This is a genomic window from Citromicrobium bathyomarinum, from assembly GCF_038594485.1.
Classification (GTDB): Bacteria; Pseudomonadota; Alphaproteobacteria; order Sphingomonadales; family Sphingomonadaceae; genus Alteriqipengyuania; species Alteriqipengyuania bathyomarina_A.
In genome coordinates this window covers 1-57,671 of the sequence record NZ_JBCFZG010000006.1, presented here as the reverse complement: position 1 = coordinate 57,671, position 57,671 = coordinate 1, and the positions used below count along the sequence as shown (strand labels likewise).

Genomic DNA, 57,671 nt, shown 5'->3' with positions numbered 1-57,671 from the left:
AGACCGTGTGGGCGCCTGCCTTCACGACGCTGCTGTTCCTGGTCATCTTCTCGGTCGCGCTGGGGCGCGGCGGGCGCGAAATTTTGGGCGTGACGTTCGAAAGCTTTCTCGCGCCGGGCCTGATCGTGATGGCGATGATGCAGAACAGCTTCGCCAATTCGAGCTTCAGTTTCCTTTCGGGCAAGATCCAGGGGACCATCATCGACCTCCTGATGCCGCCGCTGAGCCACGGTGAGCTGCTGGCTGGCATCGTCGGTGCTGCGGTGACTCGCGCCGTGCTGGTCGGCTGTGCGGTCGCCTTCGCGATCTTCCTCTATCCCGGCGCCAAGCTGATGGTGTCGCACGTCTGGGCGATTGCGTGGTTCGGGCTGATGGGTGCGATGATGCTCGGCTTCTTCGGCCTGATGGCGTCGATCTGGGCGGAGAAGTTCGATCACAACGCCGCCGTGACCAACTTCATCGTCGCGCCGCTCAGCCTGCTTTCGGGCACGTTCTACACGCTCGATCGGCTGCACGAGCCCTTCTACACGATCAGCCACTTCAACCCGTTCTTCTACGTGATCTCGGGCTTCCGATATGGCTTCATCGGGCAGAGCGATATCGGCAACGGCTCCAGCGACGTGCTGCTGGCGGCCGCAGGCCTGCTCGCGCTCAACGCCGTGCTGGCGCTGGCTTCGTTCGCATTGCTCAAGTCTGGCTGGAAAATCCGCTCCTGACGCAGCGCCGCGGCGCTCAGTGCGTCAGCGCGCGGCGCATGACGTAGCGGCCATTGGCGAAATCGTCGAACATCTCGGCGATGTTGGGATGATCGACCGGGCCCGCCGGTCCATCGCTGACAAGGTTCTGCTGGCTAACATAGGCGACGTAATACGAATCGTCGCTTTCGGCGAACAGGTGGTAGAACGGCTGGTCGCGCCCGGGCCGGATGCTTTCGGGAATCGATTCGTACCATTCCTCGCTGTTGGCAAAGATGGGATCGATATCGAACACCACGCCGCGGAAATCGAACATCTTGTGACGCACGACGTCGCCCACGCCGAAGCGCGCGCGGCTTTCCAGCGGCACTTCGATATGGCGCCCGGCCTGGTGGGAAAAGTACTGCGAGACCTGCATTGGGCCTAAGATAGATGGCATCGGGCCACTCTACAATGGGCGGCGGACCATGCGGGGATAGAGAGGGGCTTGGCAGCGGCCCTGCATTAGGCTAGCTGCGCCGCTCCCGACCCTCCGGCGTGCCAGTTCGACGCGCCGTGAAGCGACCCTTTTTTGCGGAGAGGTGGCAGAGAGGTCGAATGCGCCGCACTCGAAATGCGGTATGCGGGTAACCGTATCGTGGGTTCGAATCCCACCCTCTCCGCCACTCATCACCTTTCAGCCCTATCCAGCGCTCAAGATCTACCGATCTTGCGATTTGAGGATCTCGCTGAAATCAAGGCAACCTCTCTGCGGTTCAAACCCAGCGTGTACCTTTCACGAACATCCCGACGCCGCACTCGCTTCGATATCAGTTCTGCTTGGTTCGGGATTGTGCGCCTCGGCCGATCGCAACCGCGGGGATACTGCCACAAGACGCCGAGCCGACATTCGGCTTGCCATAGCCCCCAGTTGCGATCACCGCGCAAAAGTTCTACCAAGAGGTAGAATTGGTGGGAGGGAGTATGACTGCGAACGCGGAAGCGGCACACTCGAGGCAGCCGGTCTGCCCGGAAGGGTTTTCGATTTTCTCTTCCGAACGAACCTTCGAATTTTATCGTGATCTGCACGAGCAATACCGATCGCCGGTGTGGGACGAGGCAGCAAACGGGTGGATCCTGTTCGATTACGATGAGGTCGCGAGGGGGCAACGCGACGAATCCCTGTTTGCGAACGCCTACCTCAATGCGGACGATACGCTGCGGCAGATCAAGGGGGGTGGGGCGAACATTACCCTGAGCCAGGGCGATGAGCATACTCGGCTGCGCCGGTTCCACCTCAAGCTCCTCTCGCCATCAAACGTGGAGCAATACCGCGTCGCCCACATGCTGCCGATTATCGAAGAGACGCTCGACGCGCTCGGCGATGCGAAACGGATCGAAGCAGCATCGGCGATTGCGGATCGCATTCCGCCGCGGGTGATTTCATCGCTGCTCGGGATGGATTACCGCGACGATGCGGCGATGGACCGACTGCTTGAACTCAATCACGAGATCGTGGCCCTCATATCAACCGGCTATCGCAGCGAAGAAGGGCGCAAACGCGCGCTCGCCGCCTCGGCGGAACTCAACGAAATACTCCTGCCGCACATCCGCAAGGCGCGGGAAACGCCCTCCAACGATTTTATCAGCAGGGTTTGGCAAGAGGCACCGGCTGCCGATCTTGAACTTGATGAGGAAGCAGCGCTGGGCCTGTGCCGCGAGCTGTTCTTCGCCGGTTCGGATACCACCGTTTACGGGATCGCCAACGTTCTCTTCACGATGCTGTCCCAGCCGGGGGTCCATGCGGCGGTCCGCGCGGACCGGGACAAGGCGCTGAAGGCTGTTATCGAGGAAGGGATGCGGCTGCGCAGCGTCGTCATGTTTCGCCACCGGATATGTGTGCAGGACGTGACGATCGGCGATGCACACATCCGCAAGGGCGATATCGTGTTCATCGGGAACGCCGCGGCCAATCGCGATCCCGAGCATTACCGGTGCCCCGCAGAGGTCGATCTGGAACGCCGCCCGCCGACCGATCATTTCGCCTTCGGGCGCGGCAACCGGTCGTGCATCGGCTCTCACTTCGCGCGCACCGAAATGCGCGAACTGTTGGACATGATGCTGGATCGCTATCCCGACATGCGCCTCGACCCGGACGCAGAACCGCCCGTCTTCACAGGAACGTTCATGCGCCGCATGTGCCCGCTACACCTGATCCTGCGCGACTGACGCGGCGGGCGACTGGCTGGCTCGCGATCACGCCAGATCGAACAGTCCAGCCAATTCGTGGCGACGGGCGGCGGCGTTGAACCGGCGGGAGATGATGTCGACTGCCCGCTCGGTCTGCATGGCGGTGGGGACGACATTCCAGACCAGGCCGTACATCGTGTGGCGGCGATAGTTCTCCCACGCGGCATCCCGCTCCAGCACGGGCGCGCCATGTTCTTCCAGAGCGTTCAGATAGTGCTCCAGCAGGTCGCCTTCGTTGGCGGCCGCATCGTCGATATCCATGCACGAGACGAGGAAATAATTCACGTCGTGCGCCCAGTCGCACTGCATCAGCCGCTGGAAGTCGAGAAAGCCTGGCGATCCGTCCTGTTCGAAGAACATGTTGTTGGGGTGCGCATCGCCGTGGACGATGCAGCGCTCGTTCGACTGCCTGTCGTAGTCCCACAATTGCTGCATGCCGCTTCGCACGGCTTCCACAGAGTCGAACGCAGAGGGCAGCTCGGCCGCAGCGGGTCTGCCCATGGACTCATCCCAGCTCTCGGCGGTCAACAGGCGTAGCACGATCCCGTCGGTGATCAGCGAGCCGCCCGGTGCGCCGAGGCTTTCCAGCTCGCGGGATTGCCAGCGAAAAGCGTGCAGCCGCGCCAGCATGGTCAGCGTTTGCGCAGCTGCATCGGTGCCGACGGGGCGCGCTTCGCTGCCGAAGCGCGCATTGCGCGCCAGCAGATCCTCGATCAGCTGGCCGGCAAAGCCACGATCATCGACTTCGGCGAAATAGCCCTTGGGCGCATTGATCAATCCGTGCGGCGCGATTTCCGAGTAGAACAGGCCTTCGCGTTCGTGGCTTGACCTGACGTGATCGGAATGCGGTTCGAGCCCGCTCTTAAACCACATTGTGGGCGGCAGGCGGTGTGCGTGCCCGGCATCGTTATAGTCGAGCAAAAGCCGCAGCTTGGTGCCGGTCGCGCGCACGCTGCTGCCCGGGGTGGCGCTGATGACCTCGGTTCCCGGATAATTGATCGAGAGCGCGCGGGTCAGCCAGTCGGCGGTAATGCCTTCGAGCGTTTCGGGCATGCGTGGAATGTCTTTATCGATGGGGTTTCTCCCGAGGGTGTGAGGTGTCGAGGGTGTCGGCGAATGCGAGGATGTGCTCGGCATAGGTGTCGTTGACATCGCCGGTGACCATGTGTCCGGCCCCTTCGATAGTGACGGTTTGCAGCCATGGCAGCGCAGCCTTGAACGTCGCCGCCTGCGCCGCGTCGGTCACCGTGCTGTTCTCGGCCAGCATCAGGAGGACCGGGCGCGTCAGGCGTCGGGCTTCGGTTACGAGCAAGCCGCCTTCGCCGCCGTGGCGCAGGTGCTCGTCGGCCAGCATGGCCGGGTCCCACCGCCAGTAGAACCGCCCGTCAGGCCCCGTTCGCATGTGCCTGCGCAGGCCCGAAATATCGTCCTGAGAGGGCGTGCCGCGCATCGTATCGACCATCCGGGCAGCCTCTTCGACAGAGGCAAACCCATGGCGAGCCTGGCGCATGGCGTTGCGGATTTCGTCGCCCTTGTCCTCGTCCACCCAAGGGGTGACGTCGGCCAGTGCAAGCGCGGATACCCGGTCCGGATAGCGCGCGGCAGCGATCATGGCGACGTGACCGCCCATCGACGCGCCGATCAGCAGCGCCGGTTCGCCGACTTGGGCGATGGTGGCCAGCACGTCGGCGACATAGTCGTCGAATTCGTAATTGTCGGCGCCCGACCAGTCGCTGTCTCCATGGCCGCGCAGATCCATCGTACAGGCGCGGAAGCCTGCATTCGCCAATCTGCGCGCGGCGCCGCGCCATGATGACCGGCTTTGCCCGCCCCCATGGAGAAAGATCGCCGCGGCCCCGGTGGGTGGCCCGAAGACGTCGCCTCGGACGGTCAGCCCATCATGCGTTGCGACCGCTATCTCGTGCGTCGGCTGGTCAGAGTCCGCCATCGACGTTGACCGTTTCGCCCGTCATGTAACTCGCGTCAGCTCCGGCAAGGAATGCGACGACGCTGGCGATTTCCTCCGCCCGTGCGCCGCGGCCCATGGGCGTACGCTGGACGTAACTTTCACGAACGTCGTCGCCCAGGCGGTCGCCCATGCCGGCATCGACCAGCGCAGGCGCCACCGCGTTGATCCGTACGTTGGCAGGCGCGTAAATGCGCGACAGCGTGCGCGTGAGATTGATGACGCCCGCCTTAGAGGCGCCGTAGTCGGCCTGGGTCGATCCACGCTTTCCCGCGATGGAAGACATGTTCACGATTGCCCCACCGCCGCGCTGCGCCATCCGGTCGCCGACGGTGCGGCACAGCAGCATTACCGCCGCGACATTGACAGTGAGCGTTCGCATGATGTGTTCGGGCGTCAGGTCCGCGAAGGCGCAATCGCTGAAATAGGCCGCATTGTTGACCATGACGGCAATCGGTCCGACGTCATTTTCGATCGCCGAGACAAAATCCCCGATCGCATCGAGATCGCTCAGGTCGAATGCACAAAAACTCTCCGCCGGGCCTGCATCGCCCTCGGTCAGATCGCTGCCCACCACATGAAAGCCCTTGGCATGGAGCGCGCCAGCAATGGCCCGGCCTATGCCGCCACACACACCGGTAACCAGTGCGATCGGTCGTTCGTCGCCCATTCTCGTCCTCTCTCGTGAGCCGGGTCTGCGCCTGGCTACTATGCTGGACAAGCAAGCACCGATCGGACAAGAAAACAACCAATCGTTTGAAAAAAATTCCTAGTTCGGGAATTCGGCAGATCGGGGAGAGAGCGATGAGGACGGTCATTACCGGCGCTGGCAGCGGGATCGGATTGGCGATCGCCACGAAACTGGCGGGCGAGCCGGACGCCCAGATCGTGCTGGTCGATCGCAACGCGGAACGCGGAGAGCGCCACTGCGCCGAACTGAGCGGGTGTGGCGCACAGGTCTTCACCGTCCCGGGCGAGATGGCCGCGCCCGATATGGGCACGAATGTGATCGAGGCAGCTGTCCGGAAAATGGGCGGGATCGATGCGCTGGTGCACGCCGCCGGATCGATCGGCAACCGCGCGCCGCTTTCCGAGCTTTCGCTGGAAGATTACGAGGCTGGGTTTGCAATCAACACCCGCCCGCTCTTCCTGCTCGCACAGGCGGCCTATCCGGCGCTCAGGCAGGCGAAGGGCGCAATTGTGGCGATCTCGTCGACGGGTGCGACTTGTCCGGTGGCCGATCTGGGTACCTATTCGCCCAGCAAGGCGGCGCTATCGATGCTCGCACAGCAGATGGCGCTCGAATGGGGGCCGGACGGGATTCGGGTGAACACCGTCTCTCCCGGCCCGACGGCAACGCCGATGGCGGCGGCATACGACGATCCTGCGATCCGCGAACAGCGCGCGTCGACCATTCCGCTGCGCCGTATCTCCGAACCCGAAGACATCGCCGCGGCGGTCGCGTTCCTGCTTGGTCCGGGTGGGCGGGGCATCACCGGGACGGACATTCTGGTGGACGGCGGAATGGGCCTCACCACCATGCAGCTTAGCGGTGCCGCGCTCGGCAGGATGAAAAGCTGATGAAGCCTGCTGCGCGCTCAATCCTCGGTTAGCGGACGGTAATTCCTCGCGGCGGCGATGGTCAGCAACAGCGCAATGATTGCGCTGGTACAGCACACGATCGCCAGCGATGAATCGACGTCCGCCGGGTTGCGGAACACGTGATCTGTCAGGAAAGCGACCAGTGTGGGGGCGAGCACCAAGCCGATCACACCCGCGATGAAGGTGTAGATTGATGCCACCAGACCGCGCATCGCGGGCGGCGCGGCGACCTGCAATGCGGTGGCCGCCATGGCTTGCGGAAGGCCGAAGAAGAACGTCGCGATTCCCGCCGCCAGAAGGCCAACCTCGTAGCTGGGCAGGAACGCGAGCAGTGCGCCTGCGACCACCAGGCCCCCTGCCGCGATGATGGGCACCCGCACCTCGGGATATTTCGTTCCGCGCGCGGCGAGAAAACGCCCCAGCACCGGGCCGAACAGCACGCCCCCCGTGCCTGCGCACAGCGCGACGATGCCGTATTGCAGGCCGACGGTGGCGGGATCGGCACCGAGCGAGCGGATCAGCACTGCCGGCATCCAGGCGGGCACCGAATAAAGCACCAGGATGATGGCCGTCATACCGAGAAAGAACAGCACGAAGAAGCTGCGCGCCTGCCACAGGAACGCGAAAGCTTCGCGCAGGGGAATGGCGGCGGTGGGTGGCCCACTGCTGCTCTCTCCGCGCGCAGGTTCTCGCAATGCCAGCGTGATCGGCCCCAGCATTATGCCCGGCAGGCCGACGGCGATGAACACGATCTGCCAGTCGGCAAAGCCCGAGAATATCGGAACGAGCGCGCGAATCTCCTCGCCCAGGCCCAAAAGGAATCCCCCTAGGATCATGGCGAGGCCGGTGCCGATATAAGGCCCGATGAGGAAGATGCTGAGTGCGCGCGAGAGGCGCTTGCGCTCGTACAGGTCGGCCAGCATCGACCACGCGGCCGGTGTGACGCACGCCTCTGCCGCGCCGATCCCGATCCGTGCCATGAACAAGGTGGAGTAATCCTGGGAAAGGCCGCAGAGTATCGTGCACAGGCTCCACACGGTCACTGCTCCCGCCAGCAGATTGCGCCGGTTGGTCCGGTCCGCCAGCCAGCCGAACATGGGGCTGAGCGCGACATAGGATGCCATAAAGGCAAGGCCCTGCAGCAGGCTGAAATCGACATCGGTAATGCCCAGCGAGCCCTTGATCGGGTCCACCAGAAGGTTGAGGATCTGCCGGTCGATGAAAGCGACGGTGAAGATCGCCGTCAACACCGCCAGGGTCCACGCGGTGCCGCGTCTTGCAGGTCGGCGATCAGTTTCGTCCGCCGGAAATTCGATACTTCGTGACTCTGCGGTCATCTTATTCTCCCATAGCTTTCAAACCTACGGTTGAAATTAGCGAGCGGCAAGTAGTCAATTAGCCACGGGATTTCACGGGTAATGGCATGGTTCCTCGCTTTGCGCTCCACATTGACTACCGATCGTTTGATATTAATCTGCGAGAAAAACCGATGCTGGAGAGATTGGCCGATGCGGGCAGAGCAAACAATACGTCGGGGGGACCTGGCGATCGCGACCGGGGATTGCGTCGCGACCGTCACGATCGACCGGGCAAACAAGCACAATGCGCTGACTCCGGCCTTCTGGCACGATCTGTCGAAGACGCTCGGCGAGCTTGCTGCGATGGACGATATCCGTGCCATCGTGCTGACCGGGGCAGGCGATAAGGCCTTCAGTGCCGGCGGCGATGTCGGGGGCTTTCTCGAACTGAAAGACGAATCGTCGATCCGCGCCTTTCAGACCGACGCGATGCACGCATTCCGCGATATCGAGCGCTGCCCCGTGCCGGTGATTGCGGCGATCAACGGGATTGCGATGGGGGGTGGATGCGAACTTGCGCTCGCCTGCGACATGGTGATCGCGGCGGACCACGCGACCTTCGCGATGCCCGAGGCGCGCTTCGGGCTGGTGCCGGGTTTCGGCATTTTGCGCGGGCCCGATGTTATCGGCATTCAGGCCACCAAGTACCTTGTGATGACCGGCGCCACGATCGACGCGCACAGGGCGCAGGCGATCGGGCTGGTGCAGGAGATCGTCCCCGCCGCCGACCTGATCGACCGGGCAACCGCACTTGCGCAGTCGATCGCGGCCCTTTCGCCCAACGCCGCCTCGGTCGGCAAGCGCATGGTCAACGTCGCCTTCGGTGACGACGATGTCGCATGGTCGGTCGACGAATTATCAAGATTGCAGGCTTCGCCCGACCGCGCGGAAGGGATTGCCGCATTCCTCGAACGACGCCCGGCACGCTTCGCCGCGCGGGCAGGGGCTTCGGCATGAGTGGGCCGGAGCCGACGATGAGCGATCACATTGCAGAACTGCGCGCACGCCAGGCGCGGGCACGCGAGATGGGCGGTGAGGAAGGGCTGAAGCGTCATCGCGAATCCGGGCGTCTCCCGGTGCGCGAGCGGATCGAAATGCTGGTCGATCCCGACAGCTGGTTCGAGATCGGCGCGCTCGCGCTGCCCGAAATGCGCGGCGAACGCCACGTGCCCGGCGATGCCGCAGTGACGGGCTTCGGTCTGCTCGACGGCCGCAGGGTCGGGGTGATCGGGATCGATTCTTCGGTCCTCGCGGGGACCACCGCGCCCGTCGGGATGCGCAAGCAGGGCAGACTGATCGAACACGCGCAGCAAAAGGGCTTCCCCATCGTCTTGCTGTGCGATGCGGATGGGGGCCGTATTCCCGACGTGATGGGATGGCGCTTCTCCACGCTTCCGCTCGACTTCCAGACCTTTCTCAAGCGCACCGACGGCGGGCCCGATGTTCCGCGTGCGGCGGCGGTTTTGGGCCCGTCCTACGGGGATAGCGCGCTCCACGCCTCGACCGCGGATTTCGTGGTCATGGCCGAGTTTGCCTCGCTCGCGCTGGTCGGCCCGTCGGTCATCGAACCGGCGACGGGGGAGAAGCTGACAGACCAGGAACTGGGCGGCCCGGAGCGCGCGACGGCGGTTGGAAACGCGCATATGGTGGTCGCGACCGAGGCCGAAGCCTTCGATGCCATCGCAGCGTTTCTCTCCTTCCTTCCGCCCAACAGCGCCCGGCCAGCGCCGGTGGCGCCGCCTGCCGATCCAATGACCGATCCGACAGAGCTCGAAAGCATCGTCCCGCTCGGCGCGAAATCGGGATACGACATGCGCAGCGTGATCGCCGCGATTGCGGATGGTGGCAGTATCATGGGCTGGGCCGACAACTGGGGGCCGTCGCTGCTGACCTGCTTTGCCAGGCTCGAAGGCAATCCGGTGGGGATCGTCGCCAACCAGCCGATCATTCGCGCAGGCGCGCTGGATGCCGATGCGCTGCGCAAGGAACTGGCTTTCGTGCGCCTGTGCGACCGGTTCAATCTTCCGCTGGTGTTCCTGCACGATGTCCCCGGCCTGATGGTCGGCACAGAGGCTGAGAAGGCGGGGACGCTCAAAGCATACGAGGAGCTTGCGCTGGGCATCTCAACGGCGAAGGTGCCCAAGCTGGGCTGCGTCTTGCGCAAGGCCTATGGTGGCGGGCACTTCGCGATGGGCGGCAGGCCGACGCATCCCGATTTCCTGTTCGCCTGGCCGTCTGCCGAACTTGGCTTCATGGCCCCCGACACCGGTATCCGAACCGTTCACCGTCGGCAACTCGAAGCCACGCTCGCAAAGGAGGGACGTGCGGCGCACGAGGCGCTGCTGCAGGAACTGCAAAGCGAATGGACTGCGATTTCGGAACCGTGGGAGGCGGCGGCCAACCTTGCTTTCGATGATATTATCGAACCGGGGCGCACGCGCGAGGTGCTGATCCAGGCGCTCGCCGTCGCGTGGGGCGAAGGCGAAAGGGTGCGGCCATGAAGCGGGCTACCCTCTCAAACGCTCGCGGGACGATGCGCGCATGATCGGCTCGATCCTGGTGGCCAATCGCGGCGAGATCGCTGTGCGTATTATCCGCACGTGTCGCCTGCTGGGCATTCGCGCGGCGGCGGTGCATAGCGACTTCGACGAGGGCGCGCTGTGGACTCGGCTGGCGGACGAATCCCTTCGCATCGGCCCGGCGCCGGTTGCCCAGTCCTATCTCGATATAGCGGCGATCATCGATGCGGCGCGCACAGCGGGCGTCGAAGCGGTCCATCCGGGTTACGGCCTGCTGAGCGAAAATGCCGAATTCGCGCGCGCGGTGGAAGAGGCAGGGCTGGTTTTCGTGGGTCCGCGCCCGGAAACCATCGCGCTGATGGGGGACAAGACGGCAGCCCGCGCTGCCGCAATCGAAAGCCAGGTTCCCGTGCTTCCAGGCTCGGACGGCGTCGTCGCCGACTTTTCGGAAGCGATGCATGTAGCCGAACGTATCGGCTGGCCGGTGGCGGTGAAGGCCAGCTTTGGCGGGGGCGGGCGTGGCATTCGCCGCGCAGGCGACGAATCCGAGCTGGAGGAGGCTCTCGCTTCTGCAGGGCGCGAAGCGACGGCGGCCTTCGGGCGCGGTGAGGTCTTCCTCGAACGATATGTCGACCGTCCGCGCCATGTCGAAGTGCAGGTGCTGGCGGATCACCACGGCAATGTCGTCCACCTGGGCGACCGCGATTGCTCCGTACAGCGGCGCCATCAGAAATTGCTGGAAGAAGCCCCGGCTCCCGCGCTGGGCGACGAAATGCGCGATGCCCTTGCCAAGGCTGCCATCGATTTGTCCCACAAGGTTGAATACCGCGGGGCCGGTACGGTGGAATTCCTGGTCGACCCGCAGAGGGAGGAGTTCTTCTTTCTAGAGATGAACACCCGGTTGCAGGTGGAACACGGGGTGAGCGAGCTCGTCACCGGCATCGATCTGGTAGAACAGCAGATCCGGGTCGCATCGGGCGAACCGCTTGCCTTCCGGCAAGGCGATATCGACTTGCGGGGAAGCGCGATCCAGGCGCGTATCGCGGCGGAAGATCCTTGGGATCAATTCCGGCCATCCTCGGGCCGCCTTTCGGACCTGCGTCTGCCCTCGGCCCCTTGGGTGAGGTGTGATTTCGGTTTCGAACGGGGCGATGCGGTTGCCCCGCATTACGATTCGATGTTCGGCAAGGTTCTTGCCTACGGGCTCACGAGGGCGGCGGCTCTCGCCCGGCTGGGGCAGGCGCTGGAGGAACTGAGAGTTGTGGGCGTGCCGACTACCGCGCCCTATCTTCGAAGCGTGCTGCGCGAGCCCGACTTTGCGGCTGCGCGCCATCATACCGGTTCGCTCGAACGCGATTGGCAGCCCGATCCAGAGCACCGGCCTACATCGCAGGCAGATACCGGCAGTGACGGCGAAGCGCCGCAGGTGCGTCAGGTCAGCCTCCCGTGGGGCGCACAGAGCGTGGCCGTCACTATTCCTCTCGAGCGAAGCAGCACGGCACGGCGGCTGAGCAAGATGACAGGCGGCACACGAGAGAGGGACGTGGCGCTCGCTGTCGAGAAAGACGGCGATTCCACGGTTCGCGCACCGATGGATGCGGTGGTGGTCTCCCTGCGCGCGGCAACCGGTGCCGAAGTTGCCAAAGGCGATACGGTGCTGCTGCTCGAGGCGATGAAGATGGAAATGGAAATTTGTGCGCCGGTCGCCGGGACGGTTCAATCGCTTGCGGTTGATGCGGGGCAGTCGGTTCAGTCGGGCACGGTTCTGTTTGCGATGGAGCCTGCCAACGCTACGTCCTGATTTTTCTGCTGCGGGGAGGTGGAGCTACGCCTTGCCGTAGTCGCGCAGGCCCTGGACGACGAGGCCCGCCGTCTGCACCGCGATCCGCTCTATCGGGATCGGGCCGCCCGGGCGGTACCAGTCCGAAATACCCGCAGAAGACTGCAATGCCACCTGACAGGCGACGAGCACGTCGATGTTCGGCGAAACCTGCCCCGTTTTCACGGCACGGTTGATGAGCCGTTCCACCGCGTCGCGATAGAGGTGGCGTTCGGAGATGATTTCTCGCTGCTGTTCTGCAGGGAGGAAATCGAGGTCGCGGCTGAATATTCGCAGGCGATCCCCGTGTACTCCCGCGTAAATGCCGATCTGGACCAGGAAGCTGCGCAATTCGCTCAGCGCATCGTCGGCATCGAAGTTGACGCCGGCGACCAAAGCCTCGCCACCATGATGGAGATCGCGCAGGATCTCGAACAGCAACATCTCCTTGGAATCGACGTAGTAGTACAGGCTGCCTTTCTGCAGCTCCACCCGTTCGCTGATGTCCTGCATCGAGGTCGCGGCAAATCCGCGTTCGTTGAACAGCGCGGTGGCGGCTTCCAGAATGCGGTCCCACCGCTTGCGCGACTTGGCGTGCTGTCGCTTCCCGACCGCCGTGCCGGCCCCCTTGCGCGCCTTGGCGCGCTCTTTCGTTTCCGATTTGGTTTTCGGCATGCCCTGTCCTGGATATTCGACCGCGCGTTTTAGCCACGGCACGGCTGAGCGTCTACCCGTCGCCCTGGGACATATTAGGCGACGGGTAGACCCGGAACATCAGAAGGTGAGCGTAAGGCGTGCACCATAGGTTCGCGGTGCGCCCGGGAAGCGGTTTTCCCCGAGCGAGCCCAGAGTGGAACCCCACACGCTGTATTGCGTGTCGGTGAGGTTGCGAGCGTAGACATCGAGCGTCAACTGATCGGTCAGATCGACAAAGACCTTCGCATTGAGCAGCGCGTACGCGTCTTGCGACAGGTTGTTCGGATCGTCGAAGAAATAGCGGCCGCTATAGGTCACATCGGCGTGAGCACCTGCACGGCGCGAACCGATATTGCCCTCGTAGTCGACCGAGACGCTACCCGTGTGCTTCGGCACGCGCACGAATTCCAGATCCTGCGGGTTCGCGAAGCCAGTGAAGGTTTCGTACGAGGCGTCGGTGTAGCCGTACACACCGCGCAGGGTCAGCCCGCTCGTCGGAACGACGGTCAGTTCGACCTCGGCGCCCTTGATGGTCGCGTCTGCGGCGTTGAAGACCGCCTGAACCACCCCCAGCACCGGATCGGTGTCGAGCACGGTACGCTGCAGGTCGTGGAACTTGTTGTAATAGCCCGAAACGTTGAAGCGCACTCGTCGATCGAGCAGGTCGAGCTTGAAGCCGGCTTCATAGGCGTCGACGGTTTCTTCGTTGTAGGGCGCACCAAGCGGTGTGCCGCGAAGCGAGAAACCGCCACTGCGGAAGCCGCGCGTCCAGCTGGCGAAGAGCAGTGCGTCGGCATTAAGCTGGTATGCCAGCCCGACCTTGGGCGAGAAGTTGTCCCCACTATATTTCGGCGCGGTCTCGAAGGTGCAGGGTGACTGGAGGTCGAACGGACAGGCGCCAAATCGGGCGGCCTGAGGCTTCTTGTTCTCACTCGTGTAGCGTCCACCAAGCGTCACTGTGAAGCCGTCGAACGGCCTGATATCCGCTTCTGCAAAGGCGGCGTAGCTCTGGTTTTGCAGTATCGATCGGGTCGCCACCCGCGTTGCGCCATTGGCCAGATCGCGGCTCTCTGCATAGGCGATACGCTGGTCGAAATAGTATCCGCCGACGGTGAAGCCGAGCCAGTCCGAAACATCCGCAGCGTAACGCAGCTCTTCGCTGAACTGGTGCTGGTCAGTCTCCGCATATTGCAGGAATCCGCCGACCGGGAAGCCATCGAAATCGGTCTGGTTGCGGGAATTGACTTGTCGATACCCGGTGATCGAAGTCAGCGTACCCGGCCCGATCTGCAGATTGGCTTCGGCCATGCCGAAATAGACCTGCACATCGGTGAAACCGCGATCACCGACCTGGATCTTGGTGAAGTCGGGCGACGTCACATAGCCGGCAAGTTCCGCGAGATTGGCCGACGCGCCGATGGTGCGGGGCGAAATCCCCCGAACAGGCGTGGGATCGCCGGTCTGTGAATAGAATTCGCCCAGCAGCGTCAGATCGAAGGTATCGCTGGGCTCGAACTTCACGCTCGGGCGGACGATGGTGACGTAGGATTTTCCGTATTGCGTCCCGGTATCGATATTTTCGTACAGGCCGGCGTTCGCCCGCTGCATGACGGCAAGTCGCGCAGAAATCGTGTCGCTGACCGGCCCACTCAGGATCGCCGAGGCGTCGAGCCCCAGTCCGTTTGAGACGCCGATCGACACTCTCTTATAGGGGAGGGCGCCGGGGCGTGCGGACCTGAGCGACACCGCGCCGCCGGTAACGTTGCGGCCGAACAGGGTCCCTTGCGGACCGCGCAGGATTTCGACGCCTTCGACATCGAACAACTCGGTCAACGCGCCATAGTTCGAACCCCAGTAAACGCCATCCTGGAAGACACCGACTGCAGGTTCGTCCGAGGGGGTCGTGCCCGACACGCCCGTTCCGCGGATGGCGAAGTTCTGCACCCCGCGCTGCGAAGACGACTGGAGAGAGGCGCTGGGCGAAAGCGAACTGATATCGGTGAGATCACGGACAACCGTCGACTGCAGTTGCTCGGCGCTGAATGCGGTGATCGAAACCGGGACTTCCTGGAGTTCTTCCGCGCGGGCACGTTTGCGCCCGATGACCACGATTTCTTCCACGCGATCGGGCGCGCCCCTTACGGTGCCTGCCGGTGCGGAATCGACGCCTGCGTCCTGCGCGTCGCGCTCCTCTGCATCGGCGACATCGCCAGCTGCAACCGGGTTGGTTTGGGCGAACGCCGGTGTGGCAAGGACCGTGGAACAAAGGCACGCGACCCACAGCGCTCGGCAGTTTTTGCCAGTCATAAACCTCTCCTAGATCAAGCCCGCTTTTGCAGGTCTGAGAAAAAACTACCATGCGGTTGGATTTTATCAAGTGTGATCTGTACGGGAGCGGCGTTCCGCGGGAATCCAATGTTAGATGGCCCTGAAATCGGGAGCAAAAGGCAAGACTGTTGCCAATTTGACGCTGTTTATAATCGAAGCAGCGGTAGATTTAAGGTGCGTCTATCCGCGCGAGTCCGGCCTCGCGACGGCCAATCGTGAGCGGGAACGTCGCTATAGAAGTTCGGCGAGGCGAAACTTCTGCACTTTGGTAGCCGACATCGGCCACTCCGACACAAACTCGACCCGGCGCGGAATCTTCCAGCGAGCAAGCTGCCCGTTGCAGGCCTCGATGACGCCCTGTTCCGACAGCTCCGCACCTTCGCTGGGTTCGATGAATGCGACCGGGACTTCGCCCATCCGGTCGTCCGCCATGCCGATGACCTGGACCAGCTGCACACCGGGCAATCCCTGGATGTAGGCTTCGATTTCGGCTGCGGCGACGTTCTCGCCACCGACCTTCAGCATATCCTTGATGCGGCCGAGGAAGACGAGGAACCCGTTTTCGTCGATCCGCCCCCGGTCACCGGTGCGAACCCAGCCATCGGGCAGGATCGTCTCGGCAGTCGCATCGGGATCGGCATAGTAGGATTTGAAGGCCCCGCCGCCGCGGAACTGCAATTCGCCCGGTTTGCCATCCGGGCATACCTGTCCGGTTTCGGGATCGACGATCCGAACCTGTGTATGCGGTGGCGGCAGCCCAGAGGTTTCGGCCCGGACCGGGAAGGGGGCATCGAACGGTGTGAAAGTAACGATCCCCGATCCTTCGGTCATGCCGAAGAGGTTCAGCAGCACGGCTCCTTCGGGAAGGAGGCTCTGGATCTTTGCCTGCATCGCCGGCGGTCCGACATTGAGCAGCGAACGCACGTGCGTGAACCGCTCTCGGTCGAACTTGGGATGTTCGATGACTCCGAAGGAAAGCTGGGGGAATCCGGGGTAGAGATGCTCGGTCCGGTGCTGCTCGATCAGGTCCACTATCGGTTCGGGTTCGTAATGGGCCTGGGTGATAAAGGCGGCGCCCCTGTCGAGCATCGCGGTCATGGGGCCGATACCCCCGGTGTGGAAGAAGGGCATGGGCATCCACACGGTCTCGCCTGCAGCCAGATCGACAATGCGGGAGAAGGTCGACCAGCTGTTCTGCACACTGGCATGCGTCAGCTCGCATCCCTTGGGACTGGACGTCGTGCCCGAGGTATAGATGATTGCCGAAGTGTCATCGATCTTCGCGTCACGCCCCCCTGCCAAGGCGCGGCTTTCCGGCACTTCCTCGCCGCGATCGAGAAACGCCGCTTCACCGCGAAAACCGTCAGTTCCCTCTCCTTCGCACAGGATGACCGCGCGCAGGTCGGGGGCCGCGTCGATCTGCAATTGCGTAGTGTCCTGACCGGCGATTCCGGGGAGGACATCCCGCAGCAATGCGACGAAATCGACATGGTCTTCGATGCTCGTCGTCGTGACCAGTAGTTTTGAGCGGCTGTGGGCAAGCGTATAGGCGAGCTCCTGCCTCTTGTACCGTGCGTTCAGCACCACCGGAACCGCGCCGAACTGCAGCGCGCCGTAATAGACTGGCAGCCACTCCGGGCAATTGGGCATCAGCGTGGCGATATGATCGCCGGGTTGGAGGCCCTGCGCCGCGAAGGCGCGCGCCCAGCGCCGTGCCTGCCGATCAAGCTCGCCAAATGTCAGGGTGCGATGGGGAAAGATCGCGTGAAGCGCATCGGGCCGCTCGGCCGCCTGACGCGCGAGAATTGCAGGAATGGTTTCGCAGGCAAGTTCGCCTGAGATGTCGAGCGTCTTCAACTTGCATATCTCCCGGTGGTCCGCTCTTTCCGGCAGATCCCTTGGTGTTCGATGAGGCCTTGTCGGCTCATCCGTGGCATTTTTCTACCATGCGTTCGGAAATCGTCAAGAAACCTGCTGGTTCAGCGCGATCGTCGCCGTGCCGGCGAGTGCAGGCTCGCCATCGACCACGCGCAGTTCAAAGTCGCATGCTGCTTCGTCGGCGTTGAGCGAGGTGATCGTTCCACCCGCTATCACGCTGTCTTCGGCACGTACATTGCCCAGGAAGCGGGTGGAAAGCGCGGTGATCGTGCCCGAGGGGAAGGCGGTGTGCAGCATGTTGATGACATAGGCGAGGTTCGCCGGACCCTGATTGATGACTCTGTCGCCGAGGCCAAGCGCGGCGACCGCTGCCGGGTCGAGGTGAATCGGATTGTCGTCCCGCAGGAACGTCGCCCAATCACGCATGGCATCGGGCGAGACGCGATCATGCGTGAACGTGGGGAGGGGGTCGCCTACCTTCATGCCAGTTCCTTCCTCGGGAGAGCCCAGGTGTTGGTGCATGCGAGCGCCTCTTCGCCGTTCTCATCGACCAGCGCGAGCCGATATTCGAGAAGGTCCATAACCCCGAGCTTGCGGCTGCGCTTGCGGGTAAGCGAGACGATGCTGCCCCTGACCCGGTAGGGTGTGCCGACCCGCAAGAGGTGCGTGAAGCTCGCCTGAGAGCCGACCATCATCGGTCCGTCGTCAATGTCGAAATCGCAGGCCGCGCAAAGCCCGGCCACCGTCTTTCCCATGCCGACCTGGGTCGCGATGTAGTAGTAGATCGGGTGCGCCGTGCCGTCGGCCGCGGGCTCTACCCCGGTCGAACGGCACAGCCGTGCGTTTTCCGCCGGGTCGATCGTGTAGGTCTCCGACCCGTCGAGCGAAAGGCCCGCGGCATCGGGTGGGGGAGGCAGGTCTTCCATGGTCATGTCCTCACTCGCTTGGCCGCCGCGTGCGCGTCAGTCGCATCCGGTCAGCCCGCCGTCGATCGTGATTTGCGCGCCCGTCATATACGCGCTTGCACGGCTGGCGGCGTAGACGACGGTTCCTGCGATATCCGCGGGCTGACCGAGGCGGCGCAGGGGAACGTGGCCCGAGGGATCGGTACGCGTGTCCTCACGCAGGTGGGCGGTCATGGAGGTCGCGAAAAAGCCCGGAACGACGACGTTCGCGTTTATGTGGCGCGGCGCGAGATCGCGGGCCATCTGCCGTGTCAGATGATGCAGGGCGGCCTTGCTCGCAGCGTAGCTGTAGGCATTCAAATCAGTGGTCGTTGACCCCGCAATCGAGCCGATATTGACGATCCGCGCAGGATCGTCCGGCGTGCCGCCAGCCTCCAGCTCGGGCAGGAATTCCTGCATCATGCGGAAAGGGGCCTGCACGTTGACCGCCATCACGCCCGGCCATGCCTTGTCGGGAAATTCGTCGATCGGTGCTCCCCAAGTGCGTCCGGCGTTGTTGACGAGGATGTGAAGCGGTCGGCCTGCATTTGCCTGCCGGAACTGCCTGCCAAGCTCGGCGATCCCTTCGGGTGAGCCGGCGTCGCCGGGCAGGGCATGACAATCCGGTCCGAGCTCTGCGGCGGTGGCATCGCACACATCGCGCTTCCGCGAGGTTATGTATACGCTGGCACCTGCGTCGATCAGACCCTCGGCGATCATCCGCCCGAGGCCTTGCGCGCCTCCGGTGACCAGCGCCACCTTGCCTGCGAGCGAAAACAGATCGGTCATGTGGCTTCCTTCAGTCGTTCGCACGCATCCCACCGGTGCGAGGCCTCCTCAAGCGACAGCGTTTGAGCGGGTCTGATGGCGGAGGGCGTGGCGGAGAAACGCGGCGCAGGGGCCGGGTGGACTGTGCCTGTGCCGCGCTGCAGCGTGCCGCGCGCGCCGAGGTGAGCATTATCGGCCGCTTCCGCCCAGTCGAGGACCGGTGTCACGCAGGCGTCGGTTCCCTCGAAAAGGTCGGCCCATTCATCGCGCGGGCGCGCGGCGAAGCGCGCGGCAAACGTCTCCGCCATCGACGGCCACACGGCACGGTCCATCTGTGGCCAGGCCGATGGGTCGAGATCCAGCCCGTCGAGCAGCAGACGGTAGAATTTTGGTTCGAGTGCGCCGACCGCGACGAACTTGCCATCTGCACAGCGATAGGTGCGATAGAAGGGTACGCCACCATCGAGCAGGTTGCTCTCCCGTTCATCGCGCCACGCGCCGCTCGCGCGGAAGGCATGGAACAGCGCGCTGAGGCACGAAACGCCATCGACCATCGCGGCGTCGACAACCTGACCCCGGCCAGTCTCGCGCGCCGACATGACGGCGGCGAGGACGCCTGCGACGAGAAACATCGTGCCCCCGCCATAATCGCCGATCAGGTTGAGCGGCACGGGCGGCGGCGCGTCGGCGGGGCCGATCGCGTGCAGGGCGCCGGTCAGCGCGAGATAGTTGAGATCGTGGCCCGCGCGCTGCGCAAGGGGCCCGTCCTGCCCCCATCCGGTCATCCGCCCGTAGACGAGAGCGGGATTGACCGCGAGACACGGCTGCGGGCCAAGGCCGAGACGTTCCATCACGCCAGGACGGAAGCCCTCCAGAACCGCATCCGCTCTGGCGATCAGCGAGAGCGCGTTGTCCGCATCGGTAGCAAGGTCGATTTCCACCGCTGCGCGCCCGCGATGGAGCACGGCTCCGCCCACATCGTCCCAGGATTCGCTGCCCGTTCGGGGCCGTGTGATCCGGACGATGTCGGCCCCCATATCGGCGAGAATCATCGCCGCGAGTGGCACGGGGCCGATCGCATCGAATTCCACGATACGCAGCCCGTCCAGCGGACCATGCTTCAGGCCGGGGGTGCTCAAAAGCTTGCCTCGGCAGTAACAGCGCCTGTGCAAAAACGACCAATGGGTCGATAATAATTTGGCAGCATCGACCTCTCCGTCGTACGCAGCTTGCTTCGGCTGCAGTCCCAATCCGGCGCTCTATCGTGCGCGCCGCTGATGCCCCTTGACCTAATCGGCGCCTGCTGGCAGGTCAAGTTTTCCAAACGATAAGTAGAAAAAATCGAACGAGAGGGAGGCCCGCTTGGCCGACGCGTTGATCTACGACCATGTACGAACACCCCGGGGGCGTGGGCGCCCGGACGGATCGCTCCGCGAAATTACCGCCGTCGAACTGGCGGCAACGCCGCTCAGGGCGCTGGCGGAACGCAATGGGCTGGACACGGCCCGGATCGATGATGTGGTCTACGGTTGCGCGCAGCCTGTGGGCGAGCAGGGCGGCAATATCGGACGCGCTGCCGTGCTCACGGCAGACTGGGCGGAAGCGGTCGCGGGGCAGCAGGTCCACCGGTTTTGTGCGTCCGCGCTCGAAGCAGTGAATAATGCCGCGGCCCAGGTCATGACCGGGGCGGCAAATGCAGCGGTCGGCGGCGGGGTGGAGAGCATGTCGCGCACCTATATTGGTGCCGATACCGGCGCATGGTCGGCCGATCCGTGGTGCAGCTATCACAACTATTTCGCGCCGCAGGGGATCGGCGCCGATCTGATCGCGACGCTGGATGGTTTTTCGCGCGAAGACGTCGATGCCTACGCCGCGGAAAGCCAGCGCCGGGCGTCAGCCGCGCAGCAGGCGGGCTGGTTCGACAAGTCGATCGCGCCGGTCACCGATGTCATCGGGCAGACCGTGCTGGCCCGCGACGAGTATCTGCGGCCCGAGACCACGACCGAATCGCTCGCCAAGCTGAAGCCTGCCTTCACCGGGCTGGGCGAGGTGTTCGATCCGGTTGCGATCCAGCGTTATCCGCAAGTTGCGGAGATTAATCACGTCCACACCGGCGGCAACTCCTCCGGGATTGTCGATGGTGCGGCGGCGGTCCTCGTCGGCAATGCCGAGTTCGGCAAGGATGCGGGGCTGCGACCGCGCGCACGCATTCGCGCCTTCGCCAATATCGGCTCCGAACCCACCATCATGCTGACCGCGCCCGCCGATGTTTCGCGCAAGCTGCTCGACCGGGCGGGCATGACGCCCGACGATATCGACCTGTTCGAGATCAACGAGGCATTCGCGAGCGTGGTGCTGCGTTTCATGCGCTATCTCGATCTCGACCCGGAGCGGGTGAACGTGGCTGGCGGCGCGATTGCTCTCGGCCATCCGCTGGGTGCGACCGGTGCCATGATCCTGGGCACCGTGCTCGACGAGCTCGAGCGGCGCGATCTCAACACCGCGCTGGTTACGCTGTGCGCCGGAAACGGCCTCGGCACTGCGACCATCATCGAACGGGTCTGAACGTCATGGCAAAATATCTGCGCACCGATGCCGAAAACGGCATTCTCACCATCACGCTCGACGATCCAGATGCGTCGGTAAACACTGTCTCGCCCGACTGGGTGACCGAGATGACGCAGACCATCGAGGCCGCGCGGGACGACGAGGCGATCACCGGCATCATCATCGCGTCGGCCAAGTCCGGCTTCATGGCGGGAGCGGACCTGAAATTCATCCTTGGCGAAATGCAGGGCATGAGTGCGCAGGATGCGTTCGCGTTCAGCCAGCGCGCCACCGCGATGCACCGCGCGCTCGAGACTTGCGGCAAGCCCGTGGTCGCCGCGATGTGCGGCTTTGCGCTGGGCGGGGGCTACGAGTTGGCGCTCGCCTGCACGCACCGCATTCTCGCCGACGACGCAGCTGCGGTTGTCGGCCTTCCCGAAGTCAATGTCGGGCTGTTGCCCGGCTCGGGCGGTACGCAGCGGCTCGTTCGCATGATCGGCGTCGACAAGGCGATGGAGGCGCTGCTCGAAGGGCGCAGCTATACCCCTGCGACGGCGCTGGAAATGGGTATGGTCGATCAGGTCGTTGCGACCGACAAGGTGATCGATGCGGCCCGCCAATGGCTGGCAACCGAACCGGACCCGACGCGCCCGTGGGATGTGAAGGGCTTTGCAATCCAGCAGTCGAACGGCCTACTGAAGCAGTCGACCGCTGGCATCTTCACGATGGTCACAGCCAAACTGCGCAGCAAGTACGGCGACAATTATCCCGCACCGATCTCGATCCTGGCGTGCATTTTCGAAGGGATGCAGGTTCCGTTCGACAAGGGGCTGCTTGTCGAAAGCCGCCACTTCGCGCACCTGATGACCGATCCGGTCGCGCGCAACATCATCCGAACCACGTTCGTAAACAAGGGGCTGGCGCAGAAGGGCGCCCGGCGACCCGATGGCTTCGAACGGCGAAAAGTCGGCAAGGTTGGCATTCTCGGCGCGGGCATGATGGGGGCAGGCATCGCCTATTCGGCCGCACTCGCCGGGATCGAGGCGGTTCTGCTCGACACCGACCAGGCCACCGCCGACCGGGGCAAGGACTGGTCGCGCAAAGTGATCGACAAGCTCGTGGCGCGCGGAAAGACGAGCGAAGAGAAGGGCGCGGTTCTGCTCGATCGCATTCATCCCACAACCGATTATCAGCAGCTAGGTGGCTGCGATCTGGTGATCGAGGCTGTGTTCGAGGATACGGCGATCAAGGCCGACGTCACCGGCAAGGCGGAGGCCGCGATGCCGGCCGATGCGGTGTTTGCGTCGAACACCTCGACCCTCCCGATCTCGGACCTTGCCAAGGCTTTCTCCCGCCCCGGCGACTTCATCGGACTGCACTTCTTTTCGCCGGTCGACCGGATGGCGCTGGTCGAAATCATCATGGGGCAGGAAACGAAACCGGAAACGCTGGCCCGGGCGATCGATTTCGTGGCGCAGATCCGCAAGGTCCCGATCGTGGTGAACGATAGCCGTGGCTTCTACACCAGCCGCGTGTTCCAGACCTTCATCCACGAAGGGATGGAACTCCTGCGCGAGGGCGTGGCGCCCGAACTGATCGAAAATGCAGCGAAACAGGCTGGAATGCCGGTCGGACCGCTGGCGGTGATCGACGAGACCTCGATCGAATTGCCGCTCAAGATTGTCCGTCAGGCGGAAGCCGAAGACCCATCCTATCGCAGGCCGACCTCGGCGGATGTGATGGAGCGGATGGTGGATGGCCTTGGTCGTCCTGGCCGCAAGGGTGGCGCTGGCTTCTACGATTATCCCGAAGGCGGGAAGAAGCATTTATGGCCCGGCCTGGCCGAGGAATTCCCCGTGGCCGAGAGCCAGCCCGATGTTGAAGAGGTCAAGCGGCGCCTCCTCTATGTCCAGTCGCTGGAAACGGTCCGCTGCCTGGAAGAAGGCGTGCTGACGCATCCCGCTGACGGCGATCTGGGTGCGGTGCTGGGGTGGGGCTTCCCGACTTGGACCGGCGGAACCGTCTCGCTGATCGAGACCGTTGGGCTCGAAACCTTCGTCGAAGAATGCGACCGGCTGGCGGAGGCTTACGGAGACCGGTTCCTGCCACCCGAAGGATTGCGCGCTAGGGCGAGTGTCGGCGAGGGGTTCGACTGGTCGTGAAACGCCTGATTTTCGAACCCGAGCACGAGCAGTTTCGCGAGACGGTGCGCCACTTCATGCAGACCGAGGTGGCGCCGCATGGCGAGCGGTTCCGCGAGCAGGGCATGGTCGACCGGGAAATCTACGCGAAGGCGGGGGAAGCCGGGCTGCTGTGCACCTGGGCCGATGAGCAATATGGCGGTGCGGGGATCGACGATTTCCGTTTCGAACAGGTCATCATCGAGGAAAACACCACGCACGGCGACAGCGGGTTCTACATCAACCTGCACAACGATCTCGTCGCGCCATACATCGCGAAGCTCGGCACCGACGAGCAGAAGCAGCGTTTCATGCCGGGCATTGTCGATGGCACCTGCATTCTCGCCGTCGCGATGACCGAACCTTCGACCGGCAGCGATCTGGCTGGAATGCGCACCGCTGCGCGTCCCGATGGCGATGGCTGGGTGCTCAACGGGTCGAAGACCTATATCTCCAACGGCATCCTGTCCGACCTCGTCGTAGTCGCGGCGCGCACCGATCCCGAAAAGCCGCATGGCATAAGCCTGTTTCTGGTCGAGCGCGGAATGGACGGTTTCGAGCGCGGGCGCAGGCTCGAAAAGATGGGCCTGAAGAGTCAGGATACCGCCGAGCTGTTCTTCAACGACGTGCACATTCCCCGCGCTAATTTGCTGGGCGAGGAACATCAGGGTTTTCGCTACCTGACGCGATTCCTGGCACAGGAACGCCTTGTCGGTTCGATCGGCTTCCTCGCGAATGCGCAGCACGCGTTCGATGTGACGCTAGGCTACGTCAAGGAACGGCGCGCCTTCGGGAAGCCGATCGGTGCGTTCCAGAATACCCGTTTCCAGATGGCGCAGATGCGCGCCGAGCTCGACATGGTGCAGACCTTTGTCGACCAGTGCGTGATGCTGCTCAACGCCGGCGAATTGACCGCAGAGGATGCGTCTTCCGCCAAGCTCCTGACCAGCGAGATCGAGGGTCGCGTAACGGACGCCTGCCTCCAGCTGCACGGCGGTGCGGGGTATATGGACGAATACCCGATCAGCCGCATGTACACCGACGCGCGGATCAGCCGGATTTATGCCGGTACGTCGGAAATCATGCGGGAAATCATCGGTCGCAGCCTTGGGCTGGACGAACGCAAAATGAGCTGACGGGCCCCCCTGCTGCCCGCGCAGCACCGACCTGTTACCAACCAAGAGGATATTCGACTATGCGCGCCTTGTTCCTGCAGGATACCGAAACCGCTCCCTCGATTGAGAATGTGGAAGATCCCGCTGCGGGTGCTGGTGAAGCAATCGTTTCGATCCGCGCAGCAGGGCTGAATCATCGCGAACTGTGGATCGGCAAGGGCCAGTATCCGGGCATGACGCTGCCCGCCACGCTTGGCGCAGACGGTGCGGGCGTGGTCGAGGCGGTCGGCAACGATGGCGACAAGTCGCTCGCAGGCCGGGAGGTGGTGCTCTATCCGGGGCTCGGCTGGGGTGACGACTTGCGCTTCCCGGCCGCCGATTTCGGCCTTCTCGGCATGCCGGGGCCGGGGACCATTGCGGAGAGCATTGCCGTTCCCGCCGCCAATCTGTTTCCCAAACCTGCCCACCTCGATTTTGTACAGGCCGCCGCGCTCCCGCTGGCCGGGCTGACCGCCTGGCGCGGCCTGACCACCAAGGCAGGTTTGCGCGAAGGTGAGACTGTGCTGATCACGGGGATCGGCGGCGGCGTCGCGATGCAGGCGCTCGACTTTGCCGTGGCGATGGGCGCGCGGGTGTGGGTGACCAGCAGCTCGCAGGAAACGATCGATCTGGCGGTGGAGCGTGGGGCGCAAGGCGGCGCGGTCTACACAGAAGACGGCTGGGCCAAGGCGCTGGGCAGGGCGGCAGGCCCGATCGACGTGGTATTCGACGGTGCCCCTGCGGGCGGGTTTCCAGCCTATGTGCGCACGCTGGCGATGGGTGCGCGGGTAGTGGTCTATGGCTCGACCGCCGGGCCCGTCTTCAAGGCAAGCGCACCCGATATCTTCCTGCGCAACCTCTCGATCATCGGCACCAATGTCGGCAATCCGAAAGAGTTCGGCGAGATGCTGGACTTCGTTGCGGAGCACCAGCTCGTCCCGCTGGTCGACCGCAGCTTCAAGTTCGAGGAGGCGGCCGACGCACTTCGCTACCTTGAGCAGGGGCACGAGGCGGGCAAGGTGACCGTCACCATCGCCTGACCGGCACAGCGAGCGCTTCAGCCAGCGCTCTGGCGCAAGTTCATCCGGTTACGGATCACGCGACCGTGGGCAATCCTGCCCTGATCGACATGGAGAATTCCGGCAACATGGAGTTCCCCACGCGCTCCGGCCTCGCCAGCAGGAAAATCGGCTGCGATGATCCCCTCGATCGTAGCATGGAAGGCGACCCTGTGCCCGACCGAGAACAGATCGTGGATCGCAATTGAATGCTGATCGATTACCCGCATTCTTTCATGACCCGGCAGCCATTCGTCGTCGCACAGTACCGCATGGTCCGTCCCGATACCGCCTGCCTCCAGCCATTCGCGCGCGGATTGTTCGGCTGCTGCATCGGGTGGATAACCCTGGCCGGTAAAGGGGGCGGTGGCGGGATGGTCGACCGCATCAGCGCGCCCAGCGTCGATCTGCCGTTTGCGTGACCAGTAATCCTGCTCGACGCTGCAATGGGTCAGTCGCGCACCGTCCCAGCGATACATCGATATGCCACCCCACGCACACGGAACACCCGACTTCGCGTGCCGACCATGCTCGGTAAACCGCATCATCAGGCGGTCTCCGCAAGTGGCGATTTCGTGGACGGTCAGCAGAAGCCCGGGATACTGCTTCATCTGCCGGGCGGTCGCATCCCAATAGGCGCCGTCGCGTCCGACGACTTCGTATTCGCCCATCTGCAGGACGTAATCCTCGATCATCAGGTCGCCGGTGACAGACTGATCGCCGACATTCACATAGTCGATGCAATAGCGCTTCATCAGGGCGAGAAAGGCGGATGCGGAGGCCATGGCGAAGCTATCCTTCGTACAAGCGTGATGGGCAGGGGCGGTCAGATCAGCGTGTCCAGCGCCGCCTTGTCGAATGCGCGCAATTCGGCGAGCCGGCCTTCGCGAACCTTGCGGACCCAGGCCGGATCGGCGAGCAGCGCGCGGCCAACGGCGACGAGGTCGAATTCACCATTCGCCACACGCTCGGCCAGTGGGGCGAGATCGGCAGAAACACCTGCCTGCTCGCCAATGTCGGTGACAGACATCGCGCCAGCGAGCCCGACGCTCCCGACGGTGATCGTCGGCTTTCCGGTCAGCTGCTTTATCCAGCCGGCGAAGTTCATCGCCGACCCTTCGAATTCGGTGTCCCAATAGCGCCGCTGCGAGCAGTGGAAGATATCGATCCCGGCGGCCGCCAGCGGTGCAAAGATCCGCTCCAACTGCTCCGGCGTCTCTGCCAGACGGGCATCGTAGTCCTGCTGCTTCCACTGCGAGATGCGCAGGATGATCGGGAAATCAGGCCCGACTTCGGCACGCACGGCCTCGACCAGTTCGACGGCGAAGCGGACGCGTTGCTCCGCGTCTCCTCCGTAGTCTTCGGCCTGGCGGCGGTTGAGCGCACTCCACAGGAACTGGTCGAGAAGATAACCATGCGCGCCGTGGATTTCGATCGCGTCGAATCCGATGTCGGCTGCGGCCTGCGCAGCGCGTGCGAAACTGTCTATGATCGCGCGAATCCCGCGCTGTTCCAGCGGCGGCATGACCGATTTTCCGCCGGGCTTGTAGATGCCCGAGGGGCTCGCGCTCGGTAAATCGGGGTTGGGAAAGTCGCCCTGCCGCGGATCGCGCATGATCCCGACATGCCATAATTGCGGGGCGATCTTTCCTCCGGCTTCGTGGACCTCATCGACCACGCGCCTCCAGCCGTCGAGTGCCGGGCCGTGGAAGGCCGGGACGCGCACTGAGTAGGAGGAGGCGGGGTGATCGACCGTCGTTCCTTCGGTGACGATCAGGCCCACGCCGTTCTCCGCCCGGCGCCGATAATATGCTGCGACATCGGCCCCCGGAATTTGCCCCGGCGACATCCAGCGTGTCATCGGCGCCATCACGAAGCGGTTGGGGAGCCTCAGACCTCCGCCCTCGAAGGGGGCGAAAAGCGGTGCTAGAGCCCCGGTGTCGCGCTGGCCGACAGCGGAGCTGCCATGTGTGCCTTCCAAAGTTGAGCGGTGGTCCGAAGCGGTCGGCATCGGTCAGAACGACCGCGGCAGCCCGAGGTTCTCCGCGATCACGTTGCGCGCCATCTCGTTCGTGATCGGGCCGATCCGCCACAACCGGCTGTCGCGCCAGTATCGCTGCATGTCGGTCTCGGCGGAGTAGCCCATGCCACCCAGGATCTGGATGCCGAGGTCGGCGCACTTGTTGGCCTGTTCGGAGGCGACGATCTTCAACGCGGTCGACTCGATCAGCGATTCCCTGCCGTTCGAGATTTTCCAGGCGCAGTCGGTCAGCATGCATTCGACCTGGTACTGCGCCATCTTGATATCGGCGATCATGTGCTGGATGGCCTGGAACTGGCCGATCACCTTGTTGAAGGCCTTGCGCTGCTGGGCATATTCGAGCGCGTCTTCGAGCACGCCGTCGATGATGCCGAGGCAGAAAGCGCTCACCATCATGCGCTCGTTGTTCAGAGTGGGCAGCAGCATACGCCACGCGCGATCGGTTTCGCCCATCACCAGATCGTCGGGCACGAAAACGTCTTCCAGATGGACCGCGCAGCTACCCATGGAACGCATACCGAGCTTGGCGAGCTTGGTGATCTTGACCCCATCCGACTTGGTCGGGACCCAGAACAGGGTCAGGCCCTGGTAGCTCCTTTCCACGTCCTTGTCGGTGCGTGCCAGCAGCAGCAGGTAATCTGCTACGTGAGCAGACGAACTCCAGATCTTCTCACCGTTGATGATCCAGCCGCCATCGCCGCGGGTGGCCGTCGTGCGCATAGACCCGAGCAGGTCGGTCCCGCCGCCAGGCTCGGTAAAGGCAATCGCCGCGCGAAGGTTACCCGCCGCGATTTCGGGCAGGAAGCGCCGCTTCTGTTCTTCCGACCCGTACAGGCCGATCGACTTCACACCCGCAAAGGACGTAATTCCCCAGATCCATGCAAGCCCGCCCAAGGTCCGCGCCAGCGCGCGGGCGAGGATCATCTGCATCATCACGTCGCCGCCGATGCCGCCATATTCCTCATCGATACCAAGTCCGTGGAACCCAGCTTCGCGCAGCTTTTCCCACAATTCGAAGGGGTACTCGTCTTCCTTCTGCTCAAGCTCGCGCGCCCAGTCCTTGGGAAGCTCGGCCTGAACGAAGCTTTCTACCATGTCACGGAAGGCGCGATGCTCTTCGGGCAGGTCGAGGTCCATGCTGGAAGAGGACGCGAAGCTCGCACCGGACTGATGGTCGTTCATATTGAAGTTACCTCGAACGCTGATTGGAATTGCGGCGGAATCGACCACCATTGTTAAAGACATCCAAGCGGGTGGATGATCGCTTTGCGGCTGTATCCTCGTACCCCCAGAGCTTCTTATCGTGCGGAGAAATTATCAGCCGTGAATAAATTCTACCGTTCGTTAGGTTCTAATGCTAGACCGGTGACAAGACGTCAAGCCCGCGAAAATGCATATCCGATCTCGGATCGGTCAGATTGGTCGTTTAGCGGGGACATGAATTGGTTCGCTCACGATTTGCCGCCGATGCGGCCTCGCTGGCAGCAGTTGAGCTGTGCGCAGGTAATGCCTCCGGACGGCCGGGAGGCTAGCGGTGCAGCACGACTGGATTGGCTCGCTGTTCGTGCACGGCACAACGGGCGCGGTCGATGCGATGTGCGATGCCGAAACGCTGGATTTCGTTCGTCGTACTGGCGAGCGGGCCTGACAGTAACAGAGTCGGCGGAGCGTTGCGAAAGATAGCCGGGAGCTCGCCCATAGCCGAGGGTAGCGCTCGTAGCCCTTAGCGAGCGCGCATAAGGGTGCCGCTCCATAGATCGGTCAGCGAAGAAGCAGGTATCGCTCGGCCTCGGAATGCGACCATTCCTCTCCGCCATTCCGGCTGGTCTACGAGGCTCCGCCGGATAGCGCGATTTTCAGGTCGCCGAGCCAAGGTTCGTAGTTCTTCCACGCATTCTGACCACTGCGATTGAGCGGCCGCCGCACCTGCTCGCTGCTTGCGGTTCGCACCGCGCGCTCTGTCTTGTGGAAGGTGAGGCACTGTTCCTCGAACGGTACCCCTACGAAATCGAGCATCCGCCGCGTCTCGCCCTCCAGATCGTCGAGCACGTCCTCGTGCTGCACGCGCAGCACCTTGCCCGGCAATACCGCGTCCCAATGCGCCATCAATTCCACGTAATCGCTGTAATAGCGCCCGATTTCGGTCAGGCCGTAGGTGAACTCCTGCCCCTCGGCGAAAAGCTGCTTGAAGCCGGAAAAGCAGCAATCCATCGGCGCGCGGCGCGCATCGATGATCTTCGCATTGGGCAGGATCAGATGGATCAGGCCGACATGGCGGAAATTGTTCGGCATCTTGTCGATGAAGAACGGCGCACCCTGCCGGTGGATGCGGGTGTCCTCGATATATTCCTTTCCGAGTTGCCGCAGCTGCTCGCCCGTCAGCTCGTGCAGCACTTGCGGATAGCGCGGCGCGCCTGCCCTGCGCCCGCGCAGCCGGTGCGCGAACGCAAGGATATTGGGCAGCTCCAGCGTTCCGTCGATCCGCGAATGACTGGCGAGGATCTGTTCGAGCAGGGTCGAGCCCGCGCGTGGCAGGCCGAGGATGAAGATCGGGTCGGGCGCGCCATACCCTTCGCCGGCATGGCGCTCGAACAGCGAAGCTTCGCACGTCTCGCGCTGGCGGGCCAGTTCCGCGCTCATCGCGTCGGCACTGTAGCGCGTCTGTGCGCGCTTCAGATCGTTGCCTTCGCGATAGGCGGCGAAGCTGTCAGCGTAGTTTTCGCGATCCTCCAGCGCCTTGCCCAGCGCGAAGGACAGATAGACGCGATCGGCAAAGGCGAGATCGTGGCGCCCGGCGTGTCCGCGTAGCGCGGCGATCTCTTCTTCGGAAAAACGATAGGTCTTGAGATTGGCCAGAGCGTACCATGCATCGCCATGGTCGGGGCGGGCGGCAATGGCGGCACGGTAGCTGGCGATCGCATCGTCCTGCGCGCCGGTGGTCTTGAGCGCGTGGCCGCGGCTGGTCAGCGTCGCGGGGTCGCGCGGAAGTTTTTCCAGCACCGCATCGAACAGCGTGAAGGCGCGGTCGTAATCGCCCGTCTGCATACTCTCGATCGCGAGGTGCGACTGGAATAGGGGGTTGTCGGGCTCACGCTCGTGCAGTGCCTCAGCTTCCGTCCGCGCGCGTTCGAACTTCTGCCGCCGCCGCAGAATTTCGATGTAGTCGAGCCGCAATTGCACATTGTCCGGATCGAAAGCGACCGCACTTTCGAGCAGGAATTCGGCATCGTCGAGCACGCCGAAGCGCTTGCCGATCTCGGCCAGCAGGCGCATCCCCTCGACGTCCTTCGGATGTCGCCGCAGGTAATGACGGCAGAACTCCTCCGCCCGAAGCAGCCGACCTTCGTGAAGGTGGTGCATCACTGCGACAAGCTCGCGCGGGAGAGCCTCGATGCGGTCCGCTTGCGCGCGTGCCGCCGCCGCCTCGCTGGGTGCCCCGCGCTCGCCCTGCAGCGCCTCCTGCGCGCGCCAACTCGCGGTCAGCGCCGGGTTGTAGCGCGTCGCGCGGTCGAATGCGGAGAGGGCTTCGGCGGGTTTGCCTTCGGCGCGGGCGAGATGCCCGGTCTCCTGCCAGGCGCGGCCGTATTCGGGCATCGCCGCGTGAAGCCGATCGAGAAATCTGCGGGCCTCGTCGTGCCGCTGAAGATAGCGACAGGCGACTGCAGCGAGATACAGCGCTTCCCCATCGGCGGGATCGGACGCCAGCATCCGCTCTGCCAGGGCAAGTCCGCCTGCGAAATCGCCCGCCTGCAGTGCCGCCTTGGCCGCCTTTATGCCGTCATCCTCGCTCACCATGGGCCCTGCCTACAACGCAAGACGGCGGAGGCAAGCCCGCCATGGGCCAGCCCCCGCCACCATCTTTTGCACGTGCGTTTCGATCAATAATCGAAGGAAACGCGCATCCCGACCGTGAGCGGCCGGCTGATGTTGATCCGCGGGCGATCGTAGTAGAAATCGCCCGAGATCTGCGCGCGTTCATCGAATAGGTTCTTGCCGTAGACCTCGAAGCTCCACTGGTCGTGGCTCACCCCTGCCGACAGGTCGACCATTGTGTATTCGTCGAGCCGCAGGCTGTTGATGTTGACGATATCGGTGTTCTTGGCCGCCGAATAGGTGACCTGCGGCATGACGAAGGCGGTCAGCGTATCGCCGAGATCCCATTCGTAACGGGCGCGCAGATTGCCCTGGAATGACGGAGCGTAGGCGAGGTCGGATCCCACGACGACATCGTTGGTCGGGGTGAGCACTTCGGTGATCTCTGTATCAAGGATCGAGAAAGCACCTGCCAGCGTCAGGCCGGGCACAGAATAAGGTGCGAAGGTGAAATCGCCTTCGACCCCCCTGATCTCCGCATTTGCCGCATTGTCCGAGAAGAACAGGTTGGTGATGCTGGGATCGAAGATCGTCGTCTGCAGATTGCTGATGTCGACATAGAACGCGCTGACGTTCAGCCGCACCTGACGGTCGAGGAATTCGGTCTTCGCACCGATCTCGTAGTTCTGCACCTCGTCGGTTGCGAGCTCGAACGGTACGATGAAGCCATTGGGGCCCGACGCACCGCCGGGACGGTTGAGCAGGCCGGGCCGGAAACCTTCCGAATAGGTGGCGTAAAACAGCAGGTCGTCGGCCGGGGTGAAGTTGATCGTCCCCTTGAAGATCACGCCGCTGGTCTTCGCCTTATCGGGCGCGCGGATCGCATTGTAGACCTGCGCCGCGTTCGTCTGAGCCTTTGCGATGTTGGCTGCAATCGTCGCTGGGTCAGTCACACCATCGTTGTACGCTGCGGCGATCGCCTGGGCGATTTCCGTCTGGCTTTGGCCCCTGCTGAAGGTCTGCCGGGCGGCAGTGTTGCACGAACCGATGAAGGTGTACTGCCCGTCGCCATCGTAGAGGTCCGAGATGTTGGTGCCAAAGGCATTCTGGTCCTCTGCGGCGCCGGCATTGCAGAATGCGCTGTTCGCAGTGCCTTCCAGGTCGACCGAGACGTCGTAGTAGCGCAGGCCTCCGGTGACCGAGAGCAGGTCGGGCACGACATCGAAGCTCGCCTGTCCGAACAGGCCGAACTGCTCGTCCGTGCGCTTTACGTCGTTGCGGAAAATGGCCGAGGCGGGAAGGGGGCCGGGATCGGACTGGTAGGCATCCGGGAACGGATAATTCGGCGCGAAGCCGCCGAACGGCGCCGCGGCGATGTTGCCCGGATAGTTGTAGTCGTTGCGCTCCTTCAGGATCGTCTTGGCGTAGAATGCGCCCGCGGTGACGCGGAAGCGGTTCTGCTCGGGCGTGCTTAGGCGCAGTTCCTGCGAGAATTTGGTAAGGTCGCTGTCGGACGTGACGTAGTTGTTCGATGCCTGGCAGGTGCCGCTCGGATCGTTGCCTTCGCCGGGGTAGCTGACCGACCCGTCGCAGATGTAGTAGGGAAGATACTGGCCGGCGAACAGGTAATCCGAATAGTCGACCTTCTGTTCGGTCTCGCGGTCGGTGTAGGCACCGTTGTAGACCAGGTCGAGCATGCCGAGCCGCCCTTCGACCGACCAGGCTGTGTTCGAGAAATTGTCTTCCAGCCGCTCGTCCTGATAGCGCTGGATCGAGGGATCATCGAGGTCGAGTGTCGGATCGGCATAGAAGACGCCGTCGCTGTCGAGCGACTGCCGACTGTGCGAGGCGTCGATCTGCCAGTCCAGACCCAGTTCGTAACGGCCGCTGATGCGGAAACCCGAATATTGGGCATCGTTAAAATCGTCCTCGACCAGGCCGGAGTTGTCGGCCGCGAGGAAGTTTACGTTCAACAGGTCGTCTTCCGACTGGAAACCCGCGCGGTCGGCCGAGACGGGTACGCCGTTGTAGCGGACGGTGCCTTCGGGCCGGAAGCGCGCGCTCTGGCTGGCGTCGAGCGTGCCCGGCACGTTGTCGATATAGCCGCCCTGATGGTCGAGATAGACGACACCGCGCAGGGCGAGATTGTCGGTCACCGGCACGTTCAGCATGGCTTCCGCCTTGTAGCTGGACTCGCCGTTCTTGGTGAACGAAGTCCCGGCGGTGAAGCCGGCGTCGAACCGACCAAGCTGCGGCTTGTTGGTGATCAGGCGCACGACGCCGGCCTGCGAGCTGGCGCCGAACAGCGTGCCTTGCGGCCCCGAAAGCACTTCGATCCGTTCCAGATCGGCGGCGTATACATCGAGATTGCGACCAGGCTGCGAGAGCGGCTGCTCATCGAGATAGAGCGAGACGTTCGGGGCGAGCCCCGCAACGCCCGCAGTCGTCAGGTTGGGAGTGGTCGATGCGAGCCCCCGGATATAGATCGTGCTCTGGCCCGGTCCGCCGCCGCCGCCCGAAGTGACGCTCGGCAACTGCTCCAGGTAGTCGTCGAAGGTGTTGATGTTGAGCTGCTGCAGTTCCTCTTCGCCGATCGCCTGGACCGAGATCGGCACATCCTGCAGATCTTCGCTGACGCGCTGTGCGGTGACGACGATCGTGTTGACGCCGCCCTTGCGTTGTTCCTTCCCCGCCTGCTGCTGGTCGGGTGCTGGAGACGCGTCCTGCGCGATGGCCGGTGTGGAGGTCATGGCTATGACCAACGCGCCGAGCGACGCGCCGCCTACTAGAGTCTTCATGAGGTTGCCCCTTGGTTGCGAGCTGTGATCGACGATCAAAACGGGCGGCAGAAGCGCCCGGAGAAATGCGGATGGATCGGTTGCATAAGAACCGTTCGCGCATCGCCGGGTAGCAAGGGGTAAATGCAAACTACAGGGAACCGGGCCAAAAATACCGAAATGAGATAAATGCGTTGCAAAATGACAACACGAATCCAATTCAAGCTTTTACGCCCGCGTCATTGTCTGAACTGTTATTTTAAGGCCAAGCCACTTCTGCGTAATTTGTCGGTTCAAGAAAGCGAGCTCGCAGGCGTTAAACGCAGGAAAATGGTCACCTAAGCGGCGACAAGACGCGGAGCGCCCGGGGCCCCCGGCTGACGATCAAGACCGCCAGCCGCGAGTTTACCGGGATGGGCGCATCACGCGTCGCAGCGCTTCCGCGCCGTCGCGAGATTGCAATCCAGAACGACAAACCGGTCCAGTCAGAGCGCGGCGCGCCGTCCGATACGCGGTATCAAAAGCGGTAGCTGACGCCTGCGCTCAGCACCCAGGGGTCGAGATCGTGTTCGGTCTCGATCGCGAGGGTATTGCCCGCGTACCATCGGGCAGTGGTGCCGACGAAGTACTTCTTCGCATCGAGCGTGAGGCCGAAACCCTTGTCGTTCAGCGGTACGTCCATGCCTGCCTGCAGCACGAAGCCGAATTCGTCCGACAGGTCGGTGTCGGTCACGCCAAGCGGAACCGTCGCGGCACCCGGATCGACATCGACCCACAGGAAATAGGTCACACCTGCGCCGACATAGGGCTTCGCCCCGCCCAGATCGAAATGCGCCTTGCCGGTAATGGTCGCCGGGATGAGCTTTGCGTCCGCCACCAGCTCCGCGCCGGGCAGGCCAGCCACGGCGTCGACATCGTGTTCGGTCATGCAGCAGATGGTTTCGACCGAAAAACTGTCGCTGAGGAAATACTCGATCGCCAGGGTGGGTACGACATTGTCGTTCGCTTCGGTTTGCGTCCCGACGGGCAGACCGACCGTATCGACATTGACGGCCGTGATCTTGCCATCGGGCAAAACGGCAGTGCCGAGCAGCTTGACCTGCACGTTGCCCAGATCATCCTGGGCCGCCGCAGGGGTGGCCATCACGGCGGTTCCAACAAGCATTGCGGCAAACAGACGCTTCATCTCTTCGATCCTTCTAGCATTCGATGTGCGCCACCCCGATTGAGGGCGGCGAGGAACGAGATGGCGGAGCGGCAGCGCATCTGCATTGACGCCGATCAAAAATGAAGACCGCTAAAATTGTTCGTCAAATTTGATCCAGCGCAAAGACGGATGCCGACGGACGGCTAGATTGCGCCGCATGTGGCCTTACTATCCCGAGCTGCTGGAAACGCCGGTGCCGCGTTATACCAGCTATCCGACCGCAGCGGACTTCGATCTGCTGCCAGCCTGTCATTATCGCAGCGCGCTCGAGCGGACGGAGGGGGAGGTGTCGCTCTACCTCCACATCCCGTTCTGCGAGCAGATATGCTTTTATTGCGGGTGCAATACGGGGAAGGCGAACAGGCGCCAGCGGCTGGAAAGCTACCTGCACGCGCTCTATCGCGAACTTGAAACGGTCGCGGCGCTGCTTCCGCGCGGAACCCGTGTGGGCCGGATTGCCTTTGGCGGGGGCAGCCCGAACGCCATCGCCCCTGCCGAGTTTCTGCGGCTGGTCGATGCGTTGGCACACCATTTCGAACTGGATGATCCGATCTTCTCGATCGAACTCGATCCGCGCACCATGAGCCGGGAGTGGGCGCAGGCTCTGCGTACCGCCGGGGTAGAGCGCGCGAGCCTCGGCGTGCAGACTTTCGCGGCGCATTGCCAGCAAGCGATCGGGCGTCTCCAGCCCGAGGATCAGATCGTACAGACCGTCGACTGGCTGCGCGAGGCGGGCGTTTCCTCGATCAATTTCGATCTGATGTACGGCCTGCCCGGCCAGACGCTGGCCGATCTTGAAGACAGCATGCACCGCACCCGCGTGCTCGACGCGGATCGGGTCGCGCTGTTCGGATATGCGCATGTGCCGCATGTGGTGCCGCGCCAGCGCATGATCGACGCGAGCGCCCTGCCGGGCCGCGATGCGCGTTTCGAAATGGCTGCGGCGGGTTTCGGGTATTTCCTCACGCATGGATATCTGCCCGTCGGATTCGATCACTTCGCGAAGGCGGGCGCCGATCCGCTTGCAGCGGCGGTCACGAGTGGCCGCCTGAAGCGCAATTTCCAGGGCTTTACCGACGACCCGAGCGATGTGCTGATCGGATTGGGCGCATCGGCCATCAGCGGTTTTCCTGGCCTGATTGCCCAGAACGAGAAGAACTCGGGCCGCTACCGGATGAAGGCGGGCGAGGGCCAGCTGACCGTCACGCGCGGCATCCATCGCAGCGCGGACGACCGCTATCGGGGTTCCATCATCGCAAAACTGCTATGCGACGGGCGCAGCCGGGTCGGTGCGCGAATGCTCACAGAGGTGGCACCAAGGCTTTCACCCTTCATCGAACGGGGCCTGGCGAGCATCGACCGTGAGTGGCTGCGCATCGAACCCGACGGGCTTCCCTACGCGCGCACCATCGCCTCACTGTTCGATGCCTATCGTTCGGTGTCGCCGCGCCAGTTCAGTTCGGCTGTGTAAGCCGGGCGCGCTTGCGGCACGTGCCCGCGTGACACGCCTGGAACCGGCAATCGCGCTCGGGCTTCTTTTCTCCGTCGCGCCTGATGGGGATCACGATGCTGCCGCCATTGCACAGCTGGGCGGTGATCGTGTCGACCGATGCCGGGAGCGGACCGGTCATTGCGGGCACCAGCGCCGCCAGGGCGTAGAGCTCAATCCTCATTGTCATCCTCGATCAGGATGCGGACGGCGGCGCCGTCCATGTCGTCGTACTGGCCGTCGCGCATCGACCAGAAGAACGCGGCCAGACCGGCTGCGCCGAGCCCGAGCGCGATGGGAATGAGGACGAACAGCGCGTTCATTTGGTCGCCCAGGCGAGCCGCAGCGAATTGCCGATGACGATGAGCGAACTCAAGGACATGGCGATTGCCGCGATCAGCGGCGTGACCACGCCCGCCAGCGCGAGCGGTATGGCGAGCATGTTGTAGGCGATCGCGAAGCCGAAATTCTGGCGGACGACGCGCATGGTCCGCCGCGCCACCGCTACTGCGTGGGCGACGGGCATCAAGCGTTCCCCGATAAAGACCGCGTCGGCGACCTGCTGGCTCGCATCGCTCGCGGTCCCGGGCGCGATGGATGCATGGGCCGAGGCAAGCGCAGGTCCGTCGTTAAGGCCGTCGCCGACCATCAGCGGCTTCGCCCCGGCCGCCTTCAACTGTTCGAGCTGCGCGAGCTTTTCCTGCGGCGACACATTGCCCAAGCTTTGCAGCCCGAGCTCGTCCGCGACCTTGGCCAGCGGTGCGTCCCGGTCGCCCGAAAGGATGCGGCTTTCGATCCCCAGACTGCGCAGGCGATCAATGGCCTGCGCGGCATCGCACCTCAGCGGGTCGTCGAAGCGGACCGGCCAGCACTCGTCAGCGATGACGAGTTCGACCGCCATCTGCCCGGCGTCGGCTTGCGGACGGCGCAAGGCGACAGCCTCGCTTGCATGCATCGCGAATACGCCATCGCCTGCAACCTCGCGGACCCCTTCGAGCTTGGCCGGCGCGATACCCTGCGCGGCAAGCGCCTTTGCGATGCTGCGACTGAGCGGATGACGGCTCGCCTGCGCGAGCGCGAGGGCGATTGGAAGTGCCCGCGTCGGCACCGCATCCAGTTCGGCCTGTGGCTCGCCAAGCGTCAGCGTGCCCGTCTTGTCGAACACCGCGACATCGACCTCTGCCAGCCGTTCCAGCGCGCTGCCGTCCTTCACCAGAAGCCCCCGCTTCATGAGCGCACCCGAGGCCACAACCTGCGCGGCGGGCACGGCAAGGCCCATCGCGCAAGGGCAGGTGATGATCAGCACCGCGATGGCGATCACCAGCGACTGGTGCCACCCGGCCCCCGCGATCATCCAGCCCACGAATGCCAGCGCTGCGAGGGTATGGACCGCAGGCGCATAGAGGCGCGCGGCCCGGTCCGCGATCCGCACATAGCGGCTGCGCGATTGGCCCGCCTCTTCCATGAGGTGCGCGATTTCCGCGATCGCGGTGTCCTGCGCGGCGGCGGTTATGCGCACCCGCAGCGGGGCGAGCATATTGATCGCGCCCGCATGAACCCGTTCGCCGATCCCCACCTGCACCGGCGTGCTTTCGCCGGTGAGCATCGAATTATCGATCGCGCTGGCCCCCTCTTCGATGGTCCCGTCTGCGGCGAGGGCTTCTCCGGCGGCGACAAGCATCACCATGCCGGGCACCAGAGTGTCTGCCGCCATCCGCTCGGTCGAGCCATCGGGGCGCAGCACGCTCGCGTGGCGGCCCATCCGGCCCAGCAGTGCGCCGACACCCGCGCGGGTCCGGTTGCGCATCTCCGCATCGAGTGCGCGGCCCGCCAGCAGGAAGAACAGCAGCATGGTTGCGCCGTCGAAATAGGCGTGTTCGCCGCCGACCAGCGTCTCGTGCAGGCTCAGCCCGGTGGCCAGCAGCACGCCGATGGAGATCGGTACATCCATGTTGCTGGTGCCACGACGCACTGCTTGCAGTGCGGAGACGAAGAAGGGACGCCCGGCATAGGCGATCACCGGCAAAGCGATCAGGGCGGAAAGCCAGTGGAATGCCTCGCGCGTCGCGCCGTCTGCTCCCGACCAGACGCCGACCGACAGCAGCATGATGTTCATCATGCCGAAGCCCGCGACCGCCAGCGCCTTCAAAAGCTCCCGATCCTGCGACGATCCGCGCATCGGCAGGCCTTCCACCGCCTGAGCTTCGAACCCGAGGCGTTGTAGCGCTTCTGTGAGGTCGAGGTCGTCCAGTTTGCGATCGTGGCTGATCGCCACACGCTTGGCCGACAGGTTGACCCTTGCCGCCGCTATGCCTTCGATCGCGGTCAGTCCGCTCTCGATCTTGGCGATACACGCGGAGCATCGCATGCCCGGAACCGCCAAGGTGGTCTGGCACAGCGGGGAGCTGTCGCTCTGAGGCAAGGCGGTATGCGCGTTCACGGGATGCGGGTCTCGACGATGCGTTTGTGCGCTTCATCCGCAAGCATCACGCGGAGCGTCCAGCGGTCTGCGTCGAGCGGTTGGGTCGATATGAAGCTGCCGTCCAGGCTCCGCGTGAAGGAGAGGTCGCGCACTTCGCGCTTGCCCAGCGGTCGCCTCGCGGTTGCGGTGACGGTGATATCCTCTGGAGCGCCAACGGCCGTCACCACCACCAGGCCATCCGCGCGCCGCGACACGGATGCATCCCAGCCCGTTGCCTCCTGCTGCCGCGCTTCCGCCAGCCAGCCGTTGTATTTCTGGCTCGCGACATAGGAATTCTCGACCACGACACCGCCGAAGCCGCTCGTGGCGAGCGAGGCCATATAGAAGTTTACTGCGATGACGATGCCGAACCCGCCCACCATGGTCGCGGCCATGTGCCTGCCGGTAAACGTGCCCATCATGATCCTCCTGCTGGTGCATCGAAGCGGGTTTCGACCCCGTCGGTCTCGCGCTGTTCGTCGACCGAGGTCAGCCGGAAGGTGAACTCGCTAGAGATCGTATCGCTCGGCGCCACGACATAGGCGCGCACGGTGCGGATCTGGTCGGCGGGGACGTTGAAGGTCAGGCTAGGGGCCGCGTCGCGCGCGTTGAGCATGTCGGTCCACATACGCGCGCCGGGCAGGCCTTCGATGGCGACCTCCATCTCGCGCGGGCGGCTTTCCATATTGCGCAGCTTGAGCGTGTAGGAATTGCGGATCGATCCGTCGCTCATCAGCATGAAGGGGGGATTGCGATCGGGGGAGACGGTCAGGTCGGTATGGCTGCGCGTACCCAGTGCGAACAGCAGGCCTGCGCCGATCCCGGCCCATACGCCGAAATAGACGAGGGTGCGCGGGCGCAGCAGCGCCTTCCATGCGGGCTGGGCAGGGTGGCCCTGTGCCTCTTCGCGGGATGCCTCCAGCGTGGCGTAGTCGATCAGCCCGCGCGGACGGCCGATGTCCTTCATCACGCGGTCGCACGCGTCGATGCACAGCGCGCAGGTGATGCAGCCGATCTGCGGCCCCTCGCGAATGTCGATGCCAGTCGGGCAGACCGCGACGCACTGGTTGCAATCGATGCAGTCGCCGAAATGCTCGGGGTCTCTCTTCGCTTTCTTCAGGCTGCCGCGCGGTTCGCCGCGCCAGTCCTTGTAGGTGACGATCAGCGATTTCTCGTCGAGCATCGCGGTCTGGATGCGCGGCCAGGGGCACATGTAGATGCACACCTGTTCGCGCATGAAGCCGCCGAGCGTGAAGGTGGTCAGCGTCAGGATGCCGACGGTGATGTACGCGACCGGCGCGGCCTGACCGGAGAAGAAGTCCCCGAACAGCGTCGGTGCATCGGCGAAATAGAGAATCCACGCGCCACCCGTCGCCAGGCTGATGATCAGGTAGATCGACCATTTGAACCCGCGCCGCGCGATCTTTTTCGGCCCCCAGGGCGCCTTGTCGAGCCGCGCACGCGCGTTGCGATCGCCATCGACGAAGCGGTCGATATGCTGGAACAGGTCGGTCCACACGGTCTGCGGGCAGGCATAGCCGCACCACGCCCGGCCAACCGCGCTGGTGACCAGGAACAGCCCGATTCCCGCCATGATGAGGAGCCCGGCGACGAAGTAGAATTCATGCGGCCAGATCTCGATGCCGAACATGTAGAAGCGGCGGTTGGCGAGATCGACCAGCACCGCCTGGTCGGGCGCGAAGGGCCCGCGATCCCATCTGATCCAAGGCGTGCCGTAGTAGATCGCCAGCGTGACGAACATCACGAACCACTTGAACCGGCGGAAGGGCCCGTCGATCCGCTTGTTATGGACAGCCTTGCGCTTCTCGTAGAGCTTTTCCGGCAGTTGGGTGCGTGGTGGCTCACCGGGTTCGTGCCGCCGCGTCGTCGCGCCGGGCTGGGCTATGGCGCTGGAGACGGGATCGTTGGTCTTGGCGACCCCGTCTTCCAGAACAACCGCGCGATCGCGCCCTTCGTCGGTGGTGTCAGGGCTGCTCATCGACCTTCACCTCGGGATCTTTCGCGACCTCAACGAAGTCTTCGCCTCCCCCGAGCGAATGGACATAGGCGGCGAGCATCTTGATCGTCACCGGATCGAGCCGCTCGCCCCACGCGGGCATCGCGCCCATGCGTGGATTTAGGATCTGACGCTTGAGGTCCGCCCGGTCGCTACCGCGCAGCCAGATCGCATCGTTCAGCCGCGCCGCGCCGAATTCTCGCCCACCGCCGCCGCTCGGGCCATGGCAGGCAGCGCAGTTGTCCGCGAAGGTCTGCGCCCCCGCCGCGTTCGGCTTGGCCTTGCCGCTGAGCGAGAGGACATGGTCGATCACCGCATTGAGCTGGGCGTCGTCGAACGCGCCTTCGAAGGGCGGCATCTGGCTCTGGCGGGTCTGGTCATCTCCTGCCCAGCGCACCCCGTGCGTGATCGTATATTCGATCGCTTTCAGGTCGCCGCCCCACAGCCAGGCATCGTCGTTGAGGTTGGGATAGCCGAGTTTCTGGTCGCCCCCGCCGCCCGAACCGTGGCACTGACTGCAGTTGACCTGGAACGCGGCACGTCCGCCTGCGACGGCACGCGCCATCAGATCGCTGTTATCGGGCAGCCGTTCGATCGGGATTTGCGCCAGCTGGTCGCGAAAGCCCTGCTGCGCCTGGTCGGCGACGCGCATTTCCTCCGCCAGTTCGCCGCGGCTCGACCAGCCGAGCACGCCGGCGGTCGCCTTGTCGACCATCGGCCACGCCGGATAGAGCACGACGTAGACGATCGCGAAGATGATGGTCAGGTAGAAAGTCCACAGCCACCACCGCGGCAGGGGCGTGTTGAGTTCCTCGATCCCGTCCCACTCGTGGCCGACGGTTTCGGTGCCGGTCGGTGCGTCGATGCGCTTATTCGCCATCGTTATCGTCCTCGAAAATCGAATGGGCTGCCTTGTCGATGCTGCGCTTCCCGCCGGGGCGGAAGGGCCAGAGGCACAAGGCCAGATAGAACACCAGCATGGCGGCCAGGCCGATGCTGTCGGCGAAGTGACGCAGTTCCTCGTAGAAGGTCATCGTCCCTTCTCCTGCGCCAATTCTTCGAGCGGAGCGCCGGCCTCGAAATCGACCAGCGTGCCGAGCATCTGGAGATAGGCGATCAGTGCATCCATTTCGGTCACGCGGTCGGGATCGCCGTCGAAATCGCGCACCTGCGCCTTGGGATAGCGCTGGGTCAGGTCGCCCGCGTCGACATTGGGATCGGCCTGCGCATAAAGATCGGCTTCGGCCTGTTCGAGGTCACGATCGGTATAGGGAACGCCGACCAGCTGCAGCGCGTGCAGCATTGCCTTGGCATCGGCGATCTTGAGATCGCGTTCCGCAAGGAAGCCGTATTTGGGCATGATGCTTTCCGGCACCACGCTTTGCGGGTTGGTCAGGTGCTGGATGTGCCATTCGTCCGAATAGCGGCCACCCACGCGGGCAAGGTCGGGCCCGGTGCGCTTGGACCCCCACTGGAACGGGTGGTCGTACATGCTTTCAGCGGCGAGGCTGTAGTGGCCATAACGTTCCACCTCGTCGCGGAAGGGGCGGATCATCTGGCTGTGGCACGAATAGCACCCTTCGCGGATGTAGATGTCGCGCCCCGCCTGCTCCAGCGGGCTGTAGGGGCGCACGCCCTCGACTTCCTCGATCGTGTTGTCGATCCAGAACAGCGGTGCGATCTCCACTAGCCCGCCGATCGCGACCGTCACCAGGGTCGCCACGGCGAGCAGCGTGATATTGCGTTCCAGCTTTTTGTGTTGCTCGGTCAGGCTCATCGCAGGTTCCTATTCAGCCGGCACGGTGTCGCGGTGCGCAGCGACGATCGGCGTGTCTTTTTCGGGATCGTAGGAGGCGCTGGTCATCGGCGCTTCGTCGCGCAGCTTCCCGGCCAGCGTCATCCAGACGTTGAAGGTCATCACCAGCGCGCCGGAAAGGTACATGAGCCCGCCCGTCATCCGCAGGATGTACATCGGGTGCAGCGCGGCGACCGTGTCGGCGAAGCTGTTCACCAGATACCCGTCGGGCCCGTATTCGCGCCACATCAGGCCCTGGGTGATCCCCGCCACCCACATGCTGGAGGCGTAGAAAACGATCCCCAGCGTCGCGAGCCAGAAGTGCCAGTTGATCATCCGCAGCGAATACATCCGCTCGCGCTTCCACAGCCGCGGGAACAGGTAATAGAGGCACGCGAAGGTGATCATCCCGTTCCAGCCCAGGGCGCCGGAATGGACGTGGCCGATGGTCCAGTCGGTATAGTGGCTGAGGCTGTTGACCGCCTTGATCGACAGCATCGGCCCTTCGAAGGTGCTCATCCCGTAGAAGGCGAGCGCTATCACCATCATGCGGATGATCGGGTCGGTGCGGACCTTGTCCCATGCGCCGTTGAGCGTCATCAGGCCGTTGATCATTCCGCCCCAGCTGGGCATCCACAGCATGATCGAGAACACCATGCCCAGCGTCTGCGCCCAGTCGGGCAGCGCGGTGTAATGCAGGTGGTGCGGGCCGGCCCAGATGTAGAGGAAGATCAGCGACCAGAAGTGGATGATCGACAGGCGATAGGAGTAGATCGGCCGCTCTGCCTGCTTGGGCACGAAGTAGTACATCATCGCGAGGAACCCGGCGGTGAGGAAGAACCCGACCGCGTTGTGCCCGTACCACCATTGGGTCAGTGCATCCTGCACCCCCGCGAACGCGCTGTAGCTGCGGCTGCCAAGGAAGCTGACCGGCACCGCCAGATTGTTGACCACGTGCAGCATCGCGACGGTCACGATGAAGGCGAGGTAAAACCAGTTGGCGACGTAGATGTGCGGTTCGTTACGCTTCAGCAGCGTAGCGACAAACACGGCCAGATAAGCGACCCAGACGATGGTCAGCCAGATGTCGACGTACCATTCGGGCTCGGCATACTCCTTGGACTGGGTGACGCCCAGGACGTAGCCGGTCGCGGCGAGCACGATGAACAGCTGGTAGCCCCAGAACACGAACCGGGCGAGGCTGGGCAGGGCCAGCTGCGTGCGGCAGGTGCGCTGCACGACGTAAAAACTGGTCGCGAGCAGGGCATTGCCCCCGAAGGCGAAGATCACCGCCGAGGTATGCAGCGGGCGCAGGCGCCCGAAATTGAGGTAGGGTTCGACGTTGAGCCAGGGAAACGCCATCTGCGAGGCGATGAAGACGCCTGCGAGCAGGCCGACCACACCCCAGAACATCGTAGCGATCGCGCCCCAGCGAACGATCTCGTCGTCGTAGGCCGAAGGCGTCTCGGGCATCTTGAAGAACGTCCGGCCACCGCCGATGGGGTCGAAGCGCCCCGCAGTCACCCAGATCATCACAAAAGCGATCACGGCGATGATGACGGCCTGCGCTGCAAAGCCGGCATCCTTGGCGTTCACGGCGACGGCAAGTGACAGGAGGAGCAGGACAAACCACACTCCGACCCGTCCCAGCGCTGCTTCGATTTTCATGAATGGTCCCTTCCGTTTGGCGGCCGGTTAGGGCGGCCCGGACTCACGCGCATTGATCGAGATCAAATTTGGGAAATTTTATGCGGCGGCAGGCATTTGCCCCGCGGCAAGGGCAAGGCCTTCCCAATCGCGGATGGTCACGATCGACCTGCCGCTCGTCTCGATCAGGCCGAGATTTCGCATCTCACTGAACTGACGGCTGACCGTTTCGATCGTCAGGCCCAGACTGTCTGCGATTTCCGCTCGTGACATGGGCAGGCGGATCGTCTCGGGCGATGCGCGATGGCGGGCTCCGCGTTCGAACATGGCGAATAGAAAGCCCGCCAGCCGTTCGCGTGCCGAATGCGTACCCAGCATGATCGAATTTGCGCGGCTTCGGCCGAGCGCGAGAATGGTCTGCTCGATCGCGAGCCGCAGCAAGGTGCTGTCTTTGCCCGATGCGGCGAGCAGGCTGGCCGCCGGGATCGCCAACAGCTCGGTCGCCTCCAGAGCGATCAGGGAAAAGCCATTCCGCCCGGCGCCCGGAATGTGCATCAGCTCGCCCGGGAAACCGAATGCGACGATCTGTTCGCGCGAGCTCGAAAGATAGGCAACGAGCTTTACCGACCCCTTCGCGATGTAAGCGAAATGATCTTCGGGGTTCCCGAAATCGACGTGACCCTGCGCCCGCAGGTGGAGCGCGAATGCCTGATGGCGAAGGCGCAGTATGTCTGCATCGGTCAGATGATGCGGCAGAATGCGGCGATCAAATTCGTCGAACAGGTCGATGAAATCGTTCATGGCGGGGCCCTCTTGAATAGGTCCCCCGATTAACTTGCCGCTCACCCCTAGCGCATTGATCGAGATCAATGGCAGCCGTTGCTATGCCCTGGCGAGCGCCCCTCTCTGTCTGAAAGTTCAAAAGCTGGCCGCGTTGGCAGGAACGTCGACTGCGAAGTGACAAGCGGTGCTTGTCTCAGGCTTGTTTAGCCGTCTCGGTCATCTGTCGGGCGGGAAAGTCGTTCGCGCAACGCAGGGCATACAGCGCTGCCCCAAGCGTCGGATCGGCTACCGGTTCTACGAACCGGTAGCGCGCATCCATGCTCGCCAGCCTTGCCTTGAAGGGCGCGGTTACCAGGTCGCCGGAGCGGAAAACTCCGCCGGACCAGGAGACCGGAATGTCTTCATCCGTCCCGAAGTCCAGCTGCCTCGCAACCGCGTCGACGATCTCGGCAAGTTCAGCAGCGGCGGCGCGGAATATCTCCGCCGCCGCGCGGTCCCCTTCATTCGCCGCCGTAGCGACGATCTGGCTGAGCGCCGCAATGCTGTCGCGACTTTCCTCCGCACCCATAACCTGCCCGCACAGGTCGAGGTCCGCCTTCAACGCAAAGTGGTCGCGTAGCGCCTCCAGCAACGGTCCGGGCGCAGATCGCCCATCGCTCATCCGGGAAAACAGCTGCAGGCCTCTTGTGGCGATCCAGTAGGCCGATCCTTCATCGCTGAAAATCTCGCCCCAGCCACCTGCCCGGGCGCTTTTCCCACGCCGCTCGCCATAGGCGATCGATCCGGTTCCGGACACGATGTTGATGCCATCACGCCCGCCCAGCGACCCGGCCCAGCCGCACACCATGTCATTGCCGACGGTGAAGCGATCGTGCCCCAGCATCTCGCGCGGAAGCTGTGCGATCAGCGGATCGAACCTGCTGTCTTCCCCGAAGGCCGGCAGGCCGAAGAAGGCAAAGCCCAGCGTTGCCGGATCGGGGCAGACCTTGGCGATCCCTTCCATCAACATTTCGGTGAGTCTCTCGATACCGACCTGCAGATAATAGCTCGACCCGGCGAGATGCTGCGCAAGCACTTCGCCCGAGCTATCGATCAGCGTAAAGGCGGTCTTGGTCCCGCCACCATCGACCCCGAGATAGATATCCTTGTTCAGGCGGTCTCGCATGCGTGAAGCCTTACGCCCTGGACAACGCGATTGACCGTCCCGCTCACATTGGGGTTATCCGGCGTCAGACCTGCATCGAGCGATGCGAGGATACCGTAAACCTGCGCAGGAACGATGTAAGGGTAGAGCAACTCCGCGTCCTTCGCATCCGCCATTCCGGGGACCAGGATGGCATCGTCGATGTCATCCAGCGCGGACAAGGTCACGATCTGCGCCGCTGTCCCGTCTGCGATAAGTTCGGCGCGCAGATCCATGTCGTAGGCGCGCGTGAGCGGATCGTTCGACATGAACAGCATCACCATCGTCCGGTCGTTCACCATGGCTTTGGGACCATGCCGGAAACCGAGCGGTGAGTCATAGCTGGTCAGGATCTTTCCGTCGGTAAGTTCCATCAGCTTGAGCGCCGCCTCGCGCGCCAACCCCTTGAACGGGCCGCTCCCGAGGTACACGACCCGATCGAACCGGGCCTCGGCCAGACGCTGCATCATCGGAACGATCGTCTGCAACAGGCTGGTACAGCCTTCCGCAATACGCGCCGGGTCGGCGCGCTCGGGCGACAGCGCCGCCCAGGCGGCGTACATCATGGACGTGAAGCTCGACGTCATGGCGAAGCTTTGGTCGTGGGCCGCTTCGGGCAGCAGCACGGTGAGCCGATTGTCCTTGCCCTGGGCTGCGATCGCGCCGTCGGCATTGCAGGTAATGACCAGATGGCTGACGTCGGCCACCAGCTCGTCCGCAATTTCAATGGCGCCCTTGCTTTCCGGACTGTTGCCGGACCGGCCGAAGGATACCAGCAGCGTGGGCACGTCCTTTCTCAGGTAGACGAAGGGCGAGCTGACGATGTCGGTCGTCGCCAGGGCTTCCACCCGGGCGGCGACTTGCGCGTCGAGGAAAGGCGCGAGGCACTCGCCGATGAACGCCGACGTGCCTGCACCTGTCAGGATGACACGCGCCAGCGGGTTGGACAGATACGGGTTCGCGAAGGCCGCAATCCGATCCTTCATTTGCGCCACGATCCTGTCGGTCGCCAGCAGCACTTCGGGTTGCTGGCCGATCTCGCGCGCAGTCCACAGGGCGCCTTTCGCTTCCAACTGCTGCTCGTTGTATCCAAGCCTAAGCATTGCGGTTTTCTCCAGCGTCAGTCGCTTTCAGGTAGGTGTCCAGCGTCGTCATGACGTGCGCCATGACGAGTTCGGTCGGATCGTTCGTGAGTGTGCCTGCGCGCAGCTCCGCGTAGGCAACAGGCAGGTACTGGCTGACCAGCGGCAGCGGCGGCGGGGATGCGCGCAGGTTGGCGAACATCTCGTCCTGCGCCTGCGCGATCTGCGGATCGGGCCAGTAATAGCGGATCCGGTCGCTGAGGCTGTATTGCAGGTCGAGCTGCAAGTCGGCCCCGCTCGAATGATAGTATTTCTGCCAGTTGCCCGGCTTGTCGTTCATCACCGCCAGCACCCGCTGGCGGAAATCCGACGCGCGATTCCCCAGCATGTCGCGCTCCATCGCGTCGAGCGCCCACAGCGCTTCGCGCAGCGCGAATGTCACACCCGGGCCGACCTTCAGGATCGCGAAGTGGTCGCGCACAAGCGCGGTCAGCGCCTCCTGGGTCTGGTAGTCGGTCGAATGGGCTTCGAAGACCATGCCGGGGATATCGTCCAGGCTGCGGCTGAGGTCTTGCGCAGCTTCGGGGCGGTAATCGAGCACCTGGTGGTGGTCGAATTCGACCCCGGGTTGCGTCACCAGCGCGATGACGCGGTCCCACGCCTCCGCCGGGAACAGTTCCTTGTGCATGGCGATGGTGCCGTGCGCCGCCTCGGGCGAGGTCACCTGCAACGGTTCCAGATCTTCGGTCGCTCCGCCGGGTACCGGAACCTCCGTCCCGATAACGTAGACTGGCGGCTTGGTTCCGGCATCGGCAGAGGCCGCTTCCGCCACCCGGCACAGACGCGCCGCGCGCGCGGCGATCGTCTCTTCGGGCAGGGGGATGGGATCGTCGACGCAGGACATCGAGCAGTCGAGGTGGATCTTCTCGAAACCCGCACGGACATACTGGTCGATCAGCACATCGGCCCGGTCCATCGCTTCGTCAGCTGTCAGCGCGGTCCAAGCATTCGGCCCCAGATGGTCGCCGCCGAGCACGATGCGCGTCGCCGGGAAGCCGGCGCGTTCCGCGATCTCGGCGACGTAGTCGCGGAAATCGGCAGGCTTCATCCCGGTGTAGCCACCATCCTGATTGACCTGATTGGAGGTCGCCTCGATCAGAACGAAAGGCGCGTCGTGCTTCAGCGCGTGGCGAAACGTGGCTTCGATCACCAGCGGATGGGCGGAGCAGACCGAATAGATGCCGACATTCTCGCCTGCCTTGTGGCGGGCAACGCGGTCCAGAAGGAGGCTCATGCCAGCTCTCCTTCGGCGTCCGGCTCAGGCTCGTCGGCAGCCTCGGGTTCGATGGCCAGCAGGACCGACGCGATCAGTGCGAGGCAAAGGCCGACGATCTTGAGCGGACCGGGTACCGCTCCCAGAATGACCAGGGAAAGCATCGCGGTGACCAGCGGTGCCCCGGCATTGGACAAGGGGGCGACGACGATCGCCTTGCCGTAACGAAAGGCGAAGACCAGTGTCAGCGCGCCGATGGCGTTGAGCATCTGGATGCCCGCTGCCAGCCAGGGCCCGTCGGTGCCGTAGTTAATCGGCTGGCTGAAATCGGTCACGAAATAGGCGACCGGAGCCAGCAGCAGGCCGGAGAGCATCATGTAGAAGAAGATGCTTTCCCCGCTCATGGTGTTGTTCGCCAGCTTCATGAAGAACGCCTGCACGCCCCAGCACAGCATGATCAGCAGCGCGAGCGGAGCCCATCCAAGACCGCCAACATCGCCCGACAGCGAAAGATCGAACATCGGCAGCGCCACCAGCGCCAGTATGATGCCCAGCACGCCCAGCTTCCCGGTCCGCTCCTTCAGGATCAGCAGCGACAGCGTGATCGTGACGATGGGCGACAGCGAAATGACGGGGAAGATCAGGTAGGGCGGTCCGCGCGTTACGGCGTAGAACAGCACCAGCTGGCCGCCCGCGCCGAGAAGTCCGATCGTCAAGCCGAAGAACACGGAGCGCGCATCGCGGTCGAGCCGCCAGCCCGCCATCGCCAGCACGATCAGCGCAGGCGGGATCATGGTCAGTGCCCAGACGCAATAGACCAGCGTTTCGGGGAAGCCGCGTTCAGCAGATATTCCCGCGACCGCTCCCCAGACACCCCACAGGGCGACGGTGGCGAGGGCATAGATCAGCCAGCTGCGTCCGGCGGCCGGCGATTTAGCTTCAGTCATCGTCACGCTCCGATCCGTTCGGCCTGAAGGAGCAGGTGCTCCGCGAAAGCCACGGCCATGCGGGGGGCTGCCGCATCGAGCGTGCCGAGCACTTTATCGCTTTCGATATCCGTCACCCGGTAACGTCCGGCTGCAAGCCCTCGCAATTCCACGGGGCCCGAATACTCATCAGCGTAAAAGGCGAAGTAGCTCCGATCGTTTTGATCGATGGCGTGCGCTTCGGGGCGATCGAAGCCGATATCGTACAGCTCGCCGCGATAGGTGCCGCGTGCCAGATCGTGCTCGTGATAGAGGTCGATCCACTTGCGCCAGTAACGCTCCTTTTCGGGCGTCAGGACATATCCGCCCGGCGGCAGCACATCGATGGGATTGTCGGTGTCGCGCGGCCATGTGAACTTGGTCGACACAACGCCGCCGATGCCCACCGCGGACGCGAAGTCGGTGCCCCCGTCGCTGAGCTCCACATGGTCGCCGGAATACGGCGCCGACGGGCCCATTAGCGCCTTGGTCGTCTTGCCCTTGGTCCGGATCTGCCAGGACGACAGCGGATCGGATGCCGGAACCTGGTTCATGTAGGGCAGGGAATGGAACGCAAAGGACGTGCCGCATGGGCAGAATTCCAGGATCGCATCCGGGTTGATGGATGTCGCCGCGTCGTGGACAGCCTGCCAGAACGCGGGCAGCTGTTCGCAGGCTTCCTCGGGATAGGCGTGGTTGTGTGCCGGATTGTAGCATGGCGGAACACCGTTCAGATGCTGCCCGTCCAGCTTCAGGCCTTCGTAGCCCCATTCGCCGATGATCTTGCGCACCAGCGCGGTGCAATGGTCGATGGTCGGCTGGTAGGCCGGGCATAGCGTGAACGCGTTCCACCAGGTGACGTCGTTGACCGCGCCGTTCTCGTCCAGCAGCAGCATGTCGGTGTGATCGTGCAGCAGGTCGGTGCCGGGATCGACGGCGAGCGGTGCCAGCCACAGGCGCGGGCGCAGGCCGGCGTCCCTGATCCGCTTCACGAACGCGATCATGTCGGCATCGCCGTTCGGGAATTTCTTGGGGTCGAGGTACCAGTCGCCCTCTGCCGTCTGCCAGCCGTCGTCCATCACCGCCCACTTGATGCCCAGCTCTTTTACCTTGGGCAGCGTGCCGATGACCTGATCGGTATTGAAATTGCGCTCGTAACCCCACGCGCACCAGATCGCTTCGTAAGCGGAGGCGGGGACGTAGGCATCGGTCAGCCCGCGGGCGGCCATGATCTCGCGATAGGCTGTCAGCGGAGCGAAGCAGTCGCCGGTATGCGCGGCGAGGAATGTCGTAAGGGTGGAGACTTCCTCCCCCGGAGCCAGTTCGAAAGGCTGATCGCTTTCCAGCGCAATGCTCGTTTCGCTAGTGGAACTTGCTACGGGCAGGGCGATCAGCTTCGGCTTCAGCTCGAGATGCCCGACGGCCAGCCCGGCGTCGGGCCGCCAGATGTCGACCACCGGCGTGCCGCCGCCATAGTCCGACGCGTTCATGCCCATGTAGTTGCGCTGATCGAACCCGGCAGGTGCCGGCTGGATCCAGTCGCGCCGGTCGCCATGCGACGATCCGGCGAAAGTCCAAACTCCGCGCTCCCCGCGCGTCAGGCTATGCGCAGCATTGCGCCAGCCGCGCAGGGCCACCGGCTCCTTCCCGGTGTTGCGGTAGGTGGCAATAATAGCCGCGATGCCGGGGCGGTTGGGATCGAAGGTGAATTCGACGGTCTTTTCGATGCCGTTGGCACTCACGCCCGTGGCGCTGTGCGTCGTGCCCGCTAGTCCGGCGACCTTCGAAGCGCTTTGCCCCTGTTCGGTCAGCAGGAAAGGGGCGAGCGCCGTGCCTTCGGCGGGAAGCAGCGTTTCGCTGTCCGAAAAACCGGTCAACGCACGTCCGCCGACCAGCAGGCGAGTGCGCATGCCGCTGTCGATCTCTATCGTAAGCGCGTCGTCGCCGAAGCGGTTCGCGATCGGCGCGGCGAACACGGGAGGGGCGGCGATGGTGCCGACCGCGAGCACCGCGGACGTGCTGCCCATGAGCTGGAGCACCTGCCGACGTCGCATACCCGCTTTATGAATCATTCCTCGCCCTCCAGCGTTCAAATCGCCAGGCGTCCCCCGCCCGGAATATCCGTTTGCTCTCCGGATCAATAGATGTAACATAATGAAAACGGATGCAAGGATGAACTTTCGTTTTCATTCGATCAGGAGGCGAGATGAGAAAACCCACTGTGAAGCTATCGCTGGTGCTCGCGGCTATGTCGGCGGCACTGGCCGGGTGTGTGGCGACAGACGGCGCCAACCCTACGGCTCTTGCCGCCGCCGACGGCCATTACAGCAAGGCCGACTTCGACCGCGTGCCCAAGATAGACGTGCATGTGCATGCCAACATGTACGACCCGTCGTTTCTCGAACTGGTCCGCGATAACGGGTTCCAGGTATTGTCGATCAACGTCGACTATCCGGACTTTCCTTCGCTCGCCACACAAGCTGACGTGGCGCACCGCTACTATGCGGAAGACCCAGCGCATTTCCAGTTCGCGACCACGTTTTCGATGGACGGTTTCGAGACCCCCGGGTGGTCCGCGCGCACAAACGCCCACATCGATCGGGAGCTGGACGCGGGTGCGATCGGCGTGAAGGTGTGGAAGAACATCGGCATGGTCGAACGCAACAGTGCAGGCGAGCTGATCATGCTCGACGATCCCGGTTTCGATGTAGTGATGGCGCATATCGAACAGCGCGGGGTGCCGCTGATCGCCCACCAGGCAGAACCTTACAATTGCTGGCTGCCGCTCGATCAGATGACGACCGAGAATGATCGCCAGTATTTCAAGGCGCATCCCGAATATCACATGTACCTGCACCCGGAGATGCCGAGTTATCAGCAGCTTATGGATGCTCGCGACCGCTTCGTGGGGGCGCATCCCGGGCTGACGGTGATGGGCGCCCATATGGGCAGCATCGAATGGAGCGTCGACGAACTGGCTGCTTTCCTCGATACCTATCCGAACGCGGTCGTCGACATGGCTGCGCGGATGAGCAACCTGCAGTACCAGTCGAACCACGACCGGGAAAAGGTGCGCGACTTCCTGATCAGGTACCAGGACCGCGTGTTGTACGCGACCGACCTGACGCTAAGCCCGCTATCGGACGAGGCGAAGGCGCAGAATCCGCCGATCGATCCCGGTGCCGATTTCGCTGCATCGGCCGAAGGCGTCTGGCGTTCGGACTGGACCTATCTTGCCACGCCGGAAAGCCAGTACGTCGAGACGCTGAAGGCAGATACGCCCGGGCTGGCACTGCCGCGTTCGGTCATCCGGAAGATCTATTACGAAAACGCGCTGCGGGTCTTTCCCGCCTTCGTTCAAGCTTCGTAGAGATCGAAGCCGACCGTCCGGGCTGCATCGCGGATGTAGTCCGGCGCGTCGGTGTCGGTCACCAGCGCGGAAATCTCGCCGACATCGATGATCCGGTGCAGGCAGGTGCGTCCGAACTTGGAACTGTCGGTCACTGCGATGACCGATCGCGCCCTGCTGACCATCTTGCGGTTGAGCATTGCTTCGGGTTCGTAATGCGTGGTGAGCCCGCGCTGGAGGTCGAAACCGTCAACGCCCAGGAACAGCTTGTCGACATGCAGCGCGTCGAGCGCGTCGACCGTCTGCCCGCCGTAGAACGCCATGTTGCGGCGGCGCATTTGTCCGCCAAGCATGACCACGACAACGTGCTCCTTGCGTGCCAGTACGGACAGCACGTTGAAGTCGTTCGTGACGACAGTGATGTCTTCGAGGTCGGGCAGACAGGATGCGATAGCCAAGGCCGTCGTGCCCGAATCGAGGACGATGGAATCGCCCGGTTCGACCATTTCTGCCGCGCGCTTCCCGATCCTGCGCTTTTCCTCGACATTGATAACCTGCTTGGTTTCCACCGCGGGTTCGTTGCCGGAGTTGATGACATCGGTTGAGATGGCGCCGCCATAGGAGCGTTCCGCCAGCCCGCGCTCGCACAGGAAATCGAGGTCCTTCCGGATCGTCTGGGACGACACGTCGAATTGCCGCGAAAGTTCGGCCACCTGAATACTGCCGAGTTCTTTCAACATGGCGATCATCTTCTGCCGCCGACCGCTGGTATCTCGCAATTTGGTCATTTTGCCCCGTGGTCCCGCCTGTGCGCGCATTCTAGGAGGTGCCCATATCTTACGCAATATGGCACGCCTCGGGGATTTCCGGAAAACGCACGAAAATGGTGGTAGCTGAAGCTATTTGAGATGCCGCGAGGCCAAATCGTGTTGAATAACTATCATTATATAGTGCTTGTCATACGGAAATTCCGTGCTTACGATGCAAAACGAAACATATTGGGGGTGAGTCCTCGGTTTCGCGTAATAAGGGGATGCTGCCGTAGCCAGGGATTGCCGCGGCAGATCGATGGAGGGAATTTCATGAAAGCGTATCGCCAGTTTCGTGCCGTTGCAGTTGCAGGGTGCAGTCTTGCCGCAATCATGGCCGCCAATCCGCTGGCCGCTCAGGACAGCGCGCCGGACGAAGAGCAAGTCTCCGAAGGCGAGCCGACGGACAACGTCATCGTGGTGCGCGGTGTGCGCGGCAGTATCGCGCGCTCTGTAGAACTGAAGAAAAATGCATCGACCGTGCAGGATTCGATCAGCGCGCTGGAGCTTGGCGTTTTTCCCGATGACAACGTGGCTGACTCGCTCGCGCACATCACCGGCGTTGCCATCAGCCGCACTGCGGGCGGGGAAGGGCAGTATGTCAGCGTCCGCGGTCTCGGCCCGGAATACACGCTGACGACGTTCAACGGTCGCATCCTCGCCACCGACGGCGCGAGCCGCGATTTTGCGTATGACGTCTTGCCCTCCGACGTGATCAGCGGAGCCGACGTGATCAAGGGGGCAGAGGCCGCTAACACGGAAGGTGCGATCGGCGGTCTGGTAAACCTGCGTTCGGCCAGTCCGTTCGACAAGCTCGGCCTCAATGGCGTGGCGCGCCTGCAGGGCGATTACAACATGATGTCCGAATATGCCGGCGTCAAATTCTCCGGCGTGGTGAGCAATACCTTTGCCGACGATACCCTCGGCGTCATGCTGGGCGTGGTGCTGGAGCGGCGCAAGGATCGCACCGACGTTGCCGGCAATGACGGTGGCTGGACGCGCAACCCCGACCCGACCGACGAAAGCTGGCTGTGGGGCAATGCCTGGGGCGGCAATATCGACCCCAACGGCAACGGCGTGCTCGATCCTGACGAATATGGCCTGATCGGCGTTGGCCAGTTCCGCGTCGGATCGATCCTCGAAGAAAAGCGCCGCCGCGCGTTCACTGCCAAGGTCGAATGGCGTCCCACCGACACCTTCACCCTCACGCTCGACGGGATCAAGACGAAGCTCGATTCCCCGCAGGTCGGGTTCCAGCAGTCCTATTACACGCTGTTCGCCCCCGGGCGCTGGTCGAACATGGTCATCCAGGACGGCATCGTCACCAGTTTCGACATGACCAATCCCGACCCGGAACTGGCGCTCAATCCGGAATTGCTGAACCAGACGACCTATCGCGTGGTCGACACCGATCTGTACGGCGCCAACGCAAAGTGGGAAGCGACCGATAACCTGACGCTGACTGCGGACCTCTACCGCTCCAGTTCCTCGCGCTATTCGGGCGGACAGGACAGCTACGTCGTGCTGCGCATGAATCAGCCCAACTCGGCGAGCTTCATGCTCAACGATTCGGCTGTGCCCGATGTTCAGGTGACGTTCGACGACGGCCGCGATCTGGTCGCGGGGCTTGCCGATGGCGCGTTCGGGCCGTCGGACTTCAACACGCACTATTTCTCGCTCGGTGGCGACAATATCGACGACAAGATCACCGGCCTGTCCTTCGCCGGCGACTGGTCGACGCTGATGGGGCCGCTCGATTCCGTTCTGTTCGGTGTCACCTACACCAGCCGCGAGAAGTCGCGTGAGCTGGTCAACAATTCGCTGACCGGCGGGGCCGACTATTATTCGGGCAACTACGCGATCAATGTGGGCGACCTTGGCGGCAACGTCATTTCCCGCAGCTTGGCCTTGCCCAACTTCATGAGCGGCGTCGACGCCACCTTCCCGCGTTCGTTCCTGTCGTTCGACGTGCCGGGCTATATCGATGCGCTCCAGGCCTATAACGGCACGGCGCGCCCCGGTGGCGGCACTTACGATTTCTCTGCCGCGGCTCCTGTGTGGAACCCGCTGCAAAGCTATCGCGTCACGGAAGACACGCTGGCCGCCTACGTGCAGGCCAACCTCTCGGGTGCGAGCTGGAGCGGCAACGTCGGCGTGCGCATGGTCAATACCAATACCACGGCGCAAGCCTGGGATGCGAAGATCCTGAACATCATCGCCAACGGGGCGTTCAACTATACCGCAGTCTACGACGATCCTTCGGAGATCACGCAGGATAGTGAGTACACCTATTTCCTGCCCTCGGCGAACCTGAGCATCGACCTGATCGACGACCTGCGCCTGCGCCTGAGCGCGGCGCGCACGATGGCGCGCCCGTCGGTCGAAACGCTGGCTCCGACCAACACGACCGAAAGCGTGTCCTGGGGTGAATTCACGCAGGTCTATGGCGGTAACGCGGACCTGAAACCGTACCAGGCCGACCAGTTCGACGCCTCGCTTGAATGGTATTTCGCGCCGAGTTCGATCTTCAACGTGGCTGGCTTCTACAAGTACATCAAGAACCAGATCACGACCAGCTGGGAACCCGGCATCGACATCGGCGTGCCCGGGTACCTGTTCAACATCATCCGCCCGATCAACGGCGATCATGCGCGGGTGAAGGGTGTCGAAGTCGGGCTGCAGCATCTGTTCGAAAACGGCTTCGGCGTGCGCGGTCAGTTCACCCGCAACTGGTCGAAGAGCTATGTTGGCGATCAGGTGCGCCCGCTGGAAGGTATCGCTCCGTCGGTCTACTCGCTCAGCCTGCTGTACGAAAAGGGCCCGCTGTCGATGGCGGTCACGGCTGACCACACGGACGCCTTCACCACCGCGATCAATGTGCTGGGCGAAGGGTACAACGAAGAGGCCGATGCTATCACCTGGGTGACGGCGCATATCTCTTACGACATTACCGACCGCATCAGCCTTGCTCTCGACGGGCAGAACCTGCTGGACTCGGAACAGACGTACAGCATCAACGGCAATCCGCTGCTGTCGCAGGGCTACTACCGGTATGGCCGGTCGGTGAAACTGAGCGCGAGCTATCGTTTCTGAGCGGAGAGATCCGTCAGGACCGCGATAGGGTCATCCTGCTCGATCGGTGCGTATTCCTCTCCCCCTCACGCACCGAGGCAGGCTGAACACGACGGGTCGGGTATCCGCATAGGCGGACGCCCGACCCGCTTTTTGCAAGCTACAGC

Annotated in this window: 47 protein-coding genes and 1 tRNA gene (1 of these 48 running past the window's edge); 14 read left to right on the top strand and 34 right to left on the bottom strand. The window is 63.4% G+C overall.

Features of this window, described 5'->3' with window-relative positions; genetic code table 11:
• Nucleotides 1–716 carry the 3' portion of an ABC transporter permease gene (locus AAG591_RS11475; protein WP_342531448.1) on the top strand. 163 nt of this gene lie to the left of the window's left edge, so only the last 716 of its 879 coding nucleotides appear in the window; its start codon lies beyond the left edge, outside the window; its stop codon occupies nt 714–716.
• Between the two features lie 16 nt (nt 717–732).
• Here the strand turns inward: AAG591_RS11475 and hspQ are convergent, their stop codons facing one another.
• Entirely contained in the window at nt 733–1,113 is a 381-nt protein-coding gene (gene hspQ, locus AAG591_RS11470; protein WP_342531446.1) for a heat shock protein HspQ, read from the bottom strand.
• Nucleotides 1,114–1,270: 157 nt separating this feature from the next.
• Here hspQ and AAG591_RS11465 point away from each other — a divergent pair.
• Nucleotides 1,271–1,360: transfer RNA gene (locus tag AAG591_RS11465), tRNA-Ser, on the top strand.
• Between the two features lie 298 nt (nt 1,361–1,658).
• Nucleotides 1,659–2,903, top strand: a complete 1,245-nt coding sequence (locus AAG591_RS11460; RefSeq protein WP_342531445.1) for a cytochrome P450 — start codon at nt 1,659–1,661, stop codon at nt 2,901–2,903.
• A 27-nt stretch (nt 2,904–2,930) separates the two neighbouring features.
• Here the strand turns inward: AAG591_RS11460 and AAG591_RS11455 are convergent, their stop codons facing one another.
• The 3 genes from AAG591_RS11455 to AAG591_RS11445 are packed head-to-tail and all read right to left on the bottom strand — an operon-like array spanning nt 2,931 to nt 5,560.
• Nucleotides 2,931–3,977, bottom strand: coding sequence for a phosphotransferase (locus AAG591_RS11455; RefSeq protein ID WP_342531443.1), 1,047 nt, complete (start codon nt 3,975–3,977; stop codon nt 2,931–2,933).
• A 13-nt stretch (nt 3,978–3,990) separates the two neighbouring features.
• Nucleotides 3,991–4,872: an alpha/beta fold hydrolase gene (locus AAG591_RS11450; RefSeq protein ID WP_342531442.1), complete on the bottom strand. Its 882-nt coding sequence runs from the start codon at nt 4,870–4,872 to the stop codon at nt 3,991–3,993.
• Nucleotides 4,859–5,560, bottom strand: coding sequence for an SDR family NAD(P)-dependent oxidoreductase (locus AAG591_RS11445; RefSeq protein WP_342531441.1), 702 nt, complete (start codon nt 5,558–5,560; stop codon nt 4,859–4,861). The genes AAG591_RS11450 and AAG591_RS11445 overlap by 14 nt, the downstream gene beginning before the upstream one ends.
• A 134-nt stretch (nt 5,561–5,694) precedes the next feature.
• On the opposite strand from AAG591_RS11445, the gene AAG591_RS11440 reads away from it, so the two are divergent.
• Nucleotides 5,695–6,471 (top strand): SDR family NAD(P)-dependent oxidoreductase, encoded by a 777-nt coding sequence (locus AAG591_RS11440; protein ID WP_342531440.1) that lies wholly within the window; start codon nt 5,695–5,697, stop codon nt 6,469–6,471.
• Between the two features lie 17 nt (nt 6,472–6,488).
• Here the strand turns inward: AAG591_RS11440 and AAG591_RS11435 are convergent, their stop codons facing one another.
• Nucleotides 6,489–7,829, bottom strand: coding sequence for an MFS transporter (locus AAG591_RS11435; RefSeq protein WP_342531439.1), 1,341 nt, complete (start codon nt 7,827–7,829; stop codon nt 6,489–6,491).
• A gap of 171 nt (nt 7,830–8,000) precedes the next feature.
• On the opposite strand from AAG591_RS11435, the gene AAG591_RS11430 reads away from it, so the two are divergent.
• The 3 genes from AAG591_RS11430 to AAG591_RS11420 are packed head-to-tail and all read left to right on the top strand — an operon-like array spanning nt 8,001 to nt 12,170.
• Nucleotides 8,001–8,807 (top strand): enoyl-CoA hydratase/isomerase family protein, encoded by an 807-nt coding sequence (locus AAG591_RS11430; protein WP_342531438.1) that lies wholly within the window; start codon nt 8,001–8,003, stop codon nt 8,805–8,807.
• A 17-nt stretch (nt 8,808–8,824) separates the two neighbouring features.
• On the top strand, nt 8,825–10,351 hold the full coding sequence (locus AAG591_RS11425) for an acyl-CoA carboxylase subunit beta (RefSeq protein WP_342531437.1): 1,527 nt from the start codon (nt 8,825–8,827) through the stop codon (nt 10,349–10,351).
• A gap of 40 nt (nt 10,352–10,391) precedes the next feature.
• Complete coding sequence (locus tag AAG591_RS11420) at nt 10,392–12,170, top strand: acetyl/propionyl/methylcrotonyl-CoA carboxylase subunit alpha (RefSeq protein ID WP_342531436.1); 1,779 nt, start codon at nt 10,392–10,394, stop codon at nt 12,168–12,170.
• A gap of 24 nt (nt 12,171–12,194) precedes the next feature.
• Here AAG591_RS11420 and AAG591_RS11415 read toward each other — a convergent pair whose 3' ends face one another.
• The 7 genes from AAG591_RS11415 to AAG591_RS11385 form a co-directional block, all read right to left on the bottom strand.
• Nucleotides 12,195–12,863 (bottom strand): TetR/AcrR family transcriptional regulator, encoded by a 669-nt coding sequence (locus AAG591_RS11415; protein WP_342531435.1) that lies wholly within the window; start codon nt 12,861–12,863, stop codon nt 12,195–12,197.
• A gap of 99 nt (nt 12,864–12,962) precedes the next feature.
• Nucleotides 12,963–15,191: a TonB-dependent receptor gene (locus AAG591_RS11410; protein WP_342531434.1), complete on the bottom strand. Its 2,229-nt coding sequence runs from the start codon at nt 15,189–15,191 to the stop codon at nt 12,963–12,965.
• Between the two features lie 252 nt (nt 15,192–15,443).
• Nucleotides 15,444–17,069 (bottom strand): class I adenylate-forming enzyme family protein, encoded by a 1,626-nt coding sequence (locus AAG591_RS11405; protein ID WP_342531433.1) that lies wholly within the window; start codon nt 17,067–17,069, stop codon nt 15,444–15,446.
• Nucleotides 17,070–17,174: 105 nt separating this feature from the next.
• A complete protein-coding gene (locus AAG591_RS11400) occupies nt 17,175–17,573 on the bottom strand; it encodes a MaoC family dehydratase (protein WP_342531432.1) in 399 nt (132 codons plus the stop codon).
• The gene (locus AAG591_RS11395; protein ID WP_342531431.1) at nt 17,570–18,022 is read right to left on the bottom strand and encodes a hypothetical protein; all 453 of its coding nucleotides are present in this window, start codon (nt 18,020–18,022) and stop codon (nt 17,570–17,572) included. Before AAG591_RS11395 ends, AAG591_RS11400 begins: the two co-directional genes overlap by 4 nt.
• A 30-nt stretch (nt 18,023–18,052) precedes the next feature.
• A complete protein-coding gene (locus AAG591_RS11390; protein WP_342531430.1) occupies nt 18,053–18,823 on the bottom strand; it encodes an SDR family oxidoreductase in 771 nt (256 codons plus the stop codon).
• Nucleotides 18,820–19,941 (bottom strand): CaiB/BaiF CoA transferase family protein, encoded by a 1,122-nt coding sequence (locus tag AAG591_RS11385; RefSeq protein WP_342531429.1) that lies wholly within the window; start codon nt 19,939–19,941, stop codon nt 18,820–18,822. The genes AAG591_RS11390 and AAG591_RS11385 overlap by 4 nt, the downstream gene beginning before the upstream one ends.
• A gap of 223 nt (nt 19,942–20,164) precedes the next feature.
• On the opposite strand from AAG591_RS11385, the gene AAG591_RS11380 reads away from it, so the two are divergent.
• From AAG591_RS11380 to AAG591_RS11365, 4 genes are read left to right on the top strand one after another with little or no spacing between them, the layout of a single operon-like run.
• Nucleotides 20,165–21,367 carry an acetyl-CoA C-acetyltransferase gene (locus AAG591_RS11380; RefSeq protein ID WP_342531428.1) on the top strand — a complete coding sequence of 401 codons (1,203 nt, stop codon included), beginning with the start codon at nt 20,165–20,167 and terminating at the stop codon, nt 21,365–21,367.
• Nucleotides 21,368–21,372: 5 nt separating this feature from the next.
• On the top strand, nt 21,373–23,511 hold the full coding sequence (locus AAG591_RS11375) for a 3-hydroxyacyl-CoA dehydrogenase NAD-binding domain-containing protein (RefSeq protein WP_342531427.1): 2,139 nt from the start codon (nt 21,373–21,375) through the stop codon (nt 23,509–23,511).
• Nucleotides 23,508–24,665 carry an acyl-CoA dehydrogenase family protein gene (locus AAG591_RS11370; RefSeq protein ID WP_342531426.1) on the top strand — a complete coding sequence of 386 codons (1,158 nt, stop codon included), beginning with the start codon at nt 23,508–23,510 and terminating at the stop codon, nt 24,663–24,665. Before AAG591_RS11375 ends, AAG591_RS11370 begins: the two co-directional genes overlap by 4 nt.
• Before the next feature lie 59 nt (nt 24,666–24,724).
• Nucleotides 24,725–25,723, top strand: coding sequence for a zinc-binding dehydrogenase (locus AAG591_RS11365; protein ID WP_342531425.1), 999 nt, complete (start codon nt 24,725–24,727; stop codon nt 25,721–25,723).
• Between the two features lie 17 nt (nt 25,724–25,740).
• On the opposite strand, the gene AAG591_RS11360 is transcribed toward AAG591_RS11365, so the two are convergent.
• The 6 genes from AAG591_RS11360 to AAG591_RS11335 form a co-directional block, all read right to left on the bottom strand.
• On the bottom strand, nt 25,741–26,526 hold the full coding sequence (locus AAG591_RS11360; protein ID WP_342531424.1) for a nuclear transport factor 2 family protein: 786 nt from the start codon (nt 26,524–26,526) through the stop codon (nt 25,741–25,743).
• 41 nt (nt 26,527–26,567) lie between these two features.
• Nucleotides 26,568–27,722, bottom strand: coding sequence for an NADH:flavin oxidoreductase (locus AAG591_RS11355; RefSeq protein ID WP_342531661.1), 1,155 nt, complete (start codon nt 27,720–27,722; stop codon nt 26,568–26,570).
• A gap of 33 nt (nt 27,723–27,755) precedes the next feature.
• Complete coding sequence (locus AAG591_RS11350; RefSeq protein WP_342531423.1) at nt 27,756–28,964, bottom strand: acyl-CoA dehydrogenase family protein; 1,209 nt, start codon at nt 28,962–28,964, stop codon at nt 27,756–27,758.
• 645 nt (nt 28,965–29,609) lie between these two features.
• Nucleotides 29,610–31,577, bottom strand: coding sequence for a tetratricopeptide repeat-containing sulfotransferase family protein (locus AAG591_RS11345; protein ID WP_342531422.1), 1,968 nt, complete (start codon nt 31,575–31,577; stop codon nt 29,610–29,612).
• 83 nt (nt 31,578–31,660) lie between these two features.
• Entirely contained in the window at nt 31,661–34,393 is a 2,733-nt protein-coding gene (locus AAG591_RS11340; RefSeq protein ID WP_342531420.1) for a TonB-dependent receptor, read from the bottom strand.
• Nucleotides 34,394–34,889: 496 nt separating this feature from the next.
• Nucleotides 34,890–35,558, bottom strand: coding sequence for an OmpW/AlkL family protein (locus tag AAG591_RS11335; protein ID WP_342531419.1), 669 nt, complete (start codon nt 35,556–35,558; stop codon nt 34,890–34,892).
• A 178-nt stretch (nt 35,559–35,736) separates the two neighbouring features.
• Here AAG591_RS11335 and hemN point away from each other — a divergent pair, with 178 nt between their 5' ends.
• Nucleotides 35,737–37,050 carry an oxygen-independent coproporphyrinogen III oxidase gene (gene hemN, locus AAG591_RS11330; RefSeq protein WP_342531418.1) on the top strand — a complete coding sequence of 438 codons (1,314 nt, stop codon included), beginning with the start codon at nt 35,737–35,739 and terminating at the stop codon, nt 37,048–37,050.
• Here hemN and AAG591_RS11325 read toward each other — a convergent pair.
• The 15 genes from AAG591_RS11325 to AAG591_RS11255 all read right to left on the bottom strand — a co-directional run bounded on the left by AAG591_RS11325 (nt 37,034) and on the right by AAG591_RS11255 (nt 52,346).
• Nucleotides 37,034–37,252, bottom strand: coding sequence for a hypothetical protein (locus tag AAG591_RS11325; protein WP_342531417.1), 219 nt, complete (start codon nt 37,250–37,252; stop codon nt 37,034–37,036). The two genes, hemN and AAG591_RS11325, sit on opposite strands and share 17 nt — an antisense overlap.
• The gene (ccoS, locus tag AAG591_RS11320; RefSeq protein ID WP_342531416.1) at nt 37,242–37,391 is read right to left on the bottom strand and encodes a cbb3-type cytochrome oxidase assembly protein CcoS; all 150 of its coding nucleotides are present in this window, start codon (nt 37,389–37,391) and stop codon (nt 37,242–37,244) included. Before ccoS ends, AAG591_RS11325 begins: the two co-directional genes overlap by 11 nt.
• Entirely contained in the window at nt 37,388–39,508 is a 2,121-nt protein-coding gene (locus tag AAG591_RS11315) for a heavy metal translocating P-type ATPase (protein WP_342531415.1), read from the bottom strand. Before AAG591_RS11315 ends, ccoS begins: the two co-directional genes overlap by 4 nt.
• Nucleotides 39,505–39,951 carry a FixH family protein gene (locus AAG591_RS11310; protein WP_342531414.1) on the bottom strand — a complete coding sequence of 149 codons (447 nt, stop codon included), beginning with the start codon at nt 39,949–39,951 and terminating at the stop codon, nt 39,505–39,507. Before AAG591_RS11310 ends, AAG591_RS11315 begins: the two co-directional genes overlap by 4 nt.
• Entirely contained in the window at nt 39,948–41,528 is a 1,581-nt protein-coding gene (ccoG, locus tag AAG591_RS11305) for a cytochrome c oxidase accessory protein CcoG (protein WP_342531412.1), read from the bottom strand. Before ccoG ends, AAG591_RS11310 begins: the two co-directional genes overlap by 4 nt.
• A complete protein-coding gene (gene ccoP / locus AAG591_RS11300) occupies nt 41,515–42,426 on the bottom strand; it encodes a cytochrome-c oxidase, cbb3-type subunit III (RefSeq protein ID WP_342531411.1) in 912 nt (303 codons plus the stop codon). Before ccoP ends, ccoG begins: the two co-directional genes overlap by 14 nt.
• Nucleotides 42,416–42,580: a cbb3-type cytochrome c oxidase subunit 3 gene (locus tag AAG591_RS11295; RefSeq protein WP_342531409.1), complete on the bottom strand. Its 165-nt coding sequence runs from the start codon at nt 42,578–42,580 to the stop codon at nt 42,416–42,418. Before AAG591_RS11295 ends, ccoP begins: the two co-directional genes overlap by 11 nt.
• Nucleotides 42,577–43,323, bottom strand: a complete 747-nt coding sequence (ccoO, locus tag AAG591_RS11290) for a cytochrome-c oxidase, cbb3-type subunit II (protein WP_342531408.1) — start codon at nt 43,321–43,323, stop codon at nt 42,577–42,579. Before ccoO ends, AAG591_RS11295 begins: the two co-directional genes overlap by 4 nt.
• Nucleotides 43,324–43,332: 9 nt before the next feature.
• On the bottom strand, nt 43,333–45,009 hold the full coding sequence (gene ccoN / locus AAG591_RS11285; protein WP_342531407.1) for a cytochrome-c oxidase, cbb3-type subunit I: 1,677 nt from the start codon (nt 45,007–45,009) through the stop codon (nt 43,333–43,335).
• A 78-nt stretch (nt 45,010–45,087) separates the two neighbouring features.
• Nucleotides 45,088–45,789 (bottom strand): Crp/Fnr family transcriptional regulator, encoded by a 702-nt coding sequence (locus tag AAG591_RS11280; RefSeq protein ID WP_342531406.1) that lies wholly within the window; start codon nt 45,787–45,789, stop codon nt 45,088–45,090.
• Nucleotides 45,790–45,964: 175 nt separating this feature from the next.
• On the bottom strand, nt 45,965–46,936 hold the full coding sequence (locus AAG591_RS11275) for an N-acetylglucosamine kinase (protein ID WP_342531405.1): 972 nt from the start codon (nt 46,934–46,936) through the stop codon (nt 45,965–45,967).
• On the bottom strand, nt 46,921–48,057 hold the full coding sequence (locus AAG591_RS11270) for an SIS domain-containing protein (RefSeq protein WP_342531404.1): 1,137 nt from the start codon (nt 48,055–48,057) through the stop codon (nt 46,921–46,923). The genes AAG591_RS11275 and AAG591_RS11270 overlap by 16 nt, the downstream gene beginning before the upstream one ends.
• A complete protein-coding gene (locus tag AAG591_RS11265) occupies nt 48,050–49,330 on the bottom strand; it encodes a D-tagatose-bisphosphate aldolase, class II, non-catalytic subunit (RefSeq protein ID WP_342531402.1) in 1,281 nt (426 codons plus the stop codon). The genes AAG591_RS11270 and AAG591_RS11265 overlap by 8 nt, the downstream gene beginning before the upstream one ends.
• The gene (locus AAG591_RS11260; RefSeq protein ID WP_342531401.1) at nt 49,327–50,256 is read right to left on the bottom strand and encodes a DMT family transporter; all 930 of its coding nucleotides are present in this window, start codon (nt 50,254–50,256) and stop codon (nt 49,327–49,329) included. Before AAG591_RS11260 ends, AAG591_RS11265 begins: the two co-directional genes overlap by 4 nt.
• A gap of 2 nt (nt 50,257–50,258) precedes the next feature.
• On the bottom strand, nt 50,259–52,346 hold the full coding sequence (locus AAG591_RS11255; protein WP_342531399.1) for a glycoside hydrolase family 36 protein: 2,088 nt from the start codon (nt 52,344–52,346) through the stop codon (nt 50,259–50,261).
• 134 nt (nt 52,347–52,480) lie between these two features.
• On the opposite strand from AAG591_RS11255, the gene AAG591_RS11250 reads away from it, so the two are divergent.
• Nucleotides 52,481–53,644 (top strand): amidohydrolase family protein, encoded by a 1,164-nt coding sequence (locus tag AAG591_RS11250; protein ID WP_342531398.1) that lies wholly within the window; start codon nt 52,481–52,483, stop codon nt 53,642–53,644.
• Here the strand turns inward: AAG591_RS11250 and agaR are convergent.
• The gene (agaR, locus tag AAG591_RS11245) at nt 53,632–54,411 is read right to left on the bottom strand and encodes a transcriptional repressor AgaR (RefSeq protein WP_342531397.1); all 780 of its coding nucleotides are present in this window, start codon (nt 54,409–54,411) and stop codon (nt 53,632–53,634) included. The genes AAG591_RS11250 and agaR overlap by 13 nt on opposite strands.
• Nucleotides 54,412–54,705: 294 nt before the next feature.
• Here agaR and AAG591_RS11240 point away from each other — a divergent pair, with 294 nt between their 5' ends.
• Nucleotides 54,706–57,525: a TonB-dependent receptor gene (locus AAG591_RS11240; protein WP_342531396.1), complete on the top strand. Its 2,820-nt coding sequence runs from the start codon at nt 54,706–54,708 to the stop codon at nt 57,523–57,525.
• The last annotated feature ends 146 nt before the right edge of the window (nt 57,526–57,671 follow it).

What these genes read in the sequence shown, in the direction of transcription:
- AAG591_RS11455 (WP_342531443.1), bottom strand. Translation starts at nt 3,977, where the DNA reads ATGCCCGAAACGCTCGAAGGCATTACCGCCGACTGGCTGACCCGCGCG.
- agaR (WP_342531397.1), bottom strand. Translation starts at nt 54,411, where the DNA reads ATGACCAAATTGCGAGATACCAGCGGTCGGCGGCAGAAGATGATCGCC.
- AAG591_RS11325 (WP_342531417.1), bottom strand. Translation starts at nt 37,252, where the DNA reads ATGAGGATTGAGCTCTACGCCCTGGCGGCGCTGGTGCCCGCAATGACC.
- AAG591_RS11430 (WP_342531438.1), top strand. Translation starts at nt 8,001, where the DNA reads ATGCGGGCAGAGCAAACAATACGTCGGGGGGACCTGGCGATCGCGACC.
- AAG591_RS11440 (WP_342531440.1), top strand. Translation starts at nt 5,695, where the DNA reads ATGAGGACGGTCATTACCGGCGCTGGCAGCGGGATCGGATTGGCGATC.
- AAG591_RS11390 (WP_342531430.1), bottom strand. Translation starts at nt 18,823, where the DNA reads ATGACCGATCTGTTTTCGCTCGCAGGCAAGGTGGCGCTGGTCACCGGA.
- AAG591_RS11335 (WP_342531419.1), bottom strand. Translation starts at nt 35,558, where the DNA reads ATGAAGCGTCTGTTTGCCGCAATGCTTGTTGGAACCGCCGTGATGGCC.
- AAG591_RS11270 (WP_342531404.1), bottom strand. Translation starts at nt 48,057, where the DNA reads ATGCTTAGGCTTGGATACAACGAGCAGCAGTTGGAAGCGAAAGGCGCC.
- ccoP (WP_342531411.1), bottom strand. Translation starts at nt 42,426, where the DNA reads ATGGCGAATAAGCGCATCGACGCACCGACCGGCACCGAAACCGTCGGC.
- AAG591_RS11275 (WP_342531405.1), bottom strand. Translation starts at nt 46,936, where the DNA reads ATGCGAGACCGCCTGAACAAGGATATCTATCTCGGGGTCGATGGTGGC.
- ccoO (WP_342531408.1), bottom strand. Translation starts at nt 43,323, where the DNA reads ATGAGCCTGACCGAGCAACACAAAAAGCTGGAACGCAATATCACGCTG.
- ccoN (WP_342531407.1), bottom strand. Translation starts at nt 45,009, where the DNA reads ATGAAAATCGAAGCAGCGCTGGGACGGGTCGGAGTGTGGTTTGTCCTG.
- AAG591_RS11350 (WP_342531423.1), bottom strand. Translation starts at nt 28,964, where the DNA reads ATGAACGACCATCAGTCCGGTGCGAGCTTCGCGTCCTCTTCCAGCATG.
- AAG591_RS11295 (WP_342531409.1), bottom strand. Translation starts at nt 42,580, where the DNA reads ATGACCTTCTACGAGGAACTGCGTCACTTCGCCGACAGCATCGGCCTG.
- AAG591_RS11255 (WP_342531399.1), bottom strand. Translation starts at nt 52,346, where the DNA reads ATGATTCATAAAGCGGGTATGCGACGTCGGCAGGTGCTCCAGCTCATG.
- AAG591_RS11365 (WP_342531425.1), top strand. Translation starts at nt 24,725, where the DNA reads ATGCGCGCCTTGTTCCTGCAGGATACCGAAACCGCTCCCTCGATTGAG.
- AAG591_RS11260 (WP_342531401.1), bottom strand. Translation starts at nt 50,256, where the DNA reads ATGACTGAAGCTAAATCGCCGGCCGCCGGACGCAGCTGGCTGATCTAT.
- AAG591_RS11280 (WP_342531406.1), bottom strand. Translation starts at nt 45,789, where the DNA reads ATGAACGATTTCATCGACCTGTTCGACGAATTTGATCGCCGCATTCTG.
- AAG591_RS11360 (WP_342531424.1), bottom strand. Translation starts at nt 26,526, where the DNA reads ATGGCCTCCGCATCCGCCTTTCTCGCCCTGATGAAGCGCTATTGCATC.
- AAG591_RS11460 (WP_342531445.1), top strand. Translation starts at nt 1,659, where the DNA reads ATGACTGCGAACGCGGAAGCGGCACACTCGAGGCAGCCGGTCTGCCCG.
- AAG591_RS11395 (WP_342531431.1), bottom strand. Translation starts at nt 18,022, where the DNA reads ATGACCATGGAAGACCTGCCTCCCCCACCCGATGCCGCGGGCCTTTCG.
- AAG591_RS11420 (WP_342531436.1), top strand. Translation starts at nt 10,392, where the DNA reads ATGATCGGCTCGATCCTGGTGGCCAATCGCGGCGAGATCGCTGTGCGT.
- AAG591_RS11450 (WP_342531442.1), bottom strand. Translation starts at nt 4,872, where the DNA reads ATGGCGGACTCTGACCAGCCGACGCACGAGATAGCGGTCGCAACGCAT.
- AAG591_RS11345 (WP_342531422.1), bottom strand. Translation starts at nt 31,577, where the DNA reads ATGGTGAGCGAGGATGACGGCATAAAGGCGGCCAAGGCGGCACTGCAG.
- AAG591_RS11400 (WP_342531432.1), bottom strand. Translation starts at nt 17,573, where the DNA reads ATGAAGGTAGGCGACCCCCTCCCCACGTTCACGCATGATCGCGTCTCG.
- AAG591_RS11250 (WP_342531398.1), top strand. Translation starts at nt 52,481, where the DNA reads ATGAGAAAACCCACTGTGAAGCTATCGCTGGTGCTCGCGGCTATGTCG.
- AAG591_RS11415 (WP_342531435.1), bottom strand. Translation starts at nt 12,863, where the DNA reads ATGCCGAAAACCAAATCGGAAACGAAAGAGCGCGCCAAGGCGCGCAAG.
- AAG591_RS11265 (WP_342531402.1), bottom strand. Translation starts at nt 49,330, where the DNA reads ATGAGCCTCCTTCTGGACCGCGTTGCCCGCCACAAGGCAGGCGAGAAT.
- AAG591_RS11425 (WP_342531437.1), top strand. Translation starts at nt 8,825, where the DNA reads ATGAGCGATCACATTGCAGAACTGCGCGCACGCCAGGCGCGGGCACGC.
- AAG591_RS11410 (WP_342531434.1), bottom strand. Translation starts at nt 15,191, where the DNA reads ATGACTGGCAAAAACTGCCGAGCGCTGTGGGTCGCGTGCCTTTGTTCC.
- hemN (WP_342531418.1), top strand. Translation starts at nt 35,737, where the DNA reads ATGTGGCCTTACTATCCCGAGCTGCTGGAAACGCCGGTGCCGCGTTAT.
- AAG591_RS11435 (WP_342531439.1), bottom strand. Translation starts at nt 7,829, where the DNA reads ATGACCGCAGAGTCACGAAGTATCGAATTTCCGGCGGACGAAACTGAT.
- ccoG (WP_342531412.1), bottom strand. Translation starts at nt 41,528, where the DNA reads ATGAGCAGCCCTGACACCACCGACGAAGGGCGCGATCGCGCGGTTGTT.
- hspQ (WP_342531446.1), bottom strand. Translation starts at nt 1,113, where the DNA reads ATGCAGGTCTCGCAGTACTTTTCCCACCAGGCCGGGCGCCATATCGAA.
- AAG591_RS11240 (WP_342531396.1), top strand. Translation starts at nt 54,706, where the DNA reads ATGAAAGCGTATCGCCAGTTTCGTGCCGTTGCAGTTGCAGGGTGCAGT.
- AAG591_RS11340 (WP_342531420.1), bottom strand. Translation starts at nt 34,393, where the DNA reads ATGAAGACTCTAGTAGGCGGCGCGTCGCTCGGCGCGTTGGTCATAGCC.
- AAG591_RS11310 (WP_342531414.1), bottom strand. Translation starts at nt 39,951, where the DNA reads ATGATGGGCACGTTTACCGGCAGGCACATGGCCGCGACCATGGTGGGC.
- AAG591_RS11375 (WP_342531427.1), top strand. Translation starts at nt 21,373, where the DNA reads ATGGCAAAATATCTGCGCACCGATGCCGAAAACGGCATTCTCACCATC.
- ccoS (WP_342531416.1), bottom strand. Translation starts at nt 37,391, where the DNA reads ATGAACGCGCTGTTCGTCCTCATTCCCATCGCGCTCGGGCTCGGCGCA.
- AAG591_RS11445 (WP_342531441.1), bottom strand. Translation starts at nt 5,560, where the DNA reads ATGGGCGACGAACGACCGATCGCACTGGTTACCGGTGTGTGTGGCGGC.